The following is a 55,923-nucleotide window of genomic DNA, read 5'->3' as shown; positions in this document are numbered from 1 at the left end:
ACCTTATACATTGGCAGGTTGTTCAGACATGCCTTCAATGAGAATCTTGGCCACTTCAGGCCTGGAAAATTCCGGTGGCGGACATACGCCTTCACTCAACAATGCGCGTATTTTCGTACCCGTTAGCGACAGATGATCCTCTTTGCCATGCGGACACGTCTTGCTCAAAGCCATATTGCCGCACTTGGTGCAGAAGAAGCTATGTTCGAAGTAGAGCGGCGCAATACCGAGCTCATCAGCCGTGAACGCCTTTATCGACTTCAGACCGGCTGCTTCGACCAGTTTCGATTCGCTTCCGGCTCCGTCGGCAACCTAGTTAACCAGTTCGCTGCCGTGTGGCAAGATGCTGCTCATGTATTCGTTGCCCTCTTATTTATGCAGTCCGCATTCCGTTTTTTCTTGACCCGACCAACGTCCTGCACGAGGATCTTCACCCGGCATTATCTGACGCGTACAATATTCGCAACCAATACTAGGGTAGTTGTTATCATGCAGCGGATTGTATATCACGTTGTTCTCGCGGATGTAATTCCATACGTCCTCATTCGTCCAGCTCGCAAGCGGATTGAATTTAATGAGACCGAATTTCGTATCATATTCCACTTTCTTTGCGTTCGCGCGCGTTGGCGCCTGATCACGGCGGATACCTGTAATCCAAGCTTCGTATTTCGAAAGAATTCTTGTCAGCGGTTCTACTTTACGTATGTTGCAGCAAGCCGTCGCATCCGATTTCCACAACTCCGGACCATGCAGCTCCGCTTGTTCTTCCGGCGTAATAGCCGGCTTTACTTCCACGAATTTCAGCCCGTAACGTTCGATCATTTTGTCGCGCGTCTCGTAGGTTTCTTTGAAGTGAAAATCCGTATCCAAATAGAAGATATCCGTCTTCGGGCTGATCTTCTGCAACATGTCAACAAGCACGACATCTTCCGCGCCAAAGCTGCACGCGAATGTTATGTTCGGGAACGTCTCAATTGCATATTCCAAGATCGCCTGGGGAGACGCATTTTCCAGCTCTTCAGCTTTCTGCTTTACGAGCGCTTCCTTTTCGAAAAGGTTCATCGCTTGTACCTCCGTCATTTGAATTCCAAGTAAGCTGATCAATTATTGTTTTGATTATACGTCCAATCGCTCTATTGTTCAATGCCATATATCCGCCAATATATGAAAAAGGCCCACTCCTGTTACAGAGTAGGCCTTGTCCGAATAAATATTAACGTTTCGAGAACTGAGGAGCACGACGAGCTGCTTTGAGGCCGTACTTCTTACGTTCTTTCATACGTGGGTCGCGAGTCAGGAAGCCTGCGCGCTTCAGCGAACCGCGGAACTCTGGATCTGCCTTAAGCAGAGCACGGGAGATACCGTGGCGGATTGCGCCAGCTTGACCGGAGATGCCGCCGCCGTGAGCAATTACGATCACGTCGTATTTGCTTTCTGTTTCAGTCAGCGCGAGCGGTTGCTTAACGATCAGTTTGAGTGTTTCGAGACCGAAGTATTCGTTCAGGTCACGCTTATTGATTACGATGCGTCCTTCACCCGGCACAAGGCGTACACGTGCCACGGAGTGTTTACGACGACCGGTTCCATAGTATTGAACTTGAGCCATGAAACTGTCCTCCCTCTAATTAACCGCGAAGTTCGTAAACTTCCGGGTTTTGTGCTTGATGCGGGTGTTCCGAACCAGCGTAGACTTTGAGCTTCAGCTTCATTTTGTCGCCGAGGCGGTTCTTAGGAAGCATGCCGTGGATCGCGAACTCAAGGACGCGTTCTGGGTGCTTATTAAGCATATCCGCAGCGGATGTTACTCTCAAACCGCCTGGATACATGGAGTGACGGTAGTACATTTTGTTCTGCAGCTTCTTGCCCGTCAGGACAACTTTCTCTGCATTGATAACGATGACGAAATCGCCAGTGTCAACGTGCGGCGTGAATTGCGGCTTGTGCTTACCGCGAATCAGGCTTGCAGCCTCGCTTGCCAGACGGCCAAGCGTTTTGCCTTCTGCATCGATGACGTACCATTTGCGTTCTACTTCATTCGGCTTAGCCATAAAGGTGGTGCGCATGGATGATCCTCCTTGTTCATATCACAATTCATTCTCATGTATCGTAGAAACGTGAACGTCTCGACGTTTATTAGCTATTGGTTAGGACTTACAGGCGGCGATCTAAGTCGGGGCTGTGGGAGAGCCACTTAGAAAGCACAAGTTATATTCTACTATAACCAGGCTCCATGTGCAAGCAAATTTCGCCGATATTAAAGCAACTATTCCGGGTATTCCACATGCCACAACATAAGGCCATGCGCCATGGCCGTCGGGCCTGCTTTGGTACGGTCGCAAGCCGCTAATATAGCGGGAATATCGCTTGCCGACATTTTCCCTTCCCCAATCGAAATCGCTGTCCCTGCTATAATCCGCACCATGTTATACAGAAAACCGTTACCGGTGACAAATAAGTCGAGCCCGTCTTGATTCTGTACGAGGGACGCATCGAAGATGGTACGTACGTGACTGGACTGCGTCGACTGGGGCGATGCGAACGACGTAAAGTCATGCTCGCCTATAAGCGCGGCCAGACCCTCTCGCATAGCCGCCACGTCCAGAGGGGCATGATGATGAAACCGGTAATGGCGCGTGAACACATTCGGAAATTTGTTCGTATCGATGGCATACCGATATGTCTTCCGCTTAGCGGAAAACCGCGCGTGGAAATCTTCCTGCACTTCTTCCGCGAATTGGATGACAATATCATCCGGCAGCCTGGAATTCAGCGCAATCGCCCAACGGTCAATCGGTATTCGCGATTCCGTATGAAAATTAAACACCTGCGCCCTTGCATGAACGCCGGCATCCGTTCTCCCGGATCCGATAATCCGGATTTCCTCGCCCGTCAGCATGTGGATTCCAGCTTCAAGTTGGTCTTGAATCGTTTTTCCGCTCGGCTGCGTTTGAAAACCATGATAATGCGTTCCGTCATAGGCTACGGTCATTCTGACGTTTTTCATTGTGCCCCTCCTTTCCGCTTCATCGACTTACCGCCTTGGCAACAAAAAAAGGTGGCCGCAAGGTCCACCCTTTCTCATTTACGCACGATCCACCAGTTCCAAATATACCATAGGCGCAGCGTCGCCACGGCGTGGTCCCAGCTTCAGAATCCGCGTGTATCCGCCCGCACGTTCCGAGTAACGGGTGGCCAGTTCGGAGAACAGCTTTTGGATTGCGTCCTGCTCGCCGTTGATCGACTCGCGACGAACGAAAGCCGCTACTTGACGACGAGCGTGAAGATCGCCGCGCTTCGCCAGCGTAATCAGTTTCTCCGCGATTGGACGAAGTTCTTTTGCTTTCGCTTCCGTCGTTTGGATGCGCTCATACAGGAACAAGTCGGTGACGAGGTCGCGGAACAGTGCTTTACGCGAACTAGCGTCACGGCTCAACTTAGAATATGCCATCGATTTTCCCCTCCTTCTAAAGATTTGCACGCGCAAATCTCGCATCGCAGGCTGCTCGCCCGCGTTCTAGTCATACGTGGTGCTATTCTTCCATGCGAAGGCCAAGACCGAGTTCTTCGAGCTTTTCTTGAACTTCCTCGAGCGACTTGCGACCAAGGTTACGCACCTTCATCATGTCCTCTTCGGTTTTCGTGATGAGCTCTTGAACGGTGTTGATACCCGCGCGTTTCAAACAGTTATACGAACGGACCGAAAGATCCAGTTCCTCGATCGTCATCTCGAGTACTTTCTCTTTCTTGTCTTCTTCCTTCTCTACCATGATTTCGGCGTCTTTCGCCTCGTCGGTCAGACCGACGAACAGGTCGAGATGTTCGGTAAGAATTTTCGCCCCGAGGCTAACAGCCTCTTCCGGCCGAATGCTGCCGTCGGTCCATACTTCAAGCGTAAGCTTGTCGTAGTTGGTCACTTGACCAACACGGGTATTTTCGACGCTGTAGTTCACGCGCGTAATCGGCGTATAGATCGAGTCGATCGGAATGACACCGATCGGTTGATCTTCCCGCTTGTTGCGGACCGATTGTACGTACCCACGTCCTCTATTGGCGAAAACCCGCGCATGGAGCCGAGCACCGGAGGCCAAGGTTGCGATATGAAGATCAGGGTTCAAGATCTCGACATCACTGTCGGCCCGAATATCCCCCGCCGTTACGTTACCTTCGCCTTCAGCGTCAATCTCCAGAACCTTCTCCTCATCAGAGTGGATCTTGAGCGATAGACTCTTCAGGTTGAGAATGATTTCAGTAACGTCCTCAAACACACCAGGAACCGTCGAGAATTCATGCAGTACACCGTCGATTTGAACCGAGGTGACAGCTGCACCAGGCAGCGACGACAACAGGATTCGGCGCAGCGAGTTCCCGAGCGTCGTGCCGTATCCGCGCTCCAGCGGTTCGACAACGAAACGTCCGTACGTGCCATCCTCGCTCAGCTCTACGGTTTCGATTTTCGGCTTTTCGATCTCAATCACTTATATACCCTCCTTCAAAACGTCGCTCCGTTACCATGGTCGCTTTGTCGTAAATCATGTAGTATGGCAAACCTTCACAACCATTATTCACAAGTTGCAGGAATTTGATACCACATGAAATCAGACTATACGCGACGACGTTTCGGCGGACGGCATCCGTTATGCGGAACTGGCGTGACGTCTTTAATGAGGTTAACTTCGAGACCTGCTGCTTGAAGCGAACGGATTGCCGCTTCACGGCCAGCGCCCGGACCTTTAACCATGACTTCTACCGCTTTCATGCCATGCTCCATTGCCGCTTTCGCAGCGGATTCAGCAGCCATTTGAGCCGCGAACGGCGTGCTCTTACGGGAACCTTTGAAACCAAGGTTGCCGGAGCTTGCCCAGGAGATCGCATTACCGTGCGGATCCGTGATCGTGACGATCGTATTGTTGAATGTCGAACGGATGTGCGCTACGCCCGACTCAATATTTTTGCGGTCGCGACGTTTGGTACGAACCACTTTTTTCGGTTTTGCCATTTCAGTTATCCCCCCTTATTACTTCTTCTTGTTCGCTACAGTCCGGCGAGGACCTTTGCGCGTACGAGCATTGGTTTTCGTGCGTTGACCGCGAACAGGCAGGCCACGGCGATGGCGAACGCCACGGTAGCAGCCGATCTCGATCAGACGTTTGATGTTCAGGGAAATTTCGCGACGAAGGTCGCCTTCCACTTTAACAGACTTGTCGATCGTTTCGCGAAGTTTGCTTACTTCGTCTTCCGTCAGATCGCGAACGCGCGTGCTCTCGCTGATCCCTGTTTCGTTCAGGATCCGTTGAGCCGTCGTGTTGCCGATACCGAAGATATACGTCAAAGCGATGACTACGCGTTTGTCACGCGGTAAGTCTACACCAGCAATACGTGCCATGTACAGTTATCCCTCCCTTATCCTTGTTTTTGTTTATGTTTCGGATTTTCACAAATCACCATAACATTGCCTTTGCGACGAATGACTTTGCATTTTTCGCAGATTGGCTTGACCGATGGTCTAACCTTCATTGTGATTACCTCCCGAGTTCTTCGTCAGAAGACCCGCTCTTAGAAGGTCTACTTCCGATAGGTAATTCGTCCTCTGGACAAATCGTATGGCGAAAGCTGAATAACAACCTTGTCTCCCGTCAAAATGCGGATAAAATGCATTCTGAGCTTGCCCGATACATGGGCGAGAATTTGGTGTCCGTTCTCCAGCTCCACCTTGAACATAGCATTGGGTAGCGGCTCGACGACCGTACCTTCGACTTCAATAACGTCTTCTTTGGCCACAGTCATTCTCCTTTCCCTTGCGCATACTTCTGAATTGCGTAACGCAGCTTGGCGTTGGTCACACGACCGGTTTCCCGCATACTGTCCGCAACTTCCACGCTGACGACCGGCTGCATCAGAAGATGCATCACGTTCTTTTTTTTCGGCCCATCAAAGCGCCGTTTTGCGCCATCGGCAACAAGAACGAACCGTTCATCGACGATACCGACGATGACGGCATAACCGCCTTCGTCTTTCCCGCTTGTCACCTTGACGATCCGGCCGATCTCCGGCACGTGCTCAGTTCCTCTCACTGCTTATTCCCGCCCTAGCGTCAAAATTTCGCAGCCATCCGCCGTAACAGCTACTGTATGCTCAAAATGAGCGCACCATGAACCATCCTGCGTAACAACCGTCCAATTATCTTCCAAGGTACGTACATACCGTTCGCCAATGTTCACCATCGGCTCGATCGCCAACACCATGCCTGGTTTCAGGCGCGGGCCACGATCCGGCGTACCGTAGTTCGGAATTTGCGGTTCCTCATGGAGGCTTGCGCCGATGCCATGACCGACATACTCGCGAACGACCGAGAAACCAGCAGCTTCAATGACGTTCTGAATCGCGTGCGAAATCGTAAATAGCCGGACATCCGGCTTAACAAGCGCGAGTCCTGCGTAAAGCGACTGTTCCGTCACTTCCAGCAAGCGCCGATTCTCTTCACTAATATCGCCAACCCCATAGGTCCAAGCGGAGTCGCCATGGTAACCTTCGTACTGGGCGCCGATATCAATGCTGATGATGTCGCCATCGTTAAGCTTGCGCGGTCCAGGAATGCCGTGAACCAGCTCTTCATTTACAGAAGCGCAAATACTTCCAGGGAATTGATTGTAACCTTTGAAAGAAGGCGTTGCGCCTTGGCTGCGAATGTACGCTTCCGCGATACCATCGAGCTCTAGCGTCGTAATGCCCGGGCGAATCGCCTGCTTCAGCAAACGATGCGTGTCCGCTACAATACGTCCGGCTTCCCTCATATAACGCAATTCCGCATCGGACTTGCAAATGATCATTCGGCAGATCCTCGCAAGCAGCTTACGATTTCTGCAGTCACATCATCGATTTCTTTCTCTCCGTCTACTTCGCGAAGTGTTCCTTTGCCCGAATAGTAATCAAGCAGCGGAGCCGTCTTCGAGATGTATTCGTCAAGACGCGTTCCGACTTTGGCTTCCGTATCGTCTGACCGTTGATACAGCTCGCCGCCGCATTTATCGCATACGCCTTCTTGCTTCGGCGGGTTGAACATTACGTGGTAAGTTGCGCCACAGGATTTGCAAATGCGACGACCGGTCAGACGCGCAAGCAGCAGACCGCGATCAACTTTCAAGTTCACGACATGGTCAATGCTACGGCCCATCTCAGCCAGCATTCCGTCCAGCGCTTCCGCTTGTTGAAGCGTACGAGGAAATCCGTCGAGCAAAAAGCCGTTGTTGCAGTCTTCCAGCAGCAGACGGTCGCGAACGATGCCGTTCGTAATCTCGTCTGGTACGAGCAAGCCCTGGTCAACAAACTCTTTTGCTTTTTGGCCAAGCGGCGTTCCTTGTTTCATTGCCAAACGAAAAGCATCGCCGGTCGAAATATGCGGGACATTGAACGTATCGACGATCCGCTCGGCCTGCGTGCCTTTACCTGCGCCCGGAGGACCCATGAATAAGATGTTCATTAGCGCCTTCCTCGCTTTACGCCAATAGGCCGCAGAAGGGTTCCGACACAACGACGAAGCGCGCGCGGAAGCCCGAATCCGAACCTATCGTTATTTATTGATAAACCCTTTGTAGTGGCGTTTGATCAATTGAGTCTCGATCTGCTTCATCGTGTCGAGCGCGACACCGATGACGATCAAGAGCGAAGTGCCGCCCAGCTGGATCGACTGATCAAGACCCGCGATTTTGCCGAACACAACCGGCGTAATCGAGATAATGGCCAGGAAGATCGCGCCGCTAAGCGTAATCCGGGACATAACGCGGGTAATGTAGGAGGACGTTGGTTTACCAGGACGGATGCCCGGGATGTAACCGCCATTCTTCTTCATTTGGTCCGCCATTTGAACCGGATTGATCTGCACGAAGGTGTAGAAGAACGTAAAACCGATAATCAGTATGATATAGAGCACCATACCAAGCGGTTTGTCGTACATTAAGTGATTGATGATCCAGTCAGCCCATGGCTGAGTCGACCAAAACTGCGCAATCGTAACCGGGAACATCAGGAGCGATACCGCGAAGATAACCGGGATAACGCCTGCTCCGTTTACTTTGAGCGGAATGTGCGTCGATTGACCACCGTACATTTTGCGTCCTACCACGCGTTTCGCATACTGGACAGGAATCTTGCGGATCCCTTGCTGTACGAAGATGACGCAGACGATCATCACGACAATCGCGATGACAATCAGCACCAGCTTCAGAATACCCCAGAATAGCTGGTCGCTAGGCAGATCGGCGATTTGAGTCTGGTAAAGCGTACGGATGTGTCCTGGGATCGCAGCCACGATACCGGCAAAGATGAGGACCGAGATCCCGTTGCCAATGCCACGTTCCGTAATTTGCTCGCCAAGCCACATAAGAAAAGCCGTGCCCGCCGTCAGGATGATCGCAATGGTCAAATAATCCGTGAACGTCGCACCTGGGATCATTTCTAAACCGTATCGACGGTTAAAGCCAACTGCCGTACCGAAGCCTTGAATCAGACCGAGTACAACAGTGCCATAACGCGTAATTTGCGCAAGCTTGCGTTTTCCGTTTTCTCCTTCTTTCGCCCATTCGGCGAATTTCGGGATGACGTCCATCGACAGCAGCTGTACGATGATCGACGCCGTGATGTACGGCATGATTCCAATCGCGAAGATCGAGAATTGGAATAACGCGCCGCCGGAAAACGTATTGAGCAGTCCGAAGAGATCCGTACCGCTGTTCCCTGCTTCTTTGAATACGTCCGTGTTGACGCCCGGTACCGGGATGAAAGAACCGATACGGTAAATCAGCAGGATAAACAAAGTGAACAGGATCCGGCTACGGAGATCTTCAACTTTCCAAATGTTGGACACGGTCTTGAACAATTAGATCACCTCGGTTTTACCGCCGGCAGCCTGGATTTTCTCTACCGCAGATTGAGAGAACTTGTTTGCTTTCACCGTAAGCTGTACAGTGATCTCGCCGTTACCCAAAACTTTGATTCCGCTCTGTGGGTTCTTAACGATACCTTGCTCCAGAAGCAGTTCAGGCGTTACTTCCGTTCCTGCTGCGAAGCTGTTCAGCTCTTCGATGTTCACAATCGCATACTCTTTACGGAATGGGTTGTTGAATCCGCGTTTAGGCAAACGACGGTACAACGGGTTTTGACCACCCTCGAATCCTGGACGAACACCTCCGCCGGAACGAGCGTTTTGACCTTTATGGCCCTTACCTGCTGTTTTACCGTTGCCGCTACCGATACCGCGACCTTTACGGAAGCCTTCTTTACGCGAACCTTCCGCTGGTTTCAGCTCATGCAATTTCATCGTACGTTGCACCTCCTTCATTTTTACGCCGCAATCTGCCTTAAGGCGTTAGACGCCTTCGGTACAGCTGCATTGTTATTGCGCTGCTCTCCCATAAAAAGCATCGCTTCAAACATCGCTAACGCGATTATTTATGCTTGTACTTCTTCTACTTTAATCAAGTGGCTTACATGGTTCACCATGCCGCGAATGGCCGGGCTGTCATCATGAACAACCGATTGATGAAGCTTGCGAAGGCCAAGCGTGTTGACCGTTGCGCGTTGCTTCTCGTTACGGCCGATCAGGCTGCGAACGAGGGTGATTTGCAGTTTTGCCATCGTATTCCCCTCCTTAACCCCGAAGCTCTTGTACAGTTTTTCCACGCAGTTTGGCAACGTCTTCTGCACGCTTGAGACGGGACAGACCTTCCAGTGTTGCATTAACCATGTTCATGGAGTTGGAAGAGCCCAGCGATTTCGTCAGAATATCGCCAACACCTGCGAGCTCAAGAACAGCACGAACAGGACCACCCGCAATCACACCGGTACCTTCAGATGCCGGTTTGAGAAGCACGCGTCCTGCGCCGAAATGTCCGAGCACTTGGTGAGGAATCGTGGTGTTAACAAGCGGGATCTGGATCAGGTTTTTCTTCGCATCTTCGATACCTTTGCGGATCGCTTCAGGAACCTCGCCGGCTTTACCGATGCCTGCGCCGACATGACCTTTACCGTCACCGACAACTACAAGCGCGCTGAAGCTGAAACGGCGTCCGCCTTTTACAACTTTCGCTACGCGGTTGATTTGAACTACTTTTTCAGTAAGTTCTAACGCATTCGGATCTATACGCAAGTCGTCTTACCTCCTTAATAAGTGATGTGAATCAGAATTGAAGACCAGCTTCGCGAGCTGCATCAGCCAGCGCTTGGATACGGCCGTGGTACAGGTATCCTCCGCGGTCGAATACAACATTCTCTACGCCTTTAGCTTTCGCACGGTTCGCGATCAGTTCGCCGATTTTGCGAGCTGCTTCCACGTTGCCACCGTTGCCGATTTCCGCAATTTCTTTGTCGAGCGTCGATGCCGCAGCGATCGTTACGCCTGCTACATCGTCGATCAATTGAGCGTAGATGTGCTTGGAGGAACGGAATACGGACAGACGAGGACGTGCAGCCGTACCGCTGATTTTCTTACGAACACGCAGGTGACGTTTCAAACGAGCTTTGTTTTTATCGCCTTTAGTGATCATTCGAAGACACTCCTTTCTTGTATGGATTATGATGCTATCCGGTCAAGCGCCCATAAAGAGGGACGCTTCTTATTTCTTCTTACCAGCTTTACCTTCTTTACGAAGGATGCGCTCGCCTTCATACTTGATACCTTTGCCTTTATACGGCTCAGGTTCGCGTACGGAACGGATTTTTGCAGCCGTTGCGCCAACGAGTTCTTTATCGATACCTTTTACGGTGATTTTCGTGTTCGAAGGAACTTCAAACTCGATTCCGCTTTCCGGTGTGATTTCTACCGGATGGGAGTAACCAACGTTCAGTACGATCTTGTCACCGGACTTGCTTGCACGGTAACCAACGCCTACGAGCTCAAGGTTTTTGGAGAAACCATCGGTTACACCAGTCACCATGTTCGCGATCACGCTGCGCGTCGTACCGTGAAGGGAACGATGCAATTTATTGTCGGAAGGACGAACGATGTTGATGACGCTCTCTTCAACCACCACGCTCATGTCTTTGTGGATCGTGCGGCTGAGCGTACCTTTCGGTCCTTTAACTGTAATTACGCTGTTGTCCAAGTCGATGTTAACGCCACCTGGTACTTGGATCGGTTTGCGGCCAATACGAGACATTTGTTACACCTCCAATCGTTGTGCAGTCAATTACCAAACGTAGCAGAGAACTTCGCCGCCGGATTTCACTTGGCGAGCTTCTTTGTCGGTCATAACGCCTTGGGACGTAGAAATGATTGCTACTCCCAAACCGCCAAGGACACGAGGAACTTCGTTGCTTTTCGTGTAAACACGCAGACCCGGTTTGCTGATACGTTTCAGCCCCGTGATTACGCGCTCTTGGTTAGCGCCGTATTTCAGAAAAATACGGATAATCCCTTGTTTGTTATCTTCGATATACTCGGCATCGCGGATAAAGCCCTCGCGCTTCAAGATCTCGGCGATTTGCTTCTTAACCTTCGAAGCCGGCATTTCCACAGTTTCGTGACGGACAACATTCGCGTTACGAATACGTGTCAGCATATCTGCGATTGGATCAGACATAACCATTGATTGTACCTCCTTCCCGTACTAGGCTGATTACCAGCTTGCTTTTTTAACGCCAGGGATCTGGCCTTTGTATGCTAATTCACGGAAACAAATCCGGCAAATTTTAAACTTTTGCAAAACGGAATGTGGACGGCCGCAACGCTCGCAGCGCGTGTAAGCACGCACTTTGAATTTAGGGGTACGTTGCTGCTTCACTTTCATCGAAGTTTTTGCCACTTGGTATTACACCTCCTGTGGATTACTTCGCAAACGGCATGCCCATTTGGGTCAGCAGCTCACGAGCTTCTTCGTCCGTTTTTGCCGTCGTGACGATGACGACGTCCATACCGCGTACTTTGTCAACCTTATCGTACTCGATCTCTGGGAAGATCAGTTGTTCTTTAAGGCCAAGCGTGTAATTGCCGCGACCGTCGAACGCTTTCGTCGATACGCCGCGGAAGTCGCGAACGCGTGGAAGCGAAACGTTAAATAGTTTGTCGAGGAAGTAGTACATGCGCTCGCCGCGCAGCGTTACTTTAACCCCGATTGGCATGTTCTCGCGAAGCTTAAAGCCTGCGATCGATTTCTTTGCACGGGTGATGACCGGTTTTTGACCGGAGATTAGACGAAGGTCTTCAACTGCTACGTCAAGTACTTTGGAGTTCGAAACTGCCTCACCAACACCCATGTTGATAACGACTTTCTCAATCTTCGGCACTTGCATAACCGTTGTATAGTTGAACTTCTGCATGAGAGCAGGAGTGATGTCGTTCAGGTAACGCTCTTTCATTCTGATTGCCATCTTAAAGTGGTCCTCCTTTCTTTAAGCGATCAATTAGTCGATGATCTCGCCGGAAGCTTTCGCTACGCGGACTTTTTTGCCGTTCTCGAGCACTTTGTAACCGATACGGGTTACTTTGCCGCTCTTCGGATCAACGTGCATAACGTTCGATACGTGGATCGGTGCTTCTTGCTCGATAATACCGCCTTGCGGATTCGCTTGGGACGGACGCGAGTGTTTCTTCACCAGATTAACGCCTTCAACGAGTACACGGTTCTCACGTGGATAAGCTGCGATGACGCGGCCTTTTTTGCCTTTGTCTTTACCCGTGATGACGATAACGGTATCGTCTTTTTTCACGTGCAGTTTATTGTTGTGGGATTCCAACACTTTTTTCAAACGTGGCATGAGTTACACCTCCTGCATGCTTGCCTTCAGCAAGCTTAATTCGTGCTATTAGATAACTTCCGGAGCAAGGGATACGATTTTCATGAAGTCGCGATCGCGAAGCTCGCGGGCAACTGGTCCGAAAATACGAGTACCACGTGGGCTCTTATCTTCTTTAACGATTACGGCTGCATTCTCGTCGAACGCAATGTACGAACCGTCTTTACGACGTACCGCACGCTTCGTACGAACGATAACCGCCTTAACTACGTCGCCCTTTTTGACAACGCCGCCAGGTGTTGCTTGTTTGACGGAGCAAACGATCAGATCGCCGATATGGCCTACACGACGTCCCGTACCACCCAGTACACGGATACACATCAGTTCCTTCGCACCGGAGTTGTCAGCGACAGCCAAACGCGTAAATGGTTGAATCATTTTAACGTCCTCCTTTCGGGAAAATGCTTAACAATAAGCAACTTAAAGAACTACTGCTTCTTCAACGATTTCGACCAGACGGAACCGTTTGTCTTTCGAAAGCGGACGAGTTTCCATGATTTTCACCGTGTCACCAATTTTAGCTTGGTTATTCTCGTCATGCGCTTTGAATTTCTTTGTGTACTTAATGCGTTTATGGTACAGATCGTGTTTTTTGTATGTCTCAACAGCAACTACGATCGTTTTGTCCATTTTGTCACTAACTACTTTACCGACCTGAACTTTGCGGGCATTACGTTCGCTCATGTTCTTCCTCCTTCCTTAGGCGGTCACGCTATTTTCACTCAAGAATTCACCCTTAGCTGGTGATTCCAAGTTCTCTTTCACGCAGAACGGTTTTAGCACGAGCAATTTCCTTGCGTACGGCGCTGATGCGCTGCGGGTTATCCAGTTGACCGGTGGCCAATTGAAAACGAAGGTTGAAGAGCTCTTCTTTAAAACCAGCGACTTTTTGTTCGATCTCAGCAGAGGTCAGGTTGCGAAATTCACTAGCTTTCATTTGCTTCACCACCCACTTCTTCGCGTTTCACGAACTTCGTTTTTACCGGGAGTTTGTGAGCAGCAAGACGCATTGCTTCACGTGCGATTTCCTCGGATACGCCAGCAAGTTCGAACATGATCTTGCCTGGTTTTACGACGGAAACCCACTTCTCCACGTTACCTTTACCGCTACCCATCCGCACTTCGAGAGGCTTTTGAGTGATTGGTTTATGTGGGAAGATTTTGATCCAAACTTTACCGCCACGACGGATGTAACGTGTCATTGCGATACGAGCGGATTCGATTTGGCGGTTCGTGATCCAGCCTGGTTCCATTGCTTGCAGGCCGTATTCGCCGAAGGCTACTTCAGTGCCGCCTTTAGCGCGACCTCTCATGTTACCGCGTTGCTGTTTACGGTGTTTGACGCGTTTTGGTACCAACATGGTTTAGTTGCCTCCTTCCTGGGGAGCTGCTGCTTTCTTCTTCGACGGAAGGATTTCACCGCGATAGATCCATACTTTTACGCCAATTCGGCCGTAAGTCGTATGCGCTTCTGCTGTGCCGTAGTCGATATCTGCGCGCAGCGTATGAAGCGGTACTGTACCTTCGCTGTAACCTTCCGTACGTGCGATCTCCGCACCGCCCAGACGACCGCTGACCGATGTTTTGATCCCTTTTGCACCCGAGCGGATCGTCCGTTGAATCGATTGTTTCATCGCGCGACGGAACGAAATACGACGCTCAAGTTGTTGTGCAATGCTTTCAGCTACGAGAATCGCATCAAGTTCCGGATGTTTGATCTCGGAAATGTTTATGTGAATCTTTTTGCCTTTGGAGATTTTAGCAAGTTCCGTGCGCAGGTTCTCAACCTCGGAACCGCCTTTACCGATTACCATACCCGGTTTCGCAGTATGAATCGTTACGTTAACGCGGTTAGCTGCGCGCTCGATTTCAAAGCGGGATACAGCTGCGTCTTTCAGTTTGTTCTTCAGGTACTCACGGATTTTTACGTCTTCCATGAGCAGATCGCCGAAGTCCTTGCCTGCGTACCATTTGGATTCCCAGTCACGGATAACACCGATACGAAGACCGACGGGATTTACCTTTTGACCCACACGTTTTCCCTCCTTATTTTTCGGATACCACTAGTGTAATGTGGCTAGTTCTTTTGTTGATCCGGCTAGCACGACCCATAGCGCGCGGACGGAAACGTTTCATCGTAGGACCTTGGTTTACGAACACTTGCTCGACAACCAATTTGTTCGCGTCCAGCTGGTAGTTGTGCTCAGCGTTAGCGATTGCGGAGTTCAGCAGCTTCTCAACGATTGGGGAAGCAGCCTTCGGCGTGTGACGCAGAATTGCGATCGCCTCGCCGACTTTCTTGCCGCGAATCAAGTCAACAACGAGTTGGGCTTTGCGCGGTGCAATGCGTACGTTGTTAGCATGCGCTTTAGCTTGTGACATGGTAGGACCTCCTCTCGTTCATCAAAACTTAAGTAGAGGGCTGCCGATTAACGACGGCCCGTTTTCTTGTCGTCGTTGCCGTGGCCTTTGTACGAACGCGTTGGCGCGAACTCACCGAGTTTGTGGCCAACCATATCTTCCGTCACATAAACCGGCACGTGTTTACGACCATCATAAACCGCGAACGTGTGTCCGATGAATTGCGGGAAAATCGTCGAACGACGGGACCAAGTCTTTACAACAACTTTCTTGTTTGTTTCGTTGAGAACCTCAACTTTTTTGAGCAGGTAGCCGTCGATAAACGGACCTTTCTTCAAACTGCGACCCATGGTTTGTCCTCCCTTCAAGAGACGATTGCGTAACCTGCGTCACGCGGCAGCTTCAAAGCAATGATTATTTCGTGCGACGACGAATAATGTATTGGCTCGATGCTTTTTTCTTCTTGCGTGTTTTGTAACCGAGAGTCGGTTTGCCCCAAGGGGACATAGGCGATTTGCGTCCGATAGGTGCACGGCCTTCGCCACCACCGTGTGGGTGATCGTTCGGGTTCATGACGACGCCGCGAACTTCAGGACGTTTGCCCAACCAACGGGAACGGCCGGCTTTACCGATTTTCACGAGTTCGTGATCTTCGTTGCCAACAGAACCGATTGTTGCGCGGCACTTCTTCAGAATGCGACGAACTTCGCCGGAGGAAAGACGGATCGATACGTACTCGGATTCTTTACCAAGAAGCTGAGCTTCCGTACCAGCTGCACGAACCAGCTGACCACCTTTACCAGGTTTCAGTTCGATGTTGTGAATAACCGTACCAACCGGAATGTTTTCCAGTGGAAGCGTGTTGCCGATTTTGATATCAGCACCTACGCCGGATACGATTTGATCGCCAACTTTCAAACCTTTAGGAGCGATGATGTAGCGTTTCTCGCCATCCACATAGTGGATCAGCGCGATATTGGACGTACGGTTCGGATCATATTCGATCGTCGCGACGTTACCTACGATGCCGTCCTTGTTACGTTTGAAGTCGATAATCCGGTATTTACGTTTGTGGCCGCCACCATGATGGCGAACCGTGATTTTGCCTTGGTTATTGCGGCCTGCTTTTTTGAAAAGCGGCGCAAGAAGCGATTTCTCCGGTGTGCTTGTCGTAATCTCTTCGAACGTCGAGACGGACATTGCACGGCGGGCCGGGGAAGTCGGTTTATACTTCTTAACTGGCACTTCGATTCCCTCCTTACCGTTGTCTTAAGGGGCTAGGCGGCCGATGCGTTAAACGCTCCGCCCAGTTCCTTATACCGATTCAAAAAACTCAAGCTCGTTGCTGTCCGCGGACAGTTGAACGATCGCTTTTTTCCATTCGGACGTATATCCGCTGTGGCGGCCATAACGCTTCGGTTTAGCCGGCATGCGCAACGTGTTAACGCTCGAGACTTTTACTTTGAAAATTTGTTGAACGGCTTCTTTGATTTCCGTTTTGTTCGCGCGGATATCAACCTCGAAGACGTAACGCTTATTCGCCATAAAGTCGCTAGTTTGCTCCGTAATAATCGGGCGCTTGATAATATCGCGTGGATCCTTCATTACGCAAGCACCTCCTGTACTTTCGCTACAGCCTCTTTAGTGATGATGAGCTTATCGTGAACCAGTACGTCCAGAACGTTAATGCCTTCAGCCGCTACAAATTTAACGCCTGGGATGTTGCGTGCGGACAATGCTACGTTATCTTCGTAGTTAGCCGTTACAACAAGCGCCTTGCGTGCAACTTTCAGGTTGTTCAGGATGGCTGCGAATTCTTTCGTCTTCGGCGAAGCCAGCGTAAGTTGATCCAAAACGATGATGTCGTTCGCAATCACTTTGGAAGAGAGAGCGGATTTAATCGCCAGACGGCGAACTTTCTTAGGAAGCTTGAAGCCGTAATTACGTGGCACCGGGCCAAATACAGTACCGCCGCCAACCCATTGCGGCGAACGAATGCTACCTTGACGTGCACGACCCGTACCTTTTTGTTTCCAAGGTTTACGGCCGCCGCCACGAACTTCGGAGCGTCCTTTCGTCTTATGTGTTCCTTGACGTTCAGCAGCTTGTTGCAGCAGAACAGCGCTGTGTAGAACATGTACGTTCGGTTGGATACCGAATACGCCTTCTGCCAGCTCGAGCTCGCCCACCTTAGAGCCGCTCACATTCAATACTTCTACTGTTGGCATTGCTAGTTCCTCCTTTCTTTAGAACGATTATTTCTTAACCGTGATTTTCACTCTAACCAAGCTGTTTTTAGGGCCTGGTACGGAACCTTTTACGAGGAGTACGTTACGCTCAGCGTCAACGCGTACAACTTGCAGGTTCTGAATGGTAACTGTTTCGTGACCCATGTGGCCTGGAAGGTGTTTACCTTTAGGAACGCGGTTCGCTTGGATCGAACCCATCGAACCAGGACCACGGTGGTAACGCGAACCGTGCGCCATAGGACCGCGGCTTTGACCCCAACGTTTGATGTTACCTTGGAAGCCTTTACCTTTGGATACTGCCGTTACGTCAACAAATTCGCCCTCTGTGAACAGATCAGCCTTAATCACTTGGCCAACTTCATACTCACCGAGATTAATTCCGCGAATTTCGCGAACGTAGCGCTTAGGAGCCGTACCAGCCTTTTTTGCATGGCCGATAGCCGGTTTTGTAGCATTCTTCTCTTTCTTATCGGAGAAGCCGAGTTGGATCGCTTCGTAGCCATCGTTCTCTTGGTCTTTCTTTTGCAGGACGACGTTCGGGCCAGCTTCGATTACCGTTACCGGGATTACGTTGCCTTCAGGCGTAAACACTTGCGTCATGCCGAGTTTTTTCCCTAAGATACCTTTCATGTTGACACCTCTTTTCTTATCCTGTTTCCGTTATGCTTTACAGCTTAATTTCGATATCTACACCGGATGGCAGATCGAGACGCATCAGTGCATCAACCGTTTGCGGCGTTGGGTTAACAATATCGATCAGACGCTTGTGTGTGCGCATTTCGAATTGTTCCCGAGAATCCTTGTACTTGTGTACCGCACGCAGAATGGTGATGATTTGCTTCTCAGTCGGAAGCGGAATCGGACCCGACACGCCTGCACCGGAACGTTTCGCAGTTTCCACGATTTTCTCTGCGGATTGATCAAGAATTCTGTGATCGTACGCTTTCAAGCGAATACGAATCTTTTGCTTTGCCATTGTAGTTCCCTCCTTCTATCGCCCAATTTAGTATCGGACATACTCCGCGAGAAAAACTCGACACGCTCCTCATGGCAAAGGAGCCGGGTGTGTCAACAACCTCTCACATCATCGCAACGTCACAGACCAACAGAAAATATTATATCTAATCTCTAGGGCAAATGCAACAAAAATGTTGGGCTGCCGTGTATTTTCTGACCTTAGCGGGCTATGATGGTTTGTCGTCCTTTGCTGTCCATAAAAAGGGGTAAGTTCTCCTTCTATTCTCATAGATGGAACTCACATTTGACCATCATACCATTGTTGACCTCAACTGCGCTAGTTATACGTCGCATCCTTTGTTTACCATGTAAAAAAGGCCCCACCGAAGTGAGGCCTTCTCGAAAGCAACTTAGGCTGCTATCGCTTATTTTTGGATCGTTGCTACTGCGCCAGCGCCTACAGTACGGCCGCCTTCGCGGATTGCGAAGCGAGTACCTTCTTCGATCGCGATTGGCGAGATCATTTCTACTGTAACCGTGATGTTGTCGCCTGGCATAACCATCTCAGTGCCTTCTGGCAGGTTGATGATGCCTGTAACGTCAGTTGTACGGAAGTAGAACTGTGGACGGTAGCCTGTGAAGAATGGCTTGTGACGGCCACCCTCTTCTTTAGTCAGGACGTAGATTTGAGCCGTGAAGTTCGTGTGTGGTTTAACGGAGTTTGGCTTTGCCAAAACTTGACCACGCTCGATGTCTTTACGGTCAACGCCACGAAGCAGTGCGCCGATGTTGTCGCCAGCTTGAGCGGAGTCAAGCAGTTTACGGAACATCTCAACGCCCGTACATACGGATTTGCGAGTTTCTTCAGCCAGACCAACGATTTCTACCTCGTCGCCGACTTTAACCACACCACGCTCAACGCGGCCAGTTGCTACCGTACCACGGCCAGTGATCGTGAATACGTCCTCGACAGGCATAAGGAACGGCTTGTCAACGTCACGCTCTGGAGTAGGGATGTACGTGTCAACTTGCTCGAACAGTTCAACGATTTTTTCAGCCCAAGGACCATCTGGGTTTTGCAGCGCTTCACGAGCTGCACCACGGATGATTGGCGTGTCGTCGCCTGGGAACTCATACTCGTTAAGAAGGTCGCGAACTTCCATCTCAACCAGCTCGAGGAGCTCTTCGTCTTCAACCATGTCGCATTTGTTCAGGAATACGACGATGTAAGGAACGCCTACTTGGCGGGAGAGCAGGATGTGCTCGCGCGTTTGTGGCATTGGGCCGTCAGCCGCGGATACAACGAGAATCGCGCCGTCCATTTGTGCTGCGCCGGTGATCATGTTTTTAACATAGTCGGCGTGGCCTGGGCAGTCAACGTGAGCGTAGTGACGGTTAGGCGTCTCGTACTCAACGTGTGCTGTGGAGATTGTGATACCGCGCTCGCGCTCTTCTGGCGCTTTGTCGATTTGGTCGAATGCGATTGCTGCACCGCCGTATTTCTTGGAAAGAACCGTCGTGATGGCAGCAGTCAGAGTTGTTTTACCATGGTCGACGTGACCGATAGTACCGATATTAACGTGCGGTTTATTACGTTCAAATTTAGCCTTAGCCATTGAACTGTTCCTCCTTAATAAAACGGAATTGTTTTATATGTTTAGTGGTCGGAGTCGAATGCCGGTTAGGGTCAGTCTACCTTCCGACCAAAGGACAACTTATGATACGGCTAGTCTAAAGTCGCTACGCTTACGCGTTGCCTTTGGACTTGCTGATGATCTCTTCGGAGATCGAACGTGGTACTTCTTCATAGTGCGAGAGCTCCATGGAGAATACGCCACGGCCTTGCGTGCCGGAACGAAGTGTAGTCGAGTAACCGAACATCTCGGCAAGAGGCACCTTAGCACGTACGATCAACGAACCGTGCTTAGTATCCGAGCCTTCGATGCGACCACGACGGGAGCTAAGCATACCCATTACGTCGCCCATGTACTCTTCTGGAACGCTAACTTCAACTTTCATGATTGGCTCAAGCAAGATAGGAGCACATTTCTCCTTCGCTGCTTTAAGCGCCATAGAACCTGCGATTTTGAACGCCATCTCCGAGGAGTCAACGTCATGGTAGGATCCGTCAAATACAGTTGCTTTGATATCAACGAGAGGGAATCCTGCAAGGACACCATTCTTCATCGACTCTTCAATACCAGCTTGGATTGGAGCAATGTATTCACGTGGAATCGAACCACCAACGACTTTGTTCTCGAATTTGAAGCCTTCGCCGGCTTCGAGTGGCTCGAACTCAACCCAACAATGACCAAACTGGCCACGGCCGCCGGATTGGCGAACGAACTTACCTTCAACCTTCGCAGACTGTTTAAACGTCTCACGGTAAGCAACTTGTGGTTTACCAACGTTTGTTTCGACTTTGAATTCGCGAAGCATACGGTCAACGAGGATTTCCAAATGGAGTTCGCCCATGCCGGCAATGATCGTCTGGCCAGTCTCTTCGTCCGTGTGAGCACGGAATGTCGGATCCTCTTCAGACAGTTTTTGCAGCGCGATACCCATTTTGTCTTGGTCAGCTTTCGTCTTAGGTTCAACCGCGAGCTGGATAACCGGCTCAGGGAAGTTCATCGACTCAAGGATAACCAGATTTTTCTCATCGCAAAGCGTGTCGCCCGTTGTTGTATCTTTCAGACCAACGGCTGCCGCGATATCACCGGAGTATACTTCGCTGATTTCTTGACGGCTGTTAGCGTGCATCTGAAGGATACGACCGATACGCTCACGTTTGCCTTTAGTCGAATTCAATACGTACGAACCGGAGCTCAGAACGCCGGAGTATACGCGGAAGAACGTCAACTTACCAACATACGGGTCAGTCATGATTTTGAACGCCAGCGCCGAGAATGGCTGATCGTCTGCCGATTTACGAACCGTCTCAGTTCCGTCTTCAAGGGTACCCTTGATATCAGGAACATCGATTGGAGCTGGCAGATAATCTACGACCGCATCCAGCATAAGCTGAACGCCTTTATTCCGGTACGAGGAGCCACAAATAACTGGGAAGATTTTAACTTCTACAACGCCTTGACGGAGTGCCGCTTTGATTTCTGGAATCGTGATTTCTTCACCTTCCAGGTATTTCATCATCAGCTCTTCATCCAGTTCTGAGACTTTCTCTACCAGTTCCAAACGAAGCTCTTCGACTTGCTCGAGAAGATCCGCAGGAATTTCAACTACCTCTGGTTCTTTACCGAGATCGTCTTTGTATTTGTAAGCGACACGTTCAACGATGTCGATTACACCTACGAATTCATTCTCAGCGCCGATTGGCAGTTGGATTGCGACAGCATTGGCTTGCAGACGTTCACGCATGTCCTTAACGACGTTCAAGAAGTCTGCACCAATGATGTCCATTTTGTTCACATATGCGATCCGTGGAACGCCGTAACGATCCGCTTGGCGCCATACGGTTTCGGACTGTGGCTCAACGCCTTCTTTTGCACTGAAAACTCCTACAGCCCCGTCCAATACACGCAGGGAACGTTCAACTTCAACGGTGAAGTCAACGTGCCCCGGGGTGTCGATAATATTGATGCGATGACCCTTCCATTGAGCAGTCGTCGCGGCAGACGTAATCGTGATGCCGCGCTCTTGTTCCTGCTCCATCCAGTCCATCGTAGCTGCACCTTCGTGCACCTCGCCGATTTTGTGGGTACGGCCTGTGTAGAACAGGATCCGTTCGGTCGTTGTCGTTTTACCAGCATCGATATGCGCCATGATCCCGATGTTACGTGTATCTTTCAAGGAGAACTCTCTTGCCATGATCTCGTCTCCTTTCGATTATGCGAATCTGAAGCATGATGCGCGCGCACTAAGCGGCGCATCCTGTCTCGATCCTACCAGCGATAGTGAGCGAATGCTCTGTTCGCGTCCGCCATTTTGTGCGTGTCTTCGCGCTTCTTCACGGATGCGCCGGTGTTGTTCGATGCATCGATGATTTCAGCTGCCAGACGCTCTACCATTGTTTTCTCGCCGCGGTTACGCGAGTAGTTCACGAGCCAACGGAGACCAAGAGTAGTACGACGCTCTGGTTTAACTTCAATTGGTACCTGGTAATTGGAACCGCCGACACGGCGGGCTTTAACTTCCAGAACTGGCATGATGTTTTTGATCGCTGTTTCAAATACTTCCATCGGATCTTTACCCGTGCGCTCGTTAATCAGGGTGAACGCATCGTACAGGATCGTTTGGGCAACGCCGCGCTTGCCGTCGATCATGATACGATTGATCAAACGAGTTACGAGTTTGCTATTGTACAGCGGATCCGGCAGAACGTCACGTTTAGGTACTGGACCTTTGCGTGGCATAAGGGTGCCCCCCTTTCTCAATTATTCACTTCGTTTGGTATTGCGATACCCGTATTTAGGCTATCACTTATTTCTTAACTTTCGGACGTTTCGTACCGTACTTGGAACGAGATTGTTTCCGGTTGTTTACGCCTGCAGTATCGAGCGCGCCGCGAACGATATGGTAACGTACACCCGGAAGGTCTTTAACACGGCCACCGCGGATCAGTACAACGCTGTGTTCTTGCAGGTTGTGTCCGATACCTGGGATGTAAGCCGTAACCTCAACGCGGTTCGTCAGACGAACACGAGCATATTTCCGCAATGCGGAGTTTGGTTTCTTCGGCGTCATCGTACCTACACGTGTGCAAACACCGCGTTTTTGCGGAGCGCTGATGTCGGTAGCTTCCCGTTTCAGTGCGTTAAATCCTCTTTGCAATGCCGGCGATTTCGATTTCACTACTTTCGCTTGACGGCCTTTGCGTACCAGCTGGTTAATTGTTGGCATGCTGCCACCTCCTTCCCATAATCAAAAGCAAGTAAATCTTCGGCTTTATTTTAAGCCCACAGACCCAGGCGGTTCATAAAGAAGCAAACGAAAGTTTCTACCAGACTCTCATCCGATAAAAACGAAAGTTCTTTATTCGATTTCCGGTATTACGGCCGCCATTGCAGCCCCAACTTCGATGCCACAGGTTTCCCCGAGACTCTTCATCGTATCGATCCAGGTAATCGGCACACCCGCCGTTTCGCAAAGTCGGACAATGCTGTCCTTCATTCGCGGATCCGCGTCTTGCGCAACGTAGACTTCGATAGCCTTGCGCTGCTCGACCATCTTCGTCGTCTGTTTACTGCCAATTATATATTGCATGCGGTCCCTTCCTTCCAATCCTCTCGATACCAACTAAGGCGACGATTATACGGTTGGTTGCTCTTACAGGGGCCATGCAAAATGGCACACTTCGACATATTAGCATTACGCCCAGCCGTATGTCAAGCTTGTTCGGACATATTATTCTCGCAAGCCTGTTTTGCAATCGCTAGCGTAGCTGATGACAGGTAAAAGAGCGGTCGGACGGGCTGAATCTTGTGCGCGTCCGGCACGCTCTTCCTGCCTATTCAGGTCCTTGAACGATAAGAAGTTATACTTAAGACTCTACGGAAACCACTTCTGTCTCGAGCGTATCGTCCAAACCTTCCGTTTCGTCTTCCATTCCGGCAAATCGAATGCTGCGGTAACGGTTCATGCCCGTACCTGCAGGAATCAATTTACCGATAATTACATTCTCTTTCAATCCGAGCAATTGGTCGACCTTGCCTTTGATCGCCGCGTCCGTAAGAACGCGCGTCGTCTCCTGGAAGGAAGCCGCGGACAAGAAGGAGTCGGTCTCAAGCGACGCTTTCGTGATACCGAGCAGTACCGGCTTAGCGACAGCTGGCTCCTGACCGGACAGAATCGCATCGCGGTTAGCCGATTCGTATTCGTGCATGTCGACGAAAGAACCCGGCAGAAGCGGCGTGTCGCCCGCATCGACGATGCGGATTTTGCGAAGCATCTGCTTGATCATGACTTCGACGTGCTTATCGTTGATTTCTACGCCCTGGTTCCGGTAAACGCGCTGAACTTCCTGAAGGATATAGTTCTGCACGCCGCGGATGCCCTTGATACGCAGCATTTCTTTCGGGTCGATCGAACCGTCAGTCAGTTCGTCGCCGGCCTCGAGATGTTGGCCTTTGACGACGCGAATACGGGATCCGTACGTGACCGCATAGACTTTACTCTCCGCCTCGCCCTGTACTTCGATCTCGCGACGGTCCTTCGCTTCACGGATGTCTTTGACGACCCCGTCAAACTCGGTGATGATCGCTTGACCTTTCGGGTTACGCGCTTCGAAAAGCTCTTGAATACGCGGCAAACCTTGCGTAATATCATCGCCGGCAACGCCGCCGGTGTGGAATGTACGCATAGTGAGCTGTGTTCCCGGTTCGCCGATCGATTGCGCGGCGATGATGCCGACCGCTTCGCCGATTTCGACGAATTTGCCTGTCGCCAGGTTGCGGCCATAACACTTCTTACATACGCCGTGACGCGCGCGGCAGCTCAATACGGAACGGATTTGGAGACGCTCGATACCCGCATCGATAATCGCTTCCGCTTTGTTGGAGTCGATCAGTTCGCTGCGATGTACGATAACTTCTCCGGTTTTCGGATTGCGTACCGTTTCGAACGAATAGCGGCCTTCGATACGATCGTACAGATCCTCGATAACCTCTTTGCCATCCTGAATTCGGCTTACCGCGAAACCTTTGTCCGTACCGCAATCATCTTCGCGTACGATAACGTCTTGCGCGACGTCAACGAGACGACGGGTCAAGTAACCCGAATCCGCTGTACGAAGGGCCGTATCGGCAAGGCCTTTACGGGCACCGTGCGTGGAGATGTAATACTCCAAGACCGTCAGACCTTCACGGAAGTTCGATTTGATTGGCAACTCGATAATACGGCCGGATGGGTTGGCCATCAGTCCCCGCATACCGCCGAGCTGCGTAATCTGCGATTTGTTACCCCGTGCTTTGGAATCAACCATGAGCATGATGGAGTTGTAGCGATCCATCGATTTCATGAGAATATCCGTGATTTTGTCTTTCGTCTGACCCCAAATGCCGATAACGCGGTCGTAGCGTTCTTCGTTCGTGATCAAGCCGCGACGGTATTGATTCGTAACCACTTTGACTTTCTCTTCGGATTCTTTGAGAACCTCGAACTTCTCTGGCGGTACGATAACGTCGGAGACGGCGATCGTAATACCCGCACGCGTCGAGTACGTAAAGCCTAGCTGCTTGATCCGGTCAAGAGTTATGGCCGTAAGCGTCGTGTGGTAAATACGGAAGACTTCGGCAATGATGTTGCCCAGATAATCCTTACCCACTGCAGGCGCGATTGGCAGATCGTTCATAAACTTCTGTAGATCGGTACCTTTTTCGTATACGAAATATTTGTCCGGCGTACCGTGAAGCAGGTTAAACTTGGTCGCTTCGTTGATATATGGGAAGGTGTCCGGATAAATTTCATTGAAAATGATTTTGCCGACCGTCGTGCTGATGAGCGAGCTCTGCTGCTGTTCCGTAAACGTCTTCTTCTTCAGCACGCGCACCGGTACGAATACGCGAGCATGCAGCGATACGATGCCGCGTTGGTAAGCGGAGATCGCCTCGTTGACGGTCGCAAACACGGAACCGCTACCTATGGCTTCCTTGTTGTCCATCGTCAGATAGTAGCTGCCGAGTACCATATCCTGAGACGGCGTTACGACTGGCTTACCGTCTTTCGGGTTCAAGATATTGCCGGATGCGAGCATGAGCAGACGGGCTTCCGCTTGCGCTTCGGCGGACAAAGGAACGTGAACGGCCATCTGGTCACCGTCGAAGTCGGCGTTGTATGCCGTACAGACAAGCGGATGAAGTTTGATCGCGCGTCCCTCGACCAGAATCGGTTCGAACGCCTGGATTCCGAGACGGTGAAGCGTAGGAGCACGGTTAAGAAGGACCGGGTGCTCCTTGATGACTTCTTCAAGAACGTCCCATACTTCCGCACTGACACGCTCAACCTTGCGCTTAGCGCTCTTAATGTTGTGTGCCAGCCCTTTGTTGACCAGCTCTTTCATGACGAACGGCTTGAACAGCTCAAGCGCCATTTCTTTCGGAAGACCGCATTGGTACATCTTCAAGCTTGGTCCGACGACGATAACGGAACGGCCGGAGTAGTCAACGCGCTTACCGAGCAAGTTTTGACGGAAACGGCCTTGTTTACCCTTCAGCATATGGCTGAGGGATTTGAGCGGACGGTTACCCGGTCCGGTGACCGGACGGCCACGACGACCATTATCGATCAGGGCGTCAACCGCTTCTTGGAGCATCCGTTTCTCGTTCTGCACGATGATATCAGGCGCGCCCAGATCAAGCAGACGCTTCAGACGGTTGTTGCGATTGATGACGCGACGGTACAGGTCGTTCAAGTCGGATGTTGCGAAACGGCCGCCATCCAGCTGAACCATCGGACGAAGCTCCGGCGGAATAACCGGCAGCACGTCGAGAATCATCCATTCCGGCATGTTGCCGGAGTTGCGGAACGCCTCGATAACTTCCAGACGCTTGATCGCACGGTTACGGCGTTGGCCTTGCGCGGTACGAAGGTCTTCTTTGAGCGTCTCCAGTTCGCGTTCAACGTCGATATCTTGAAGAAGTTTCTTGACTGCTTCCGCACCCATGCCGGCTTGGAACCCGTAGCCGTATTTCTCGCGGTAGCTGCGGTATTCTTTCTCGGAGAGCAGCTGTTTCTTCTCGAGCGGCGTATCACCTGGATCCGTCACCACATAGGATGCAAAATAGATGATCTCCTCAAGCGAACGAGGCGACATGTCGAGCGCCAGACCCATGCGGCTTGGGATGCCTTTGAAATACCAGATATGCGAAACCGGCGCAGCCAGTTCAATGTGGCCCATGCGTTCGCGGCGAACTTTCGCGCGCGTGACTTCGACGCCGCAGCGATCGCACACGACGCCTTTGTAGCGCACGCGTTTGTATTTGCCGCAATGACACTCCCAGTCCTTCGTCGGCCCGAAGATTTTCTCGCAAAACAGGCCTTCCTTCTCTGGTTTCAGCGTCCTATAGTTGATCGTCTCGGGCTTCTTGACTTCACCGCGGGACCAGGAACGGATTTTGTCCGGAGACGCCAATCCGATTTTCATGTACTCGAAGTTGTTCACGTCCAACAAGGAGCAACCCTCCTTCGTTATGGTTCACTTGTTGCAGGCAAGCGATAATTGAAAGGCGTTATACTTTAATGCCGGAAAAATCCGTGATCTGATCGGTATCAAATCACGGATCTTCTCGCCTCCCGCAAGAGACTCGGCGTTGTTGTTTCAACCTAACATGCTGTATTACTCGGCTCCGACTTCGGTGCCTTCAAGGTTGAGGTTGAGCTTATCGCTTTGTCCGTCATCCTCGTCGTCGATTTCTTTCATTTCGATCTCTTCTTCGTTCTCGGACAGGATCTTGACGTCCATGCCGAGCGACTGAAGCTCTTTGATCAAAACTTTGAACGACTCCGGTACGCCAGGCTCCGGCACGTTTTCCCCTTTTACGATCGATTCGTACGTCTTCACCCGGCCGACCACGTCGTCGGATTTGACTGTAAGAATCTCTTGCAGAGTGTACGCCGCGCCATACGCTTCGAGCGCCCATACCTCCATCTCGCCGAAACGCTGACCGCCGAACTGCGCTTTACCGCCCAGTGGCTGCTGCGTAACGAGCGAGTAAGGACCCGTAGAACGAGCATGGATTTTATCGTCGACCATGTGTGCCAGTTTAATCATGTACATGACGCCTACGGTAACTTCGCGTTCGAACTCTTCGCCCGTGCGACCGTCATACAGGACCGTTTTGCCGTTGCGCTGCATGCCGGCTTCTTCCATCGTATCGAATACGTCGTACTCGCGCGCGCCGTCGAATACCGGCGTTGCCGCGTGGAAACCGAGATACTTGCACGCCATGCCCAAGTGAACCTCGAGCACCTGACCGATGTTCATCCGCGATGGTACGCCCAGCGGGTTAAGCACGACTTCAACTGGCGTGCCATCCGGCAGGAACGGCATATCTTCTTCCGGCAAAATGCGCGCGATGACACCCTTGTTACCGTGACGTCCGGCCATTTTATCGCCTTCGGAGATCTTACGCTTCTGAGCGATGTAACAACGAACGAGTTGGTTAACGCCCGGAGGCAGCTCATCGCCGTTCTCGCGGGTAAATACTTTCACGTCGACGACGATACCGTCCGTACCATGCGGTACGCGTAAGCTCGTGTCGCGCACTTCGCGTGCTTTCTCGCCGAAGATCGCGTGAAGAAGACGCTCTTCCGCCGTCAGTTCGGTTACGCCTTTCGGCGTTACTTTACCGACGAGAATATCGCCTGCGCTGATCTCCGCGCCGACGCGGATGATGCCACGCTCGTCAAGATTGCGGAGCGCCTCTTCGCCGACGTTCGGAATGTCGCGCGTAATTTCTTCCGGTCCGAGTTTCGTATCGCGAGCTTCGGACTCATATTCCTCGATGTGAATAGACGTATAAACATCTTCCTTGACGAGTTTTTCGCTCAGCAAGATCGCATCCTCGTAGTTGTAGCCTTCCCATGTCATGAAGGCAACGACGACGTTACGACCAAGCGCCAACTCGCCTTTCTCCGTAGAAGGACCGTCTGCGAGAATATCGCCTTTCTTGACGATCTCGCCCTTCTGACAGATCGGACGCTGATTGATGCACGTGCCTTGGTTGGAACGCATGAACTTGTGTAGTTTGTGCTTCACAAGATCGCCCGTTACCGGCTTGCCATCGACAAGCTCCATGCGGCGCAACCAAATCTCATTTGCTGTCACGCGTTCGATAACGCCGTCATGCTTAGCCACGACGCATACGCCGGAATCCTTCGCCGACTTATGCTCCATGCCCGTACCGACAAACGGCGCCTTCGGAATAAGAAGCGGCACCGCTTGCCGCTGCATGTTCGAACCCATGAGCGCGCGGTTGGAGTCGTCGTTCTCGAGGAACGGAATGAGCGCCGTCGCGACCGACACGACCTGTTTCGGCGATACGTCCATATAGTCAACGCGTTCGCTTGGCATCGTGAGGATGTTGTCGGCTTGCTTGTTATAACGAACGATAACCATGTCTTCCGCGAATCTGCCTTCTTCGTTCAGCTTCGCGTTCGCTTGCGCGACAACGTAGTTATCTTCTTCATCTGCTGTCAAATACGCGATTTGCTCGGTAACGATGCTGGTCTTCGGATCGACCCACCGGTAAGGTGCTTCGATAAAACCGTATTCATTGATCCGTGCGAATGTCGACAAGGAGTTGATCAGACCGATGTTCGGTCCCTCCGGCGTCTCGATCGGACACATCCGGCCGTAGTGCGAATGGTGGACGTCTCGGACTTCCATACCTGCGCGTTCGCGCGTCAGACCGCCAGGTCCGAGCGCGGAAAGACGACGTTTGTGCGTCAATTCTGCGAGCGGGTTCGTTTGGTCCATAAACTGCGACAGCTGGGAGGAGCCGAAGAACTCTTTGATCGACGCGATAACCGGTCGAATGTTGATCAGCGCTTGCGGCGTAATCGCGTTCGCATCCTGAATGGACATGCGTTCGCGCACGACGCGTTCCATACGGGACAAGCCGATCCGGAATTGGTTCTGCAGCAATTCGCCAACCGAGCGCAGACGACGGTTACCGAGGTGGTCGATATCGTCCGTACTGCCGATGCCGTGCAGCAGATTAATGAAATAGTTGATCGAGGCGATGATGTCGGCTGGCGTGATATGCTTCACGCTCTTGTCGATTATCCCGTTGGCAATGACTTTCGTCACTTTGCCATCCTCTACAGGCGAGAATACGTTGATTGTTTGCAGTGGAATACTATCCGCATCCAGAACGCCGTTCGCAACATGATAGGTCTTAAACCCTACGTTGTTCTCCAGGTACGGAAGAATTTCATCCAGCAAACGGCGATCAATCATCTGACCAGCTTCGGCGAGAATTTCGCCCGTGGACGGATCCACAAGCGTCTCGGCCAAACGGTGGTTGAACAAACGGTTTTTGATGTGCAGCTTTTTGTTTATTTTATAACGACCGACGTTCGCGAGGTCGTACCGCTTCGGGTCGAAGAACCGTGCGACGAGCAAGCTCTTCGCGTTGTCTAGCGTTGGAGGCTCGCCCGGACGGAGGCGTTCGTAAATCTCGATGAGCGCTTTCTCCGTCGAGTCGGTATTGTCTTTGTCCAGCGTGTTGCGGATATATTCGTCATGTCCGAGCAGATCGAGGATCTCCGCATCCGTACCGAAACCAAGCGCGCGCAGAAGTACCGTAACCGGAATTTTGCGCGTACGGTCAATACGAACGTAGATGATGTCTTTCGCATCGGTTTCGAGTTCCAGCCATGCACCACGGTTAGGAATCACCGTCGCACCATATGCACGCTTGCCGTTTTTGTCCAGTTTCGTGCTGAAGTATACGCTAGGCGAGCGAACCAATTGGCTAACGATAACCCGTTCCGCACCATTGATGATGAAAGTTCCGGTTTCGGTCATCAGCGGAAAATCGCCCATGAACACTTCTTGCTCTTTGACTTCGCCCGTTTCTTTGTTAATCAGCCGAACTTTGACACGCAGCGGAGCCGCATAAGTAACGTCGCGTTCTTTTGATTCATCGACGGAGTATTTTGGTTCGCCAAGCGAATAGTCGATAAACTCGAGCATCAGGTTGCCTGTAAAATCCTGAATCGGCGAAATGTCTTGGAAAAGCTCAAGCAAGTCCTTCTCCAAAAACTTTTCGTACGATTTTTGTTGGATTTCAATCAGGTTCGGAACTTCGAGCACTTCGCTGATACGAGCATAGCTTCTGCGCGTGCGCCGACCATACTGAACAAGTTGTCCTGCCAACTTAACCTCACCCCTCATGTCTACTTCACAGAAATGAACGCGACATATTTCCGGCATGCGTAATTCCTCGCAGTTCAATACGCCGCGAGCTTTACCCAAGTCGGAAACGATGTGCAGCATGCAAATTCTGATCCAATAAAGAAAAGCCCTTATCGAAGATTTCGAAAAAAGAGCGTGCTTCCGTCAGTCCCCTTACGCGCGAGCGCGCGAAGTCTCATATCAAGTAATTTTGCCCAAAATGTAAACATTATACGTCATTCGCAAGAAATCTATTCATCTAAATTTCCGCTTGACATTTTAGTCAACTAAAGAGATTGAGCCCATTTTATACTGACATTTTATAATGATATCACATTGACAAAGTCAAGTCAACATAATACCATCTGGACTGTTTTATTCCTTGACGGCTTTCAAAATTCGATATCCCTTATCTTTGGTCACTTCTTCAACGTTGCCGAATATCGTCTCCAGCTTCGCTTCCGCCGATGGGGCGCCTTGCTTCTTCTGAATCACGACCCACATCGATCCGCCAGGTTTTAACAACTCGGCACCTTCCTCTAAGATCCGATGCACGATCGCCTTACCCGCCCGAATCGGCGGATTGGTCACGATCACATCAAACTTCCGATCTAGCACCGCTTCAAACACATTGCTTTGTACAATGGTTACATTTGAAACTTGATTGAGTTTGGCATTCTCCGTCGCCAGCTCAATAGCACGTTCGTTGATGTCTACCATCGTGACATGTCCTTGTTCCGCAATTCTCGCAATCGTCAGTCCTATCGGCCCATATCCGCAGCCCACATCGAGCACATCCGCGTTAACCGGCACTTCAATGTTATCGATAAGCACACGGCTTCCGTAATCGATTCCCGTCTTCGAAAATACGCCAGCATCCGTCATGAACCGAAACTTATGTCCGCGCAGAACGGTCTCATGCATTTGCCGATCATGTTTGGTCGTCGGCGTCTGCTCATAGTAATGATCCGCCACGTGATACCTCCACTGTGCATATTTCGTTCAAAACGATAAACGTTCGTCGTAACAGCGCTGTCGTTTAACCGGTATGACGAACGTTTATAGCCATGACCGTCGTAATAAAGCGAACCCCCTGAAGCGTTAGCTCCAAGGGGTTCGACCGTACGCGTTGGCGTGTTATTACTTCACTTCTACGGAAGCGCCTGCTTCTTCGAGTTTCGCTTTAACCGCTTCTGCTTCTTCTTTGCTTACTTTTTCTTTCAGCGCTTTTGGAGCGTTGTCTACGAGGTCTTTCGCTTCTTTCAGGCCGAGACCCGTGATTTCGCGAACGACTTTGATAACGTTGATTTTGGAAGCGCCAGCGTTGTTGAGGATAACGTCGAACTCAGTTTGCTCTTCAACTGCAGCTGCGCCGCCTGCTACTACTGCTACTGGTGCAGCAGCTGTAACGCCGAATTCTTCTTCGATTGCTTTAACGAGATCGTTCAGTTCAAGAACGTTCATGCCTTTGATGGCTTCAAGGATTTGCTCTTTGCTCATGGTTGAACCTCCACAAATTGGTTTATTTTTGGGTTATGCCGCAGCAATGTCGCTTTGGCATTGCGTTTGTTTCTTAAGCTTCTTTTTGTTCTGCGACAGCTTTAACCGCAAGGGCGAAGTTGCGCATTGGAGCTTGGAGTACGCTGAGGAGCATGGAGAGCAAGCCTTCGCGGGAAGGAAGTTCTGCCAGTGCTTTGATTTGGTCTGCGTTGTAGATTGCTCCTTCTACTACGCCACCTTTCAGTTTCAGCGCGTCATTCTTTTTCGCGAAGTCGTTCAAGATTTTTGCCGGTGCTACGGCATCGTCTTTACTAAACGCGACAGCTGTTGGACCCGTCAGAACTTCATCCAGTTGCGATAGCTCTGCGCTTGCAGTCGCGCGGCGAACAAGCGAGTTTTTCAATACTTGAAACTCAACGCCTGCTTCGCGCAGCTGTTTACGGAGCTCGGTTACTTGCGCAACGTTCAGACCGCGGTAGTCTGCTACTACAGTAGCAGCGCTCTCGCGCAGTTTCGACGTAATCTCATCAACGGCTTGTTGTTTGCCTTGGATGATCTTTGCGTTTGCCAAACTGTACACCTCCTGTAAGATTGTGAGGCATCCCGTGTAGCGACAAATTCCTTCTTCCTCGATGCATGAGAAAGGCCTTCGCTTCTAGCAAGTAGCGAAGGCCATGACGGTCTGTTCACTGCATTCGAACCTTGCGATTCAAATCCAGTACAAACACTTTATCATAACACCTCGGTAGGAAATTAAGCCTGTAAGAGGCACCTACTGTCTACGGTATGCATATTCGAATGTCGAGTAGCGGTATCTCTTAACGGAATGCAGCCGCGTTCACGCGAGCGCTTGGTCCCATTGTCGAGGATACTGCAATGTTTTTCAGGTAGATCCCTTTAGCCGCAGCCGGTTTAGCACGGTTCAGAGCGTCGATAAGCGCTTTGAGGTTATCGCCAAGCTTCTCTGCGTCGAACGATACTTTGCCGATTGGAGCGTGAATTTGACCCGCGCGGTCGAGACGGTACTCGATTTTACCGGCTTTGATCTCTTGAACAGCCTTCGTAACGTCAAACGTTACAGTACCCGCTTTAGGGTTCGGCATGAGACCTTTACCACCGAGAATACGTCCGAGCTTACCAACTTCAGCCATCATGTCCGGAGTTGCGACGCAAACGTCGAATTCGAACCAGCCTTGTTGGATTTTGTTGATTACGTCAGCATCGCCAACATAATCCGCGCCTGCCGCTTCCGCTTCCTTGGCTTTTTCGCCTTTCGCGAAAACGAGAACGCGTTTTGTTTTGCCAGTACCGTGTGGAAGTACGACGACGCCACGAACGGCTTGGTCTTGTTTCTTCGGATCAACGCCCAGACGAACAGCAACTTCGACCGTTTCGTCGAACTTTGCAGTCGCGGCTTTCTTCACGAGTTCAATTGCTTCTGCTGCTTCGTAAGTCGCTTCGCCGTTGATCAGCTTAGCAGCTTCGTTGTATTTCTTGCCGTGTTTAGCCATTTGAAGTTCTCCTCCTTATGTGGTTTTAACGGAAAAGCTCCCATGTTGCGGAGATCCTCCCACTTGCCGCAAATGCGGCAGGCAACGCACTCTGGCGTGCCTTGTGCATGCCCATGAACCGCCCTCGAAGAACTAGTCCTCGATAACAACGCCCATGCTGCGCGCAGTGCCCTCGATCATACGCATTGCCGATTCTACGGAAGCTGCGTTAAGGTCAGGCATTTTTTGCTCCGCGATTTCGCGAACTTGCGCACGCTTAACGGTAGCAACTTTCTTCTTGTTCGGTTCGCCGGAACCTTTCTCGATTTTCGCGACAACGCGAAGGAGAACGGCAGCCGGAGGCGTTTTCGTTTCGAACGTAAAGGAACGATCCTCGAATACAGTGATAACGACCGGAATGATCAGGCCAGCTTGATCAGCTGTACGCGCGTTGAATTCTTTACAGAACGCCATGATGTTAACGCCTGCTTGACCAAGCGCAGGACCGATCGGCGGTGCCGGATTCGCTTTACCTGCTGGTACTTGCAGTTTGACCAACTTGATGACTTTCTTTGCCATGTTGTACACCTCCTCCAACAAATAATCAACCGCAGCAAGAACGGTAAATCCTCAAACGCAAGACGCCTATGTAGACGACCTACAAACTCGAACTATACCTTCTCCACTTGAGTGTAGTCTAGCTCAAGCGGCGTTTCCCTGCCGAACATGTTGACATGAACCTTGAGTTTGCTCTTGTCGATCAAAATCTCTTCCACCGTGCCAACGAAGTTGGCAAATGGACCTACCATAACGCGAACCGTTTCTTTCAGCTCGAACTCGATCTTCGGCTTCGGCTCTTCCATGCCCATATGCTTGAGGATTTGATCCACTTCATCTGGCAGCAATGGGGTCGGCTTGGAGCCCGAACCAGTCGAACCAACGAATCCGGTCACGCCCGGCGTATTCCGAACAACATACCACGAATCATCCGTCTGAATCATTTCGACAAGGACGTAGCCGGGGTAAACTTTACGCATGACGGTCTTCTTCTTCCCGTCTTTGTTCACCACTTCTTCTTCCATCGGCACAAGCACGCGGAAAATCTTGTCCTCCATGCCCATCGATTCGACACGACGTTCCAAATTCGCTTTAACCTTGTTCTCATAGCCGGAGTAAGTATGAACTACATACCATCTCTTTTCCATAACAAGCCACCTTCTGACTCTTCTTACACAATCAGTTCGACCAATTCGGAGATCCCGATGTCAAGAACCCAGAAGTAAACTGTTATTGCCACGATCGTGAAAAGCACGACGAGCGTATAGCTTGTCAACTCTTTACGGCTGGGCCAGCGAACTTTCTTAAGTTCTGCGTAGCTGTCGGAGAAGAAGGAGAACGTCGACCCGAAGCTTTGCTTCATCTTAGCCAGAAATGCCATGTCAACACCTCCAGATCCTATCTCGTTTCGCGATGAGGAGTATGCTCGTTACAAAACTTGCAAAACTTCTTCATCTCGATGCGGTCCGGATGATTGCGTTTGTTTTTGGAGCTTGCATAGTTTCTTTGTTTGCAGCTTGTGCAAGCCAACGTAATAATAACCCGCATTCTGGTACACCTCCTGAGCTAGCAATTCACATAAACCCCATATCGTGACCATTGCGATCGCGACGACAAGGTAGGTTTATCATCGGGAAAGAAAGCCGTTACGCGAACCTAAATTCGATGCTTTCTTTATGCGATAAAGCAAGAATCATACCGATTCGACAAGGTGATTCAAAGCCCACCATAAATAAACGCCTATTTAGGGCTACTCAAAACACTTTATCACAAGCGATATGGCAGTGTCAACGATAAACTCCTGTCGAAGCCGCGCGCATAAAGGTCTCCGAGGCGTGCCCGCAATCATCCTTAAAGCCTTTATTCCTCTGCATTTTCTAACGATTTCCCACTCGACCGATTGGCACTCTCCATTATCGTCCAAATTAAGGAATCTCAAACCTGCATGTAGACTGAAATTAAAAGGAGCGCCGATTGGCGCTCCATGGATAATGGCGGTTAGCCTCCGATATTCCGAACTTCCAAATAACGTTCCAACTTGCGCTTTACGCGCTGCAAAGCATTGTCGATCGATTTCACATGGCGATCCAAGTCGACCGCGATTTCCTGATAGGAGCGTCCGTCCAAGTAAAGCATGAGCACTTTGCGTTCGAGGTCGCTTAGGATTTCGGACATTTTGTCCTCCAACCCGACGAACTCTTCCTGGTTGATGATAAGTTCTTCGGGATCGGAAACTCTTGTTCCGCAAATGACGTCAAGCAGTGTCCGGTCAGAGTCCTCGTCATAGATCGGCTTGTCCAGCGAAACGTAAGAATTAAGCGGGATATGCTTCTGCCTTGTCGCCGTCTTGATTGCCGTAATGATCTGTCTGGTGATGCACAGCTCGGCAAAAGCCTTGAACGACGCCAGCTTGTCTCCTTTGAAGTCCCTTATCGCCTTATATAGGCCGATCATGCCTTCCTGCACGATATCTTCGCGGTCGGCCCCGATGAGGAAATAGGAGCGTGCTTTAGCCCGGACGAAATTCTTATATTTGTTGATCAAATATTCGAGCGCTTCGCCATCACCTTCACGAACCGCCTCTACCACGTCCTCGTCCGTTCTGCAGTCATAGTCCAGCGTTTTCCACTCTTTGAGGTCGATGCTCACGAACAATCCCTCCGGTTCGAAAGGCGTGCATTAGTAAAGTAATGAGGATGACGGGATCGGCCATTCAACCCGTAACAGAGCGGCTTGGCAAGACCAATCAATAAATGGCGATTACACACGTACCTGTCTAAAGACATAGTTCCAGTATACATGATGCAATCTCAGAGCGTCAACGAATTTGAGAGGCGATAGAGTATATTTATATAGAAAAAATGGCATTTTCCGCCTGCTAATGTCAACAAAATTAACACTCGCGGCTCGATTTGACTCGATTAAGCAACATTCGCGCTATGGCTCGCCCCTGCGCATTCGCTCCAGCTTCATCCTCACATCTAAACTCAAAGCATTGTCCAATTCGTTCCGGTGGTTGGACAGCGGCCGTTCCAATGCCTTCTCGATCGACTTGCGGTTCTGCTGCACATCCGTCAACAGCTCCCTTGCCGAAATGCGAAGCGCTCCCTTGCCGAATGCCACGTGCTGCTCTACCAAATCCGATGTCGCGACGAACAAATTGCGGCTGCGCTTCGCCTTCTCGACCGCGAGCCGCTCAATGCAAGCATCCGCGGTTTCTTTCTCCTTCGTATAGACGACCGTGACGCGATGCTGCTTGAACATGGCCCCCGATCCGGGTACTTGATGGGCGTCGAACACGACGACGATCTCCATGCCGGTATACCCTTGATAATCGGCGAGCATGTCAAGCAGCTTGTCCCGAGCATCCTCCAGATTCTCGTCTTTCAACCTGGCCAGCATCGGCCACGCGCCGATCATGTTGTAGCCGTCCACAAGCAGGACGTCGTCGCGCCGTTTCATTAGCCCTTCCGCCGCTGCCGCACCACTTCGTACATCAGAACGCCGGCCGCGACCGACGCGTTCAGCGAATTAAGCTGGCCGTGCATCGGCAGCTTCACGAGGAAATCGCATTTCTCCCGGATGAGGCGCCCGATTCCCTTCGCTTCGTTCCCGATTACGATGCCGAGCGGCAAATCGAAATTGGAGCGGTACACGTCCTGCTCGGCTTGCAAGTCCGTCCCCGCGATCCAGATGCCCTCTTCCTTTAACCGGTCGATCGTCTGCGCCAAGTTGGTCACGCGCGCTACCGGCACGTATTCGACCGCGCCTGCCGAGGTTTTGGCAACCGTCGCGGTTAAAGACGCCGAGCGGCGCTTCGGTATGATAACGCCATGCGCGCCCGTGCATTCCGCCGTTCTTAAGATAGAGCCTAGATTGTGCGGATCCTCGATCTCGTCGAGCAGCAAGAAAAACGGGGTTTCGCCGCTATCTTTCGCCCGTGCAATCAGCTCGTCCAGTTCAAAGTACCGGTAAGCCGCCGCCTGCGCGACGATTCCCTGATGCGGCACGCCTTCGACCATTTGGTCGAGCTTGCGCTTATCGACCATCTGCACGATGATTCCCGCTTTTTTCGCTTCCGCGATAATCGCGCCGGCGCCTTTTTGCGCTTGTTCCGCGATCCAAATCTTGTTAATCTCGCGCCCTGAACGCAGCGCCTCCATAACCGGGTGCTTCCCCGCGATCCATTCTTGCTGCGCGTCGTCCCGTTCTGTCATTGATGTTTTCCTCCTAATGCGAAGCCCTAACCTTCGTTCGTCTCGAACGCGACGGTCATTAATTCCCGCAAGCGTTCCACTTGTTTACCGTAATACAAATACCCGACCAAACATTCGAGCGCCGTCGCCTGCCGGTAATCGGCCGGATCGGCGTTCTTGGGCGGCGTGCCGGACTTGGTGTTGCGTCCCCTTCGCACGATATCCGCCTCTTCCTCCGTTAATAGCGGCGACCATCGTTCCAATAGCAGTCGCTGGGCTTTCGCCGATACATACCGGGTCGCCTGCTTGTGTAGATGGTGCGGCTTATGATTGACTTGCGCGATCAAGAATTGCCTCACCATCATCTCAAAGACCGCATCGCCCATGTAAGCCAAAACGACCGGATTCAGGAGTTGGGGCGTCTTGGACGGCTCGTGCATCCACAATCCTTCTTCCGCCCGTACCGGATCGGCAACCATGGACTCTTCATTCAATTTGTTCATTTGCGCTTCCACCGTATGCCTTGCGGCGTATCTTCCAGCACGATGCCTTGCTCGGCCAACACATCGCGGATTTCATCCGCGCGCGCCCAGTTCTTAGACTTGCGCGCTTCCGTCCGCTCGACGATCAAAGCGTCGATCTCTTCGTCCAGCAATCCGTCTTCCGTTTCGCCCGGCAACAGCCCGAGCACATCGTCGATAACCTCGAAAGCCGCCAAGAAAATATTCAGCGCTTGCGCGGTCACGACCGGACGTTGCAAATATTGATTCGCCTCGCTGACCAGCTCGAACAGGGCCGTGATCGCGTCCGGCGTATTGAAATCGTCGTCCATCTTGGCGCGGAACTGCGCCACGATCGTCTCGACCCGCTCCTCGACAGCGTCTAAATCCTCGTCCGCCACATCGCCGGCCACTTGAAGACGGTGCTTCAAATTGCCATAGCCGTTGGCAAATCGCTCTACGCTGTTCTCCGCTTGCGCGATCGTCTCGTCGTTGAAGTTAAGCGGATTTCGGTAATGAGACGACAGCATAAAGTAGCGGATGGCCGCGGGTTTGACCCGCTTCAGCAGTTCGTTGACGGTAATTCCGTTGCCAAGCGACTTCGACATCTTCTCGTTATTGATGTTGATGTAGCCGTTATGCATCCAATAGCGGGCGAACGGCTGTCCGGTCAACGCCTCCGACTGGGCAACTTCGCATTCGTGATGCGGGAATTGCAAATCTTGCCCTCCGCCGTGAATGTCGAGCGTGTCGCCAACATACTTGCGAGCCATGGCGGAGCATTCGATATGCCAGCCCGGACGCCCAGATCCCCATGGACTATCCCAAGCGATCTCGCCCGGCTTCGCCGCTTTCCACAGCACGAAATCTTGCCCGTTCTCTTTGCGCTCATCCACTTCGATCCGAATGCCGAGCTGCAGCTCATCGATATTCTGATGCGACAGCTTGCCGTAATCGGCGAATTTGTTCGTCCGAAAATAAACGTCGCCGCCGTTTTCGTACGCATAGCCTTTGCGCTCCAGCTCCTCGATAAACGAGAGAATTTCCGGGATATGCTCCGTCACGCGCGGATTGCGCGATGCTTCGTGCACGCCCAGGCCGGCGATGTTTTCTTTGAATGCGGCAATGAATCGCTCCGCTACGTCTTGAACCGTCGTTCCCAGCTGCTCGGCCTTGCGAATCAGTTTATCGTCCACGTCCGTGAAATTGACGAGGAAGTTCACTTCGTAGCCGGAAGACTCCAAATACCGGCGGACGACATCAAAGAAAATAGCTGGTCGCGCGTTGCCGATATGGATGTAATCGTATACGGTCGGACCGCAGACGTACATGTTCACCTTGCCGGGTACGAGCGGCTCGAATTCTTCCTTCTCGCGCGTCATCGTATTGTAAATATGCAAGCTCATAGCGTAGGTTCTCCTTCGGGTATTAATTCTGAATTGCCGGCACTTCGTCTTAACGCCCGTTCGGCGCGAAGCTCGGATTTCAAATCGTCGATCTGACGCTGCATATCGCGCAGCATCTCGATGACCGGATCGGGCAGCTGCGTGTGGTCCAAGCGATCGCCGACACGCTCGCCGTTGCGTTTGACGACCCGCCCCGGATTGCCCACGACGGTACTATTGGAGGGCACCGGGCGAAGCACGACCGCATTCGACCCAATATTTACATTATCGCCAACCGTGAACGATCCAAGAACCTTCGATCCCGAACCGATGACGACATTATTGCCGATCGTCGGATGCCGCTTGCCGCGTTCCTTGCCCGTTCCGCCCAGCGTGACGCCTTGATAAATGACGACGTTGTCGCCGATCTCACAAGTCTCTCCGATGACGACCCCCATGCCATGGTCGATAAACAACCGACTGCCGATGCGCGCGCCGGGGTGGATTTCGATTCCCGTAAAAAAACGGCTCACCTGCGATACGATTCTGGACAGCGTATACCATTTGCGCTTATACAGCTTATGCGCGACGCGATGCGCCCAGATCGCATGCAGGCCCGAATAGGTAAAGATCACTTCAAACTTGCTTCGGGCTGCGGGATCGTTATCCAGCACCGTCTCAATATCGATTCTCATCTGGCGAAACATGGCGGTTAGCTCCTCTCCAACGTGACCGCTTGAAGCAGGACGATTCCTTGGTCCAACATCCCTCGGCATGAGCATGATGCGCGCGAGGCTGTTATCCGGGAAATACGTCTCTTACGATGCAAAAAAGCCCCCGCAGCCCGATAAGGGGCTGCAGAGGCGTAGCACGCGGTTCCACTCTGCTTGGATCGCCGCGCTCGAGGGCGCAGGTCTCCTTCTCCATGTCCTTAACGCGGACGGACGGCGCTTCCTACCCCTGCCGTCACCTGGACGGACCCGGATCGGAACGCGCGGCTCCCAGGCGCAACGTTCATTTCTAGATTCCCGGCCGACTCCCAGCCATTCGGACGGACCGCCAAATAAGCAGGCAGCGGCTCCATGCGAAAGGTCGCCCTCTCTGTGCGAAATCTTGCTTTCACGAAATGAACTTCCTGTTCAATGCCATTAACCGATAAGAAATAAGTATCTCAAGTATAGCGGAGGTCCTTCCGCCTGACAAGTGGGTAAGCTTGACCGGCGAGCGATCCATGAATAGATTCTTAGATCGCGTGCAACAAAGATAAAGGGAGCGACCCGCCTATACAAGGATCAGCGCTCCCCTTCATGCTTACAGTCTTGCTTGAAGACGAGCCTGCACCTTCGCTTGGCCAAGCAGCGAGATCGTCTCGTTGAGGTCCGGCCCGTGCGTCTGTCCGGTCAGCGCGGCGCGGATCGGCATGAACAGCTGCTTGCCTTTAAACCCGGTTGACTGCTGTACCGCTTTGATCGCCGCCTTGATGGATTCCGCGTTAAACGTCTCGATGGCCGCGACCTGCTCCGCGAATGCGCGCAACACCGCCGGCACTTGCTCTTCCGCCAAAACCGTCTTCGCTTCTTCCTCGTCGACCGCCTCCGTCTGGAAGAAAAGTTCCGTGAGCGATATGATGTCGGAGCCCGAACGCAGCTTGTCTTGGTACAGCGCGATCAGCGCGTTAGCCCAGTCGCGTTGCTCCTGATCGAGCGCCTCCGGCAATCGGCCGGCCTTCTGCAGATGCGGCAGGCAAAGATCGACTACCCGCGGCAGTTCGAGTTTCTTGATATATTCGTTGTTCATCCAGCTAAGCTTGTTCGTATCGAACACGGCCGGGCTCTTCGACAGTCGGGACGGATCGAACGCTTGAATGAGCTCTTCGCGAGTGAAGATCTCCTGTTCGCCCTCCGGCGACCAGCCTAGCAGCGTAATGAAGTTGAACATCGCTTCCGGCAGATAGCCAAGCGAATCGTACTGCTCGATGAATTGGATAATCGACTCGTCGCGCTTGCTGAGCTTCTTGCGGTTCTCGTTGACGATGAGCGTCATGTGGCCGAATTGCGGCGGCTCCCAGCCGAGCGCTTCGTAGATCATGAGCTGACGCGGCGTATTGGAGATATGGTCCTCTCCGCGGAGCACGTGGCTGATCGCCATCAGATGATCGTCCACCGCCACGGCGAAGTTATACGTCGGGATGCCGTCGCGCTTCACGATGACGAAGTCGTTCGTCCCTTCGGCTTCGATGCTGATCGTCCCTTTGACCATGTCGTCCCAAGTGTATGTACGGCCCGTCGGGATGCGGAACCGGATCGTCGGCACACGGCCTTCGGCTTCGAACGCCTGACGCTGTTCGTCCGTCAGATTCCGATGCGCGCCGGAATAACCCGGCATTTCACCGCGCGCTTTCTGTTCTTCGAACTCCCGCTCCAGCTCTTCCTCTGTCATGTAGCACTTGTAGGCTAAGCCGCGATCAAGCAGGTCCTGCCAATATTCTTTGTAAATATCCAGACGCTCGGTCTGACGGTACGGTCCATAGCCGCCGCCGATGTCGATGCTCTCGTCCCAATCGATGCCAAGCCACTTCAGGTAGGTTAGCTGGCTCTCTTCGCCGCCTTCGATGTTCCGCTTCAGGTCGGTATCTTCAATCCGTATGATGAACTTGCCCCCGCGGCTGCGGGCGAACAAATAGTTGAATAAGGCCGTTCTTGCGTTGCCGATATGCAAATGCCCCGTCGGCGATGGCGCGTAACGCACCCGAATTTGATCAGACATCGCGCTCAAGCTCCTTTTCGTTTCTACCTCATGTTATCCCACGATCATAGCACACTCTTCACGAGGCAGACAACCGACTGCGCGGCGATCCCTTCGCCCCGTCCGGTGAAACCGAGCTGCTCGGTCGTCGTCGCTTTGACGTTCACTTGGGAGAGGTCTTCGGCTTCGAGCGCATCCGCGATCACCTGTGCCATTTGCGGAATATACGGCGCCATCTTCGGACGCTGCGCGATGATCGTCGAATCGACGTTCCCAAGCTTATAGCCCCGCTCCTTCGCCAAGCCCCACACATGTTGGAGCAGCTTCAAGCTGTCCGCGTCCTTGAACGCTTCGTCCGTATCCGGAAAATGCTTGCCGATATCGCCCAACCCCAGGGCGCCAAGCACCGCATCGCTGATCGCATGCAGCAGCACGTCCGCGTCGGAGTGGCCCAGCAGCCCTTTCTCATATGGAATCGTGACGCCGCCGATAATGCACGGCCGTCCCTCCACCAATTGATGCACGTCAAACCCTTGTCCCACTCGTATCATGTTCGTCCTCTCCTTATTCCCGTTATGGTTGGCATGGCTACTCCCGCTTCTTATCCTTCTGCTTGGCTCCGCTGGGCAAGCAGGAACGTCGCATACGGCAAATCCTCCGGCGTCGTAATCTTAATGTTCGTGTACTCGCCTTCCGCCACCGTGACCGCTATGCCCCCGTATCGCTCCACCACGACCGCGTCGTCCGTGCCAATGAAGCCGTCCGCTTGCGCGCGCTCATGCGCCTCCACCAGCCGTACATGCCGAAAAGCTTGCGGCGTTTGAATCGCCCACAAGCTTCTCCGGTCCGGCGTCGCCGTGATCACGCCGGCTTCATTGACTTGTTTGATCGTATCTTTAACGGGAACGGCCAGCACGCAAGCCTCGGAGCGCTCCGCTTCGCGCATGCACCGGCGGACCGCTTCGGCGGTGACGAGCGGCCTTACGCCGTCATGCACCATGACCCATTCCGTCCCGGTAGCGCGCAAACCGCGCAGCACCGAGTGCTGACGTTCGCTTCCGCCGTGCACGACCGCCTTTACCTTCGATAGGCCGTACTCGCTCGCGAACGTCTCGCAGCGGGATACGTCATCGCCGCCGACGACAAGCACAATTTCCGCGATGTCGTCCATGCCTTGGAACAGCTCCATCGTATGCACAAGCACCGGCTTGTCCTGCAGCAGCAAATATTGCTTGCTCTCTTTGGTCCCCATCCGCGTGCCGCGTCCCGCAGCCACGATGACGACGCCCCATTGCGCCTTCGTTACCGGCATTCCCTTCAACCGCCTCGCTGTGAACTTACCATGCCTCAGAGGAAGCATCGCACGAGTACTATCATACCGTGTTACAGCGCTTTTTCCAACAATTTCGGCTTCGCGAAAATCATTCGTCCCGCCGACGTCTGCAGCACGCTCGTCACCAGCACTTCCATCGTCGTGCCGATGAAGTCCCGTCCGCCTTCGACGACGATCATCGTGCCGTCATCCAAATACGCGACGCCTTGGCCGTGCTCTTTGCCGTCTTTGATGACTTGCACCACGATCTCTTCGCCAGGCAGCACGACCGGCTTGACCGCATTCGCCAAATCATTGATGTTTAGCACCGAGACGCCCTGCAGCTCGCACACTTTGTTCAGGTTGAAGTCATTGGTCACCACTTTGCCATGGAGCGCCTTCGCCAACTTCACGAGCTTGCTGTCGACTTCTCCGTCTTCCATATCGCCCTCGTAAATAAGCACTTTGACGTCGAGTTCCTTCTGGATTTTGTTCAAAATATCCAGACCGCGCCGTCCCCGGTTACGCTTGAGCAAATCCGACGAGTCCGCGATATGCTGCAGCTCTTCCAAGACGAACTCTGGAATAACGAGCGTTCCTTCGATGAATCCGGTTTTGCAAATATCGGCGATCCGTCCGTCTATAATGACGCTCGTATCCAAAATTTTATGTTCCTCATAGGTGCTGTCCTCGCTGGGGTCCGCCGCCTTTGCGCGCTGCGCAAGCAAGGCTCCCACGCCCGCTTCCAGCTCCGCTTGTTTGCTCAGTCCAATCCGCAAGCCGAAGTAACCGAAGAATAACGTCATGCTTACCGGTATGAATAGCCCGATGCCGGACAAGCCCGATACGGCCGGATAAATCAGCGCCGACAACGCAAGCCCTCCGGCAAGTCCCGCCCCACCAGATAAAAGCTGTCCCATTGGCAGCGAAGACGTCCGTTCCGCTCCCCGTTCCACCAATCGAATAATCGTGCCCGAAAGCATGGTTGCCAAGACAAGACCGCATAACGCGCCGATGCCGGCGTTCAAATAATAACTTCCGGACCGTTGGAGCATGCCGTAAGATTGGGAAGCCCACACCGCGCCCGCATTCATCCACCCATACGTTTGCGCTCCGGCCATCGCGCCGAATGCCAAGCCAAGGGTTTGAATAATTCGTTTCATCACATGAATCCACCTCCATTAACAATTATGCGCCAATATTTCTCAGGTTAACCGTGGGCGGCTTACACTTTTTGGAGGAAAATCAAGATGCTAAAAGTCTTTTGAAATGACCGCTCGCGGGCCTTATAATAGAGGGGAGCACTGCCAATCCCGAAATGAGGTGGAATCGATGAGCACCCCGACGCTGGAGCAATTTCAGCAGCAAGTATCCGAACTTCTGCTGCGGCACCGGAGCTTGCTGGATGTGTTATCGAAGTACGGCCAATCCGGCGCGGCCGTCAACCGTGCCGTTGCGAAATCCGTAACCGAATGTGGATGTATCGAGTTGAACGCGCGCAAACAGGAATACCCCGACGACGTCAATTTGGAACAGGCAAAGACGAAGCTGCATCACCATATTTCCGGCGAACTGTGCGAGCATTGCAAAGACGCCATCAAGAACGAGCTTGGCCGCAATATGTTCTACATGTCCGCCATGTGCAATCTGCTGGACATCAAGCTCGACGAAGTCGTGTCGCACGAATCGAACAAATGCGCCACGCTCGGTTTATTTAATTTAACGTAACCCTCACCGATCAGGAGCACACCTCAGCACTCATCATATGAAAACGCAAAGAACCGCCTTGTTTCATCCTTCGGATGAGCAGGGCGGTTCGATTATGTCCGGGTTGTGGCGCGTTGATCCGAGTTCGCTTAAGCGCTGTGCTCCGACTGGACGTCGTCCTGCGCTTCTTTGCGTTGTTTGCGACTCCGCCAAGGGAGACGTCGATCAACGTTTTTTTTTAGGCCGTACAGCGCGTAGAGCACGAGCGGCACGAAAATGATTTTGGATAAATGCTGCGGCAGCCAGAGCGCAAGTCCTACCGAAACGAGAACGACGATCGGCACGACCCAAATCGCGTTGCGCGGTATGCCCACCTTCTTGAAATTCGGGTACTTCACCGTACTGACCATCAGGAACGACAACACGAGGGTACTGCCCATGAGCACGACGACCGGGATCTCTTTGTGAAAGAGCGCAAGCGTCGCGAGCACGCCGCCCGCCGCGGGAATCGGAAGACCGATGAAGTAACCCGCGTGACTTGTGATGACGTTAAAGCGAGCCAGCCGGAGCGCGCCGCAGATCGGGAACAACGCGGTGATAATCCAAGCCGGTGCCGCGCTTAATTCCTGAAAGGCCACGCTGTACATAATGAAAGCCGGCGCTACGCCGAATGATATGACATCCGATAAGGAATCGAGTTCTTTGCCGAATTCGCTCTGCGCGTTCAACGCGCGGGCGACCCGTCCGTCTACCCCGTCCATGAGCATGGCGATGATAACCATCATCGCAGCCAAATCGTACCGCGCATTCTCCGGGAAGATGAGGATAATCGCGACGATGCCTAGAAACAAATTCGCCACGGTGAAAAGACTCGGTATCGATTTCGTAAACATTAAGCTCCACCTCATCTTTACTATGCCCCAAAAGTGAATAAACGCTTGCGTCCATTCACCTGTAAAATCCAACCATTATGGCGCATCTTCACATTGTATGGGATTTAAATTTGCCTGTCAATGAACATCTGCTCTTGGATCCGCTTCAGTCCTTCTTTGATTGCGCGCGCACGAACCTCGCCTATTCCGTCTACCGCATCCAGCTCCTCGATGGTCGCCATCAGGACGTGAGGAAGATGATCAAAGTGTTCCACCAGGTTGTTCATAATAACCGACGGCAGTCGCGGAATTTTGCTCAGCAGCCGGTAACCGCGCGGGGCCACCATGTCTTCCGCTCCGGTCCCCGCATAACCGAGCAACTTGATGATCGGCGGCACATCCAGCAAATCCTCGCTCGTCAGCTTGCGGATGCTGTTGCGGATATCCCGGATTCGATCCTCGCTGTCTTCTTTGGCATAGTCCTTGAGCAAAAACCACAGTTCTTCCTCGACGCCTCCGACAAGTTCCTCCATCTGCATGGAGATCAGTCTGCCTTCCGTCCCCAGCTCATTCACATAACGTTTGATTTCCATCTTGACCCGGATAACCATTTCTACCCGTTTAATGACATGGGCAACCTCCTGCAGCGTAACGAGCTCTTCGAACTCGGAGGCTGACAAGTTCGTGAACGATTGACTCAGCACGACCTTATACTTCTCCAGCGTCTGGATCGCCTGATTCGCTTTGGTCAGGATAACGCCCATTTCCTTCAGCGAATAGCGCAATTGTCCTTGATAGAGCGTAATGACGTTGCGCCGCTGGGAGATCGACACGACAAGCTTCCCCGTCTGCTTGGCCACCCGCTCCGCCGTCCGATGCCGGATGCCCGTCTCGCTCGAGGATATCGAGCTATCCGGTATTAGCTGCGTGTTCGCGTATAGAATCCGCTTGCGATCCTCGCTGAGGATGATCGCGCCGTCCATCTTCGCCAGTTCGTACAAATAGTTCGGGGAGAAATCGCAATTGATCGAAAAGCCGCCATCGACGACTTCCATCACCTCCGGACTGTAACCGACTACGATCAGCGCGCCCGTCTTTGCCCGAAGCACATTCTCCAACCCATCCCGAAATGCCGTGCCGGGTGCAACCATCTGCAGCAGCTGGTTCATTATTTCCTGTTGACTCGGCTCCTTCATTATTTGCCCCCTCTACCCAAGCGCTGCCTTCAGCGCGTCCGAAACCGTCTCGACGCCGATAATTTCAATGCCGGACGGCGGACTCCAGCCTTTCAGGCTTTTTTCCGGCATGATCACGCGTTTGAATCCTAACTTATACGCTTCCTTCACCCTTTGCTCGGCTCGAGCTACCGCCCGAACTTCGCCCGTTAATCCAATCTCGCCGAAAATAACGTCGAACGGCCTTGTCGGCGCATCGCGGAAACTCGAGGCGATGCTGACGGCCGCGGCCAAATCCACCGCCGGTTCATCGAGCTTCACCCCGCCGGCCACGTTCAGGTAAGCGTCCTGCGTCTGCAAAAACATACCCATCCGCTTCTCTAACACCGCGATAATGAGCGCCATCCGGTTATGGTCAATGCCCGTGGACATCCGGCGCGGCGACGGAAAATTCGTAGTCGCGACCAACGCCTGCAGTTCAACCAACACGGGCCTGGTGCCTTCCATGCTCGCCACGACCGTCGAACCGGATACGCCAAGCGGGCGCTCCGACAAGAATAATTCCGACGGATTGCTTACTTCGCGCAGACCGGATTCGCCCATTTCGAAAATGCCGATTTCGTTCGTGGAGCCGAAACGGTTCTTCACCGCGCGCAGCAAGCGATAACTGTGATGGCGCTCGCCCTCGAAATATAGCACGCAGTCCACCATATGCTCGAGCAGCCGCGGACCGGCGATGGCTCCTTCTTTGGTGACATGCCCGACCAACACCGTTGCAATGCCTTTGATCTTCGCGACCCGCATGAAATGCGCCGTGCACTCCCGCACCTGCGACACGCTTCCCGGCGCGGACTGCACGGATGGATCGTAAACCGTCTGAATCGAGTCTATGACGAGAAAATCCGGCGCCACCGCCTCGATCGCTTCGTTCACCTGATCCATGTTCGTTTCGCACAGCACGTACAGCTTATCGGTAAGCGCGCCGAGACGATCCGCGCGCAGTCTCGTTTGGCGAACGGATTCCTCGCCCGAAATGTAAAGCACTTTCAATCCTTTAGAGGCTAATGCATGGGAAGTCTGAAGCAGCAGCGTCGATTTGCCGATGCCCGGATCCCCGCCGACCAGAATGAGCGATCCCGGCACGACCCCGCCGCCCAGCACGCGGTTCAGCTCCTGCAGTCGGGTTTCGATGCGAGGCTCTTGCCCGCTTTCTATGTGTATGATGGGACGCGGCTTTTCTTTCGTCTGAATGATCGAAGAGCCCATGCCCTGCGTCTTGACGACCGTTTCTTTCTCTTCCACCATCGTGTTCCAGGCACCGCAGCCCGGGCATTTGCCCAGCCACTTCGGCGACTCCGTCCCACAGTCGGTACAAGCGAATTTCACTTTCAGTTTTGCCATGTGCGGCTCCTTCTCATGTGCAAGGGTTCATCTCAAAGTTTACCATTGGATGCATCCATGGTGCTACTTTTTATTACGTCTCGCACGGAACTTGGATTCAACAAAAGCGGGAGCGATCATACGTTCCCCTCCCGTAACAGTTTATCAGTTGAAATGATTTAACGCAAAAAAGGACGTCCCCGCGTGGAGCGGGAGGCGTCCTTTTCGTAGATGCTTATTTGGTTGCCGGCTCTTCTTGGGCAGGAGCCGTATGCGTGACGGTCAACTGGCCGTCCTTCTCGTCGATAACGAGCGCGTCGCCCTTGCTGATTTTGCCGAGCAGCAGATCTTCGGACAGACGGTCCTCGATATGCTTCTGAATCGCGCGGCGCAGCGGACGCGCGCCGTACGCCGGATCGAAGCCTTCCTTCGCCAGGAATGCTTTCGCCTCATCCGTAAGCGTAAAGTCCACTTCCTGCTCGCGTAGACGCTTGCGAAGCTCCTCGGACATGAGCGTGACGATCTGGGCGATATGCTCCTGCTCCAGCGAGTGGAACACGATCGTTTCGTCGATCCGGTTCAGGAACTCCGGACGGAAGCTCTTCTTCAGCTCGCCCATGACTTTCTCCCGCATCTGGGAGAATTCGCGACCCGCATCATGAACGGCCGTGAAGCCAAGCGACGAATTACGTTTGATTTGATCCGCGCCAACGTTGGACGTCATAATGATGAGCGTGTTGCGGAAATCGACGACGCGGCCTTTGGAGTCGGTCAGGCGGCCGTCTTCGAGCACTTGAAGCAGGATGTTGAATACTTCCGGATGCGCCTTCTCGATCTCGTCGAGAAGGACGACCGAGTACGGTTTGCGGCGCACTTTCTCGGTCAGCTGCCCGCCCTCTTCGTAGCCGACATACCCCGGAGGCGCGCCGACCAGACGAGATGTGGAATGTTTCTCCATGTACTCCGACATATCAATGCGGATGACCGCATTCTCGTCGCCGAACATCGCTTCCGCGAGCGCACGGGCCAGCTCGGTTTTACCGACGCCTGTAGGTCCGAGGAAGATGAACGAGCCAATCGGGCGTTTCGGATCCTTCAGACCTGCGCGGGCGCGGCGGATAGCTCTGGAAACGGCTTTGACGGCATCTTTCTGACCGATAACGCGGTCGTGGAGAATATCCTCCATTTTGAGCAGACGCTCGGTTTCTTCTTCCGCCAGCTTGCTAACCGGTACACCCGTCCAGCTCGCCACTACCTGCGCGATATCCTCTGGCGTTACCTCCGAATCCGTGCGTCCTTGCTTTTCTTTCCACTGATTGCGCGTCACGTCGAGCTCCTCGCGAAGCTTCTGTTCCGTATCGCGCAGCGCCGCCGCTTTCTCGAACTCCTGACTTTGTACCGCGGAATCTTTCTCCTTGCGGATATCCTCCAGTCGGTTCTCCAGCTGTTTGAGGTTAGGCGGAACGGTGTACGTTTTCAGCCTTACTTTGGAGGACGCCTCGTCGATCAGGTCGATCGCTTTGTCCGGCAAGAACCGATCCGTGATGTAACGATCGGACAATTTGACCGCCGCCTCAATGGCGTCATCCGTGATTTTCACGCGGTGATGCGCTTCGTAACGGTCGCGCAGTCCAGTCAGGATTTGAATGGCTTCTTCCGGTGATGGCTGGTCGACCGTTATCGGTTGGAACCGGCGCTCCAGCGCGGCGTCCTTCTCGATATATTTGCGATACTCATCCAGCGTCGTCGCCCCGATGCACTGCAGCTCGCCGCGAGCCAAGGACGGCTTCAGGATGTTAGAGGCATCGATTGCGCCTTCCGCGCCGCCCGCGCCGATGAGCGTATGCAGCTCGTCGATGAACAGGATGATGTTACCCGCTTGGCGGATTTCATCCATGATTTTCTTCAGGCGATCCTCGAATTCGCCGCGATATTTCGTACCCGCCACGACCGAGCCCATATCGAGCGTCATAACGCGTTTGTCGCGCAACGTCTCCGGGATTTCTCCGGCAATGATCTTCTGCGCCAAACCTTCTGCGATCGCCGTCTTGCCGACGCCCGGTTCGCCGATCAGCACCGGATTGTTCTTCGTCCGGCGGCTAAGCACCTGAATGACGCGTTCGATCTCCTTGCTACGACCGATAACCGGATCAAGATTACCTTCCTTCGCGTAGGCCGTCAAGTCGCGAGCCAGGCCATCGAGCGTCGGCGTGCTGACGTTCGCCGGCGCGCCGTGGCTGCTCGAGACCGCTTCGCTGCTGCCGAGCAGCTGCAGCACTTGCTGGCGTGCTTTATTCAAGCTGATACCCAGGTTGTTGAGCACCCGTGCCGCTACCCCTTCGCCTTCGCGAATCAGACCAAGCAGGATATGCTCCGTGCCGACGTAAGTATGGCCGAGCTTGCGCGCCTCGTCCATCGACAGTTCGATGACTTTCTTCGCGCGCGGCGTATAGGCAATGTTCGTCGGCTGTTCCTGACCACGGCCGATGAGCGTCTCCACTTCGTCTTGAATTTTCTCCAAGCTAAGGCCAAGGCCGATCAGCGCTTTCGCCGCGATGCCTTCCCCTTCCCGGTTCAGGCCGAGCAAAATATGCTCCGTGCCGATATTGTTATGACCAAGCCGCACTGCCTCTTCTTGCGCAAGCGCGAGCACCTTCTGCGCACGTTCCGTGAATCTTCCGAACATCATGTTCATACACCCCCATGATTGGATTCGCTTTGCAAATGCTGACGTATTAGTTCAGCGCGCCGGATGTCCCGCTGTTCGGCGGTCAATTTCTCTCCCGAATTCTGCTGGAGAAAACCGGGCTGCGTTAATACCATTAATTCATTCATTGCCTTCGGCGTCACATGTTGAATCAAACCGAGATCGATCCCGAGCCTGACGTCGGATAGCCGCTGCGCGGATTCCTTCGACTCCATGATGGACGCATGCGACAAAATGCCATAGGAACGGAATACCCGATCCTCGAGCCGAATTCTCGACTCCTGCAGCATACGCGAACGCGCAGCCCTTTCGTGATCGATGATTTGTTTGGCGACGCCGTGCAGGTTATCGATGATCTCGTGCTCGGATTGTCCCAACGTAATCTGATTCGAAATTTGAAACAGATTGCCAAGCGCTTCGCTGCCTTCGCCATAGATCCCCCGAACCGCCAGTCCTACTTGCGTAATCGCCGATAAAATCCGGTTAATCTGCTGGGTAAGCACCAAGCCAGGCAGATGCATCATGACCGAAGCCCGAATGCCGGTCCCGACATTGGTCGGACAGCTCGTAAGGTAGCCGCGGCGCTCATCGAATGCGTAATCCGCCACTTCCTCGAATATATCGTCAATGCGGCTCGCAAGCTCCCATGCCTCCGTAATTTGAAAGCCTGGGGACAACACTTGGATCCGCAAATGATCCTCTTCGTTCACCATAATGCTAATGGATTCGTTGCGGCTGAGAATGACTGCGCCGCTGCGCGATTCGTTCGCTAGATTCGGACTAATCAGATGCTTCTCGACGAGCACTCTTCGTTCCAGCTCGCTCAGCTCCGACAATCGAATAGTCTCGAATTCGCCGATTCCGTTCAACCTTCCGCCCTCCGGAACGGTCAATAGCCGCTCCATCACCTCGCTGGATTGCTCCGAAGTCGCCAGCATCGGGAAAGGATGGCCCCTCAGATTGCGCGCAATCCGAGTCCGGCTGCTAATGACGATGTCGGCTTCAGGGCCAGTGCCCTGCATCCAGTCGCTTAACGCATGTTGAGCAAATGATCGATTCGACAAGGCTATTCCTCCCTTCTGCGGCTTCTACCCCTCGGCAACATTGCGTTCCAGCTCTCGAATCCGATCGCGCAATTGCGCGGCATTCTCGAATTCTTCGCGCTCGATGCGATCCTGAAGCTCGCGCCGCAGCGTCTCGATTTCGCGTTTCAGCTGGATCGTGGTGCCCGCCCGTTTCGGTATTTTCCCGACATGGGTCGTCGAGCCGTGAACGCGCTTCAGAATAGGGTCGACTTTATCACTGAACTGGGAATAGCACTTGCTGCAACCGAAACGTCCCATTTTGCTAAACTGGGCATGGGTCAGTCCGCATTTATCGCAGCGAGCCGGTTGTTTCACCGCGAATCCGCCATTCGCACCGCCTCCGCTCGGTTCGAAATCGAGCAAGCCGGAGAGCAAGCTGTGAATCGAGAATCCGTTGGCCGTCCCGGGTATTCCCTCGCCCTTCTCGCGCGCGCAAGATTCGCAAATATGAAATTCGTTCTTCTCGCCGCCGACGATCTTCGTAAAATGGAGAGTGGCCGGCCTCTTGCCGCATTCCTGACAAAGCATGGTTGCGTATCCCTCCTAAACGTTCTGCAGCACGCAAAACTCGCTTCGAAAGCATGCGCCTAAAGCTTCGCATCCATACATGTCCTTTACACGGAACCGGATGGGCTTATGAGGCTTCGTCTGTGGGATGAGTTCTCATTTCACAAGAAGCGTAATAAGCATGGCTTTGAGCAATCTTGCCCGGACTTCGTCGCGCATCGGAAGCTTAAGCGCGATAACGTCGCGCGCCACTGCCGCCCGAATCAGATTGGCTTCGCGCTTCGAGATCATCTCCGCCTCTTCCAGCTGATAAATCAGTCCTTCAGCGGCCGCTTGGTCGACCTCGTTGCCAATCGTCTGCGCGATATGACCTTGAATCGCCTTAAGCGTCGGAAGTTCAACGCGTTGTATGCGTATGTATCCGCCGCCGCCTCGCTTGCTCTCCACCAGGTATCCTTTCTCCAATGTAAAGCGGGTACTAATGACGTAATTGATTTGCGAAGGCACGCATGAGAATCGGTCCGCCAGCTCGTTACGCTGAATTTCAACCGCCCCTTCCGTGCTTTCTTGGAGCATGCCCTTTAAATACTGCTCGATTAAATCGGAAATGTTGCGCACGTCGCCAACCTCCCTACAGCTGACAAACAACGATTCCGCCGGCCGATGCCGGAAAAGTCAAACAAATCAGTTTAGTTGACTTTGACTTTCTTTGACTTTAACTACATTATACGCGATTTTATCCAAAGGTCAAGAGCTGACATCGATGATTCTGTACACGGATTAGGTTGAGCCGCCTGCTCGCATTTATGCGTCAGGAATGGCTGAACACCAAAGGGAGTTGAATGCTTCGTATGCGTGCAAAGCGCTTAAGGTCGCTGTCGCACCGCATGGTTGGACAAACATTGGGCACGACTTAACGAACAGCCGCTCATTATTACCCGATAAGCGTGCATAGTCAAACAATGCAAGACTCCACCCTTTTGCATGGACCAAGCCTCATGCTTTACGCCAGATTCTATCTAGTATCATGCACTCTAGTATTATGACTATTTTGCCCAGTTATCAACAAGTTAATAACTCGCGAGATCGGAAAGTAAAATCACTTGTCCGTGTGTGAAAGGTGGATAACTGTGTGAATATGTGAAAAAGCGCGACAGTTCCAACGATTACGTGAATACAAATGCGCTTTCATTACCTTCAGATGCTGATGTTGAAACAGCGACTATGACAAAGCAAGCTGCTGGTGAGAAAATGAACCTCTTCACCTAGCAGCTTTGGTCGTTTTTAGTGCTATCGGTTAGACTGGCGTTGAAACCTATCGTAAAGCCCCACAGTCCTCCAATATTTGCGCAACTCGTTCTGCATCTTCATCATCCACAATAACGGTCAGCAAAACATCTCTGCCCGTTACCCGATTCTCCGGTCCTCCTGAGCTCATACCGCTTGCGCTAACGCTAGCAGCTGCCAATACGCCGGCATCCGGATTATCGAAATCTCCACTCAAGGTCAGACTGCCAAGACCTTGAAAGTCGCCCGCATACGGATTAAAGGTGTTATTACCACCACCGCCTGCATATCCATCAATTCGGTCTATTGCCGATGCAATCACGGCGATGTCTTTCATATTCGTCAACGCAGCTTCCGCTTGATCCGGACGTTTGAAGTAAGCCAAAAACGCCTTTTCTGCCACTGGGAATCACCTCATGCAACAAGTGATCTATAAGAACCTCGTTAGTGTCTCTTCAAACCGTTCTCGTTATCCACATGAGGATAACAAACGGAAACGACAAAAAACCGACCACATCACTGTGGTCGGTCATTCGTGCTTGGCGACGTCCTACTCTCCCAGGACCCTGCGGTCCAAGTACCATCGGCGCTGGAAGGCTTAACGGTCGTGTTCGGGATGGGTACGCGTGGTTCCCTTCCGCCATCGCCACCAAACATTCAAGGCAGTACACCCTGAAAACTGGATACGAAACTTACATCTTCTTCAGCTGGTTTAATCTTTTAGGATAAGCCCTCGACCGATTAGTATTCGTCAGCTGCACGCATTGCTGCGCTTCCACCTCGAACCTATCAACCTGGTCGTCTTCCAGGGG

The 55,923-nt window shown here is 52.4% G+C and carries 70 protein-coding genes, 2 rRNA genes, 1 pseudogene and 1 other annotated feature; of the genes and pseudogenes, 1 reads left to right on the top strand and 72 read right to left on the bottom strand.

What is annotated here, in order from left to right:
- Positions 1–3 precede the first annotated feature (3 nt).
- The 62 genes and pseudogenes from sat to BCM02_RS34170 all read right to left on the bottom strand — a co-directional run.
- Positions 4–249 (bottom strand): annotated as a pseudogene (gene sat, locus BCM02_RS34475) (sulfate adenylyltransferase); the annotation flags it as partial.
- A gap of 120 nt (positions 250–369) precedes the next feature.
- Positions 370–1,062, bottom strand: coding sequence for a phosphoadenylyl-sulfate reductase (locus BCM02_RS34470; RefSeq protein ID WP_148933660.1), 693 nt, complete (start codon positions 1,060–1,062; stop codon positions 370–372).
- Positions 1,063–1,213: 151 nt separating this feature from the next.
- A complete protein-coding gene (gene rpsI / locus BCM02_RS34465; RefSeq protein WP_148933650.1) occupies positions 1,214–1,606 on the bottom strand; it encodes a 30S ribosomal protein S9 in 393 nt (130 codons plus the stop codon).
- A 19-nt stretch (positions 1,607–1,625) separates the two neighbouring features.
- Positions 1,626–2,063 carry a 50S ribosomal protein L13 gene (gene rplM / locus BCM02_RS34460; protein WP_148933649.1) on the bottom strand — a complete coding sequence of 146 codons (438 nt, stop codon included), beginning with the start codon at positions 2,061–2,063 and terminating at the stop codon, positions 1,626–1,628.
- A 200-nt stretch (positions 2,064–2,263) separates the two neighbouring features.
- Positions 2,264–3,004, bottom strand: a complete 741-nt coding sequence (truA, locus tag BCM02_RS34455; RefSeq protein WP_148933648.1) for a tRNA pseudouridine(38-40) synthase TruA — start codon at positions 3,002–3,004, stop codon at positions 2,264–2,266.
- A 78-nt stretch (positions 3,005–3,082) separates the two neighbouring features.
- Positions 3,083–3,448 (bottom strand): 50S ribosomal protein L17, encoded by a 366-nt coding sequence (gene rplQ, locus BCM02_RS34450; protein ID WP_148933647.1) that lies wholly within the window; start codon positions 3,446–3,448, stop codon positions 3,083–3,085.
- A gap of 82 nt (positions 3,449–3,530) precedes the next feature.
- On the bottom strand, positions 3,531–4,475 hold the full coding sequence (locus BCM02_RS34445) for a DNA-directed RNA polymerase subunit alpha (protein WP_148933646.1): 945 nt from the start codon (positions 4,473–4,475) through the stop codon (positions 3,531–3,533).
- A 125-nt stretch (positions 4,476–4,600) separates the two neighbouring features.
- Positions 4,601–4,996: a 30S ribosomal protein S11 gene (gene rpsK / locus BCM02_RS34440; RefSeq protein WP_148933645.1), complete on the bottom strand. Its 396-nt coding sequence runs from the start codon at positions 4,994–4,996 to the stop codon at positions 4,601–4,603.
- Positions 4,997–5,014: 18 nt separating this feature from the next.
- Positions 5,015–5,383: a 30S ribosomal protein S13 gene (gene rpsM / locus BCM02_RS34435; protein WP_148933644.1), complete on the bottom strand. Its 369-nt coding sequence runs from the start codon at positions 5,381–5,383 to the stop codon at positions 5,015–5,017.
- A gap of 17 nt (positions 5,384–5,400) precedes the next feature.
- A complete protein-coding gene (gene rpmJ, locus BCM02_RS34430; RefSeq protein ID WP_003333770.1) occupies positions 5,401–5,514 on the bottom strand; it encodes a 50S ribosomal protein L36 in 114 nt (37 codons plus the stop codon).
- Between the two features lie 48 nt (positions 5,515–5,562).
- On the bottom strand, positions 5,563–5,778 hold the full coding sequence (infA, locus tag BCM02_RS34425; protein ID WP_006037922.1) for a translation initiation factor IF-1: 216 nt from the start codon (positions 5,776–5,778) through the stop codon (positions 5,563–5,565).
- A gap of 2 nt (positions 5,779–5,780) precedes the next feature.
- Positions 5,781–6,053 carry a KOW domain-containing RNA-binding protein gene (locus BCM02_RS34420; protein WP_148933643.1) on the bottom strand — a complete coding sequence of 91 codons (273 nt, stop codon included), beginning with the start codon at positions 6,051–6,053 and terminating at the stop codon, positions 5,781–5,783.
- Positions 6,054–6,074: 21 nt separating this feature from the next.
- Entirely contained in the window at positions 6,075–6,827 is a 753-nt protein-coding gene (gene map, locus BCM02_RS34415) for a type I methionyl aminopeptidase (RefSeq protein ID WP_148933642.1), read from the bottom strand.
- Complete coding sequence (locus BCM02_RS34410; protein ID WP_148933641.1) at positions 6,824–7,477, bottom strand: adenylate kinase; 654 nt, start codon at positions 7,475–7,477, stop codon at positions 6,824–6,826. Before BCM02_RS34410 ends, map begins: the two co-directional genes overlap by 4 nt.
- A gap of 90 nt (positions 7,478–7,567) precedes the next feature.
- Positions 7,568–8,872, bottom strand: coding sequence for a preprotein translocase subunit SecY (secY, locus tag BCM02_RS34405; protein ID WP_148933640.1), 1,305 nt, complete (start codon positions 8,870–8,872; stop codon positions 7,568–7,570).
- Positions 8,873–9,313 carry a 50S ribosomal protein L15 gene (gene rplO, locus BCM02_RS34400; RefSeq protein ID WP_148933639.1) on the bottom strand — a complete coding sequence of 147 codons (441 nt, stop codon included), beginning with the start codon at positions 9,311–9,313 and terminating at the stop codon, positions 8,873–8,875.
- 131 nt (positions 9,314–9,444) lie between these two features.
- Positions 9,445–9,630, bottom strand: coding sequence for a 50S ribosomal protein L30 (rpmD, locus tag BCM02_RS34395; RefSeq protein WP_148933638.1), 186 nt, complete (start codon positions 9,628–9,630; stop codon positions 9,445–9,447).
- Positions 9,631–9,643: 13 nt separating this feature from the next.
- On the bottom strand, positions 9,644–10,141 hold the full coding sequence (gene rpsE / locus BCM02_RS34390) for a 30S ribosomal protein S5 (protein ID WP_148933637.1): 498 nt from the start codon (positions 10,139–10,141) through the stop codon (positions 9,644–9,646).
- 31 nt (positions 10,142–10,172) lie between these two features.
- Positions 10,173–10,538: a 50S ribosomal protein L18 gene (gene rplR, locus BCM02_RS34385; protein ID WP_148933636.1), complete on the bottom strand. Its 366-nt coding sequence runs from the start codon at positions 10,536–10,538 to the stop codon at positions 10,173–10,175.
- Between the two features lie 69 nt (positions 10,539–10,607).
- Positions 10,608–11,150: a 50S ribosomal protein L6 gene (rplF, locus tag BCM02_RS34380; protein WP_148933635.1), complete on the bottom strand. Its 543-nt coding sequence runs from the start codon at positions 11,148–11,150 to the stop codon at positions 10,608–10,610.
- Between the two features lie 30 nt (positions 11,151–11,180).
- Positions 11,181–11,579 carry a 30S ribosomal protein S8 gene (rpsH, locus tag BCM02_RS34375; RefSeq protein ID WP_148933634.1) on the bottom strand — a complete coding sequence of 133 codons (399 nt, stop codon included), beginning with the start codon at positions 11,577–11,579 and terminating at the stop codon, positions 11,181–11,183.
- A 30-nt stretch (positions 11,580–11,609) separates the two neighbouring features.
- A complete protein-coding gene (locus tag BCM02_RS34370; protein WP_013312154.1) occupies positions 11,610–11,795 on the bottom strand; it encodes a type Z 30S ribosomal protein S14 in 186 nt (61 codons plus the stop codon).
- A 22-nt stretch (positions 11,796–11,817) separates the two neighbouring features.
- Complete coding sequence (gene rplE, locus BCM02_RS34365; RefSeq protein ID WP_148933633.1) at positions 11,818–12,360, bottom strand: 50S ribosomal protein L5; 543 nt, start codon at positions 12,358–12,360, stop codon at positions 11,818–11,820.
- A 33-nt stretch (positions 12,361–12,393) separates the two neighbouring features.
- Positions 12,394–12,747, bottom strand: coding sequence for a 50S ribosomal protein L24 (gene rplX, locus BCM02_RS34360; RefSeq protein ID WP_222871048.1), 354 nt, complete (start codon positions 12,745–12,747; stop codon positions 12,394–12,396).
- A 48-nt stretch (positions 12,748–12,795) separates the two neighbouring features.
- Positions 12,796–13,164, bottom strand: coding sequence for a 50S ribosomal protein L14 (gene rplN / locus BCM02_RS34355; RefSeq protein WP_090583243.1), 369 nt, complete (start codon positions 13,162–13,164; stop codon positions 12,796–12,798).
- 42 nt (positions 13,165–13,206) lie between these two features.
- On the bottom strand, positions 13,207–13,470 hold the full coding sequence (gene rpsQ, locus BCM02_RS34350; protein WP_148933632.1) for a 30S ribosomal protein S17: 264 nt from the start codon (positions 13,468–13,470) through the stop codon (positions 13,207–13,209).
- 52 nt (positions 13,471–13,522) lie between these two features.
- Positions 13,523–13,723 (bottom strand): 50S ribosomal protein L29, encoded by a 201-nt coding sequence (gene rpmC / locus BCM02_RS34345; RefSeq protein ID WP_148933631.1) that lies wholly within the window; start codon positions 13,721–13,723, stop codon positions 13,523–13,525.
- Complete coding sequence (rplP, locus tag BCM02_RS34340; protein WP_148933630.1) at positions 13,713–14,147, bottom strand: 50S ribosomal protein L16; 435 nt, start codon at positions 14,145–14,147, stop codon at positions 13,713–13,715. Before rplP ends, rpmC begins: the two co-directional genes overlap by 11 nt.
- A 3-nt stretch (positions 14,148–14,150) precedes the next feature.
- Positions 14,151–14,819, bottom strand: a complete 669-nt coding sequence (rpsC, locus tag BCM02_RS34335; protein ID WP_148933629.1) for a 30S ribosomal protein S3 — start codon at positions 14,817–14,819, stop codon at positions 14,151–14,153.
- A gap of 13 nt (positions 14,820–14,832) precedes the next feature.
- Positions 14,833–15,168 (bottom strand): 50S ribosomal protein L22, encoded by a 336-nt coding sequence (rplV, locus tag BCM02_RS34330; RefSeq protein WP_148933628.1) that lies wholly within the window; start codon positions 15,166–15,168, stop codon positions 14,833–14,835.
- 47 nt (positions 15,169–15,215) lie between these two features.
- Entirely contained in the window at positions 15,216–15,497 is a 282-nt protein-coding gene (rpsS, locus tag BCM02_RS34325) for a 30S ribosomal protein S19 (RefSeq protein ID WP_148933627.1), read from the bottom strand.
- A gap of 64 nt (positions 15,498–15,561) precedes the next feature.
- Positions 15,562–16,392 carry a 50S ribosomal protein L2 gene (rplB, locus tag BCM02_RS34320; protein WP_148933626.1) on the bottom strand — a complete coding sequence of 277 codons (831 nt, stop codon included), beginning with the start codon at positions 16,390–16,392 and terminating at the stop codon, positions 15,562–15,564.
- Positions 16,393–16,461: 69 nt separating this feature from the next.
- Complete coding sequence (gene rplW / locus BCM02_RS34315) at positions 16,462–16,752, bottom strand: 50S ribosomal protein L23 (RefSeq protein WP_148933625.1); 291 nt, start codon at positions 16,750–16,752, stop codon at positions 16,462–16,464.
- A complete protein-coding gene (gene rplD / locus BCM02_RS34310) occupies positions 16,752–17,375 on the bottom strand; it encodes a 50S ribosomal protein L4 (protein ID WP_148933624.1) in 624 nt (207 codons plus the stop codon). The genes rplW and rplD overlap by 1 nt, the downstream gene beginning before the upstream one ends.
- A 27-nt stretch (positions 17,376–17,402) precedes the next feature.
- Complete coding sequence (gene rplC / locus BCM02_RS34305; RefSeq protein ID WP_148933623.1) at positions 17,403–18,026, bottom strand: 50S ribosomal protein L3; 624 nt, start codon at positions 18,024–18,026, stop codon at positions 17,403–17,405.
- A 37-nt stretch (positions 18,027–18,063) separates the two neighbouring features.
- On the bottom strand, positions 18,064–18,372 hold the full coding sequence (gene rpsJ / locus BCM02_RS34300) for a 30S ribosomal protein S10 (RefSeq protein ID WP_005544556.1): 309 nt from the start codon (positions 18,370–18,372) through the stop codon (positions 18,064–18,066).
- Positions 18,373–18,778: 406 nt separating this feature from the next.
- The gene (gene tuf, locus BCM02_RS34295) at positions 18,779–19,969 is read right to left on the bottom strand and encodes an elongation factor Tu (RefSeq protein WP_148933622.1); all 1,191 of its coding nucleotides are present in this window, start codon (positions 19,967–19,969) and stop codon (positions 18,779–18,781) included.
- A 130-nt stretch (positions 19,970–20,099) separates the two neighbouring features.
- Positions 20,100–22,178 carry an elongation factor G gene (gene fusA, locus BCM02_RS34290; protein WP_148933621.1) on the bottom strand — a complete coding sequence of 693 codons (2,079 nt, stop codon included), beginning with the start codon at positions 22,176–22,178 and terminating at the stop codon, positions 20,100–20,102.
- A 74-nt stretch (positions 22,179–22,252) separates the two neighbouring features.
- Positions 22,253–22,723, bottom strand: a complete 471-nt coding sequence (gene rpsG, locus BCM02_RS34285; protein ID WP_148933620.1) for a 30S ribosomal protein S7 — start codon at positions 22,721–22,723, stop codon at positions 22,253–22,255.
- Between the two features lie 67 nt (positions 22,724–22,790).
- The gene (gene rpsL, locus BCM02_RS34280; RefSeq protein ID WP_132420702.1) at positions 22,791–23,210 is read right to left on the bottom strand and encodes a 30S ribosomal protein S12; all 420 of its coding nucleotides are present in this window, start codon (positions 23,208–23,210) and stop codon (positions 22,791–22,793) included.
- 132 nt (positions 23,211–23,342) lie between these two features.
- Positions 23,343–23,573 (bottom strand): ribosomal L7Ae/L30e/S12e/Gadd45 family protein, encoded by a 231-nt coding sequence (locus tag BCM02_RS34275; protein ID WP_148933619.1) that lies wholly within the window; start codon positions 23,571–23,573, stop codon positions 23,343–23,345.
- Positions 23,574–23,850: 277 nt separating this feature from the next.
- Positions 23,851–27,477: a DNA-directed RNA polymerase subunit beta' gene (gene rpoC / locus BCM02_RS34270; RefSeq protein WP_148933618.1), complete on the bottom strand. Its 3,627-nt coding sequence runs from the start codon at positions 27,475–27,477 to the stop codon at positions 23,851–23,853.
- Positions 27,478–27,642: 165 nt separating this feature from the next.
- On the bottom strand, positions 27,643–31,206 hold the full coding sequence (gene rpoB / locus BCM02_RS34265; RefSeq protein WP_187434563.1) for a DNA-directed RNA polymerase subunit beta: 3,564 nt from the start codon (positions 31,204–31,206) through the stop codon (positions 27,643–27,645).
- Positions 31,207–31,581: 375 nt separating this feature from the next.
- Positions 31,582–32,181 (bottom strand): class I SAM-dependent methyltransferase, encoded by a 600-nt coding sequence (locus BCM02_RS34260; RefSeq protein WP_148933616.1) that lies wholly within the window; start codon positions 32,179–32,181, stop codon positions 31,582–31,584.
- Between the two features lie 165 nt (positions 32,182–32,346).
- Positions 32,347–32,706 carry a 50S ribosomal protein L7/L12 gene (gene rplL, locus BCM02_RS34255; RefSeq protein ID WP_148933615.1) on the bottom strand — a complete coding sequence of 120 codons (360 nt, stop codon included), beginning with the start codon at positions 32,704–32,706 and terminating at the stop codon, positions 32,347–32,349.
- A 73-nt stretch (positions 32,707–32,779) separates the two neighbouring features.
- The gene (gene rplJ, locus BCM02_RS34250) at positions 32,780–33,277 is read right to left on the bottom strand and encodes a 50S ribosomal protein L10 (protein WP_148933614.1); all 498 of its coding nucleotides are present in this window, start codon (positions 33,275–33,277) and stop codon (positions 32,780–32,782) included.
- Between the two features lie 59 nt (positions 33,278–33,336).
- Positions 33,337–33,509 (bottom strand) — a sequence feature (ribosomal protein L10 leader region).
- A gap of 15 nt (positions 33,510–33,524) precedes the next feature.
- Positions 33,525–34,217, bottom strand: a complete 693-nt coding sequence (gene rplA, locus BCM02_RS34245; protein WP_148933613.1) for a 50S ribosomal protein L1 — start codon at positions 34,215–34,217, stop codon at positions 33,525–33,527.
- 132 nt (positions 34,218–34,349) lie between these two features.
- Positions 34,350–34,775: a 50S ribosomal protein L11 gene (rplK, locus tag BCM02_RS34240; RefSeq protein ID WP_148933612.1), complete on the bottom strand. Its 426-nt coding sequence runs from the start codon at positions 34,773–34,775 to the stop codon at positions 34,350–34,352.
- 92 nt (positions 34,776–34,867) lie between these two features.
- Positions 34,868–35,401: a transcription termination/antitermination protein NusG gene (nusG, locus tag BCM02_RS34235; protein ID WP_148933611.1), complete on the bottom strand. Its 534-nt coding sequence runs from the start codon at positions 35,399–35,401 to the stop codon at positions 34,868–34,870.
- 23 nt (positions 35,402–35,424) lie between these two features.
- Positions 35,425–35,634, bottom strand: coding sequence for a preprotein translocase subunit SecE (gene secE / locus BCM02_RS34230; protein WP_148933610.1), 210 nt, complete (start codon positions 35,632–35,634; stop codon positions 35,425–35,427).
- Positions 35,635–35,651: 17 nt separating this feature from the next.
- On the bottom strand, positions 35,652–35,801 hold the full coding sequence (gene rpmG, locus BCM02_RS34225; protein WP_148933609.1) for a 50S ribosomal protein L33: 150 nt from the start codon (positions 35,799–35,801) through the stop codon (positions 35,652–35,654).
- A 450-nt stretch (positions 35,802–36,251) separates the two neighbouring features.
- Positions 36,252–36,902 (bottom strand): RNA polymerase sporulation sigma factor SigH, encoded by a 651-nt coding sequence (gene sigH / locus BCM02_RS34220; RefSeq protein WP_148933608.1) that lies wholly within the window; start codon positions 36,900–36,902, stop codon positions 36,252–36,254.
- 288 nt (positions 36,903–37,190) lie between these two features.
- Positions 37,191–37,715, bottom strand: a complete 525-nt coding sequence (locus BCM02_RS34215; RefSeq protein ID WP_148933607.1) for an NYN domain-containing protein — start codon at positions 37,713–37,715, stop codon at positions 37,191–37,193.
- The gene (gene rlmB, locus BCM02_RS34210) at positions 37,715–38,470 is read right to left on the bottom strand and encodes a 23S rRNA (guanosine(2251)-2'-O)-methyltransferase RlmB (protein WP_148933606.1); all 756 of its coding nucleotides are present in this window, start codon (positions 38,468–38,470) and stop codon (positions 37,715–37,717) included. Before rlmB ends, BCM02_RS34215 begins: the two co-directional genes overlap by 1 nt.
- Positions 38,471–38,496: 26 nt before the next feature.
- On the bottom strand, positions 38,497–38,952 hold the full coding sequence (locus BCM02_RS34205; RefSeq protein WP_425466219.1) for a Mini-ribonuclease 3: 456 nt from the start codon (positions 38,950–38,952) through the stop codon (positions 38,497–38,499).
- Positions 38,949–40,355, bottom strand: a complete 1,407-nt coding sequence (gene cysS, locus BCM02_RS34200) for a cysteine--tRNA ligase (RefSeq protein ID WP_148933605.1) — start codon at positions 40,353–40,355, stop codon at positions 38,949–38,951. Before cysS ends, BCM02_RS34205 begins: the two co-directional genes overlap by 4 nt.
- Positions 40,352–41,041, bottom strand: a complete 690-nt coding sequence (gene cysE, locus BCM02_RS34195; protein WP_148933604.1) for a serine O-acetyltransferase — start codon at positions 41,039–41,041, stop codon at positions 40,352–40,354. The genes cysS and cysE overlap by 4 nt, the downstream gene beginning before the upstream one ends.
- Positions 41,042–41,265: 224 nt before the next feature.
- Positions 41,266–41,457: a hypothetical protein gene (locus tag BCM02_RS34190; RefSeq protein WP_148933603.1), complete on the bottom strand. Its 192-nt coding sequence runs from the start codon at positions 41,455–41,457 to the stop codon at positions 41,266–41,268.
- Between the two features lie 188 nt (positions 41,458–41,645).
- The gene (gltX, locus tag BCM02_RS34185) at positions 41,646–43,100 is read right to left on the bottom strand and encodes a glutamate--tRNA ligase (RefSeq protein WP_148933602.1); all 1,455 of its coding nucleotides are present in this window, start codon (positions 43,098–43,100) and stop codon (positions 41,646–41,648) included.
- A 44-nt stretch (positions 43,101–43,144) separates the two neighbouring features.
- The gene (gene ispF / locus BCM02_RS34180) at positions 43,145–43,630 is read right to left on the bottom strand and encodes a 2-C-methyl-D-erythritol 2,4-cyclodiphosphate synthase (protein WP_148933601.1); all 486 of its coding nucleotides are present in this window, start codon (positions 43,628–43,630) and stop codon (positions 43,145–43,147) included.
- A 50-nt stretch (positions 43,631–43,680) separates the two neighbouring features.
- Positions 43,681–44,391: a 2-C-methyl-D-erythritol 4-phosphate cytidylyltransferase gene (gene ispD / locus BCM02_RS34175; protein ID WP_148933600.1), complete on the bottom strand. Its 711-nt coding sequence runs from the start codon at positions 44,389–44,391 to the stop codon at positions 43,681–43,683.
- Positions 44,392–44,462: 71 nt separating this feature from the next.
- The gene (locus tag BCM02_RS34170) at positions 44,463–45,554 is read right to left on the bottom strand and encodes a PIN/TRAM domain-containing protein (RefSeq protein WP_187434562.1); all 1,092 of its coding nucleotides are present in this window, start codon (positions 45,552–45,554) and stop codon (positions 44,463–44,465) included.
- A gap of 169 nt (positions 45,555–45,723) precedes the next feature.
- Between BCM02_RS34170 and BCM02_RS34165 the strand changes: the two genes are divergently transcribed.
- Complete coding sequence (locus BCM02_RS34165) at positions 45,724–46,119, top strand: nucleoside triphosphate pyrophosphohydrolase family protein (protein ID WP_148933599.1); 396 nt, start codon at positions 45,724–45,726, stop codon at positions 46,117–46,119.
- Positions 46,120–46,247: 128 nt separating this feature from the next.
- Here the strand turns inward: BCM02_RS34165 and pssA are convergent, their stop codons facing one another.
- The 10 genes from pssA to BCM02_RS34115 all read right to left on the bottom strand — a co-directional run.
- Positions 46,248–46,991, bottom strand: coding sequence for a CDP-diacylglycerol--serine O-phosphatidyltransferase (pssA, locus tag BCM02_RS34160; RefSeq protein ID WP_148933598.1), 744 nt, complete (start codon positions 46,989–46,991; stop codon positions 46,248–46,250).
- Between the two features lie 104 nt (positions 46,992–47,095).
- Positions 47,096–48,166 (bottom strand): DNA integrity scanning diadenylate cyclase DisA, encoded by a 1,071-nt coding sequence (disA, locus tag BCM02_RS34155; RefSeq protein WP_148933597.1) that lies wholly within the window; start codon positions 48,164–48,166, stop codon positions 47,096–47,098.
- 12 nt (positions 48,167–48,178) lie between these two features.
- Positions 48,179–49,546, bottom strand: a complete 1,368-nt coding sequence (gene radA, locus BCM02_RS34150; RefSeq protein WP_148933596.1) for a DNA repair protein RadA — start codon at positions 49,544–49,546, stop codon at positions 48,179–48,181.
- Between the two features lie 214 nt (positions 49,547–49,760).
- On the bottom strand, positions 49,761–52,214 hold the full coding sequence (clpC, locus tag BCM02_RS34145; RefSeq protein ID WP_148933595.1) for an ATP-dependent protease ATP-binding subunit ClpC: 2,454 nt from the start codon (positions 52,212–52,214) through the stop codon (positions 49,761–49,763).
- Positions 52,215–52,216: 2 nt separating this feature from the next.
- Entirely contained in the window at positions 52,217–53,296 is a 1,080-nt protein-coding gene (gene mcsB / locus BCM02_RS34140; RefSeq protein WP_148933594.1) for a protein-arginine kinase McsB, read from the bottom strand.
- Between the two features lie 24 nt (positions 53,297–53,320).
- On the bottom strand, positions 53,321–53,845 hold the full coding sequence (gene mcsA / locus BCM02_RS34135; RefSeq protein ID WP_148933593.1) for a protein-arginine kinase activator protein McsA: 525 nt from the start codon (positions 53,843–53,845) through the stop codon (positions 53,321–53,323).
- Between the two features lie 135 nt (positions 53,846–53,980).
- Positions 53,981–54,442 (bottom strand): CtsR family transcriptional regulator, encoded by a 462-nt coding sequence (locus tag BCM02_RS34130; RefSeq protein ID WP_148933592.1) that lies wholly within the window; start codon positions 54,440–54,442, stop codon positions 53,981–53,983.
- A 697-nt stretch (positions 54,443–55,139) separates the two neighbouring features.
- Complete coding sequence (locus BCM02_RS34125) at positions 55,140–55,514, bottom strand: hypothetical protein (protein ID WP_148933591.1); 375 nt, start codon at positions 55,512–55,514, stop codon at positions 55,140–55,142.
- A gap of 134 nt (positions 55,515–55,648) precedes the next feature.
- Positions 55,649–55,765: ribosomal RNA gene (rrf, locus tag BCM02_RS34120) — 5S ribosomal RNA — on the bottom strand.
- A gap of 67 nt (positions 55,766–55,832) precedes the next feature.
- Positions 55,833–55,923: ribosomal RNA gene (locus BCM02_RS34115) — 23S ribosomal RNA — on the bottom strand; the annotation flags it as partial.

Origin of the sequence: Paenibacillus methanolicus (assembly GCF_008124765.1) — a bacterium.
In the GTDB taxonomy this organism is placed as follows: Bacteria; Bacillota; Bacilli; order Paenibacillales; family Paenibacillaceae; genus Paenibacillus_Z; species Paenibacillus_Z methanolicus.
Note: the sequence above shows the minus strand (reverse complement) of the source record. Positions and strands in the feature narration are given on the sequence as shown.

Coding starts and splice junctions, on each gene's coding strand:
- tuf (WP_148933622.1), bottom strand. CDS start 19,969: ATGGCTAAGGCTAAATTTGAACGTAATAAACCGCACGTTAATATCGGT.
- rplR (WP_148933636.1), bottom strand. CDS start 10,538: ATGATCACTAAAGGCGATAAAAACAAAGCTCGTTTGAAACGTCACCTG.
- rplP (WP_148933630.1), bottom strand. CDS start 14,147: ATGTTGGTACCAAAACGCGTCAAACACCGTAAACAGCAACGCGGTAAC.
- BCM02_RS34275 (WP_148933619.1), bottom strand. CDS start 23,573: ATGCAATATATAATTGGCAGTAAACAGACGACGAAGATGGTCGAGCAG.
- rpsK (WP_148933645.1), bottom strand. CDS start 4,996: ATGGCAAAACCGAAAAAAGTGGTTCGTACCAAACGTCGCGACCGCAAA.
- cysS (WP_148933605.1), bottom strand. CDS start 40,355: ATGAGCTTGCATATTTACAATACGATGACGCGCGAGAAGGAAGAATTC.
- rpsI (WP_148933650.1), bottom strand. CDS start 1,606: ATGGCTCAAGTTCAATACTATGGAACCGGTCGTCGTAAACACTCCGTG.
- nusG (WP_148933611.1), bottom strand. CDS start 35,401: ATGGAAAAGAGATGGTATGTAGTTCATACTTACTCCGGCTATGAGAAC.
- rplX (WP_222871048.1), bottom strand. CDS start 12,747: ATGCCACGTTTGAAAAAAGTGTTGGAATCCCACAACAATAAACTGCAC.
- ispF (WP_148933601.1), bottom strand. CDS start 43,630: ATGATACGAGTGGGACAAGGGTTTGACGTGCATCAATTGGTGGAGGGA.
- BCM02_RS34170 (WP_187434562.1), bottom strand. CDS start 45,554: ATGAAACGAATTATTCAAACCCTTGGCTTGGCATTCGGCGCGATGGCC.
- rplN (WP_090583243.1), bottom strand. CDS start 13,164: ATGATTCAACCATTTACGCGTTTGGCTGTCGCTGACAACTCCGGTGCG.
- rlmB (WP_148933606.1), bottom strand. CDS start 38,470: ATGACAGAACGGGACGACGCGCAGCAAGAATGGATCGCGGGGAAGCAC.
- pssA (WP_148933598.1), bottom strand. CDS start 46,991: ATGTTTACGAAATCGATACCGAGTCTTTTCACCGTGGCGAATTTGTTT.
- rpoB (WP_187434563.1), bottom strand. CDS start 31,206: ATGAGGGGTGAGGTTAAGTTGGCAGGACAACTTGTTCAGTATGGTCGG.
- cysE (WP_148933604.1), bottom strand. CDS start 41,041: ATGTTTCGCCAGATGAGAATCGATATTGAGACGGTGCTGGATAACGAT.
- map (WP_148933642.1), bottom strand. CDS start 6,827: ATGATCATTTGCAAGTCCGATGCGGAATTGCGTTATATGAGGGAAGCC.
- rpmD (WP_148933638.1), bottom strand. CDS start 9,630: ATGGCAAAACTGCAAATCACCCTCGTTCGCAGCCTGATCGGCCGTAAC.
- rpmC (WP_148933631.1), bottom strand. CDS start 13,723: ATGAAAGCTAGTGAATTTCGCAACCTGACCTCTGCTGAGATCGAACAA.
- clpC (WP_148933595.1), bottom strand. CDS start 52,214: ATGATGTTCGGAAGATTCACGGAACGTGCGCAGAAGGTGCTCGCGCTT.
- rpsL (WP_132420702.1), bottom strand. CDS start 23,210: ATGCCAACAATTAACCAGCTGGTACGCAAAGGCCGTCAAGCGAAAGTA.
- BCM02_RS34205 (WP_425466219.1), bottom strand. CDS start 38,952: ATGAACAAATTGAATGAAGAGTCCATGGTTGCCGATCCGGTACGGGCG.
- ispD (WP_148933600.1), bottom strand. CDS start 44,391: ATGCCGGTAACGAAGGCGCAATGGGGCGTCGTCATCGTGGCTGCGGGA.
- secE (WP_148933610.1), bottom strand. CDS start 35,634: ATGGCATTTCTGGCTAAGATGAAGCAAAGCTTCGGGTCGACGTTCTCC.
- fusA (WP_148933621.1), bottom strand. CDS start 22,178: ATGGCAAGAGAGTTCTCCTTGAAAGATACACGTAACATCGGGATCATG.
- rplM (WP_148933649.1), bottom strand. CDS start 2,063: ATGCGCACCACCTTTATGGCTAAGCCGAATGAAGTAGAACGCAAATGG.
- rpsG (WP_148933620.1), bottom strand. CDS start 22,723: ATGCCACGCAAAGGTCCAGTACCTAAACGTGACGTTCTGCCGGATCCG.
- rpmG (WP_148933609.1), bottom strand. CDS start 35,801: ATGCGGGTTATTATTACGTTGGCTTGCACAAGCTGCAAACAAAGAAAC.
- rplW (WP_148933625.1), bottom strand. CDS start 16,752: ATGAAGGATCCACGCGATATTATCAAGCGCCCGATTATTACGGAGCAA.
- truA (WP_148933648.1), bottom strand. CDS start 3,004: ATGAAAAACGTCAGAATGACCGTAGCCTATGACGGAACGCATTATCAT.
- BCM02_RS34470 (WP_148933660.1), bottom strand. CDS start 1,062: ATGAACCTTTTCGAAAAGGAAGCGCTCGTAAAGCAGAAAGCTGAAGAG.
- BCM02_RS34215 (WP_148933607.1), bottom strand. CDS start 37,715: ATGAAACGGCGCGACGACGTCCTGCTTGTGGACGGCTACAACATGATC.
- rplV (WP_148933628.1), bottom strand. CDS start 15,168: ATGTCACAAGCTAAAGCGCATGCTAACAACGTACGCATTGCACCGCGC.
- rplO (WP_148933639.1), bottom strand. CDS start 9,313: ATGAAATTGCATGAGCTGAAACCAGCGGAAGGTTCGCGTAAAGAAGGC.
- rplC (WP_148933623.1), bottom strand. CDS start 18,026: ATGAAAGGTATCTTAGGGAAAAAACTCGGCATGACGCAAGTGTTTACG.
- rpmJ (WP_003333770.1), bottom strand. CDS start 5,514: ATGAAGGTTAGACCATCGGTCAAGCCAATCTGCGAAAAATGCAAAGTC.
- radA (WP_148933596.1), bottom strand. CDS start 49,546: ATGGCAAAACTGAAAGTGAAATTCGCTTGTACCGACTGTGGGACGGAG.
- mcsA (WP_148933593.1), bottom strand. CDS start 53,845: ATGCTTTGTCAGGAATGCGGCAAGAGGCCGGCCACTCTCCATTTTACG.
- rplL (WP_148933615.1), bottom strand. CDS start 32,706: ATGAGCAAAGAGCAAATCCTTGAAGCCATCAAAGGCATGAACGTTCTT.
- rplK (WP_148933612.1), bottom strand. CDS start 34,775: ATGGCAAAGAAAGTCATCAAGTTGGTCAAACTGCAAGTACCAGCAGGT.
- rplA (WP_148933613.1), bottom strand. CDS start 34,217: ATGGCTAAACACGGCAAGAAATACAACGAAGCTGCTAAGCTGATCAAC.
- rplD (WP_148933624.1), bottom strand. CDS start 17,375: ATGCCAACAGTAGAAGTATTGAATGTGAGCGGCTCTAAGGTGGGCGAG.
- rplE (WP_148933633.1), bottom strand. CDS start 12,360: ATGGCAATCAGAATGAAAGAGCGTTACCTGAACGACATCACTCCTGCT.
- rpsJ (WP_005544556.1), bottom strand. CDS start 18,372: ATGGCAAAGCAAAAGATTCGTATTCGCTTGAAAGCGTACGATCACAGA.
- BCM02_RS34410 (WP_148933641.1), bottom strand. CDS start 7,477: ATGAACATCTTATTCATGGGTCCTCCGGGCGCAGGTAAAGGCACGCAG.
- gltX (WP_148933602.1), bottom strand. CDS start 43,100: ATGTCTGATCAAATTCGGGTGCGTTACGCGCCATCGCCGACGGGGCAT.
- rpsM (WP_148933644.1), bottom strand. CDS start 5,383: ATGGCACGTATTGCTGGTGTAGACTTACCGCGTGACAAACGCGTAGTC.
- rpsQ (WP_148933632.1), bottom strand. CDS start 13,470: ATGAGCGAACGTAATGCCCGCAAAGTTCAGGTCGGTAAAGTAGTTAGT.
- rplF (WP_148933635.1), bottom strand. CDS start 11,150: ATGTCTCGTATTGGCCGCAAACCGATCCAAGTACCAGGTGGCGTTAAC.
- BCM02_RS34165 (WP_148933599.1), top strand. CDS start 45,724: ATGAGCACCCCGACGCTGGAGCAATTTCAGCAGCAAGTATCCGAACTT.
- rplQ (WP_148933647.1), bottom strand. CDS start 3,448: ATGGCATATTCTAAGTTGAGCCGTGACGCTAGTTCGCGTAAAGCACTG.
- rpsH (WP_148933634.1), bottom strand. CDS start 11,579: ATGGTTATGTCTGATCCAATCGCAGATATGCTGACACGTATTCGTAAC.
- rpsS (WP_148933627.1), bottom strand. CDS start 15,497: ATGGGTCGCAGTTTGAAGAAAGGTCCGTTTATCGACGGCTACCTGCTC.
- disA (WP_148933597.1), bottom strand. CDS start 48,166: ATGAAGGAGCCGAGTCAACAGGAAATAATGAACCAGCTGCTGCAGATG.